General features: G+C 58.1%; 56 protein-coding genes and 2 pseudogenes (2 of these 58 only partly in view). 37 read left to right on the forward strand and 21 right to left on the reverse strand.

The features are described 5' to 3' along the window. Positions 1 to 1,017, reverse strand: the 5' portion of a protein-coding gene (locus ACP8J1_RS01995) for a pyridoxal phosphate-dependent decarboxylase family protein (protein WP_023020575.1). It extends 477 nt beyond the left edge of the window; 1,017 of the gene's 1,494 nt are visible here — the first part of the coding sequence; the start codon lies at positions 1,015 to 1,017; the stop codon falls past the left edge of the window. A 404-nt stretch (positions 1,018 to 1,421) separates the two neighbouring features. Between ACP8J1_RS01995 and ACP8J1_RS02000 the strand changes: the two genes are divergently transcribed. Then, positions 1,422 to 2,405 (forward strand): 3-hydroxyacyl-CoA dehydrogenase NAD-binding domain-containing protein, encoded by a 984-nt coding sequence (locus ACP8J1_RS02000; protein ID WP_486696930.1) that lies wholly within the window; start codon positions 1,422 to 1,424, stop codon positions 2,403 to 2,405. Here ACP8J1_RS02000 and ACP8J1_RS02005 read toward each other — a convergent pair. The 4 genes and pseudogenes from ACP8J1_RS02005 to ACP8J1_RS02020 all read right to left on the reverse strand — a co-directional run bounded on the left by ACP8J1_RS02005 (position 2,302) and on the right by ACP8J1_RS02020 (position 6,282). Next, positions 2,302 to 2,844 carry a hypothetical protein gene (locus tag ACP8J1_RS02005; protein ID WP_023020577.1) on the reverse strand — a complete coding sequence of 181 codons (543 nt, stop codon included), beginning with the start codon at positions 2,842 to 2,844 and terminating at the stop codon, positions 2,302 to 2,304. The genes ACP8J1_RS02000 and ACP8J1_RS02005 overlap by 104 nt on opposite strands. Continuing rightward, positions 2,841 to 3,671 carry a formate dehydrogenase accessory sulfurtransferase FdhD gene (gene fdhD, locus ACP8J1_RS02010; RefSeq protein WP_023020578.1) on the reverse strand — a complete coding sequence of 277 codons (831 nt, stop codon included), beginning with the start codon at positions 3,669 to 3,671 and terminating at the stop codon, positions 2,841 to 2,843. Before fdhD ends, ACP8J1_RS02005 begins: the two co-directional genes overlap by 4 nt. Then, positions 3,671 to 3,916 carry a DUF6457 domain-containing protein gene (locus tag ACP8J1_RS02015; protein WP_023020579.1) on the reverse strand — a complete coding sequence of 82 codons (246 nt, stop codon included), beginning with the start codon at positions 3,914 to 3,916 and terminating at the stop codon, positions 3,671 to 3,673. Before ACP8J1_RS02015 ends, fdhD begins: the two co-directional genes overlap by 1 nt. 77 nt (positions 3,917 to 3,993) lie before the next feature. Further along, positions 3,994 to 6,282 (reverse strand): annotated as a pseudogene (locus tag ACP8J1_RS02020) (FdhF/YdeP family oxidoreductase). A gap of 306 nt (positions 6,283 to 6,588) precedes the next feature. On the opposite strand from ACP8J1_RS02020, the gene rpsH reads away from it, so the two are divergent. The 7 genes from rpsH (at position 6,589) to ACP8J1_RS02055 (ending at position 9,960) form a co-directional block, all read left to right on the forward strand. After that, positions 6,589 to 6,972, forward strand: a complete 384-nt coding sequence (gene rpsH / locus ACP8J1_RS02025; protein ID WP_005322799.1) for a 30S ribosomal protein S8 — start codon at positions 6,589 to 6,591, stop codon at positions 6,970 to 6,972. A 15-nt stretch (positions 6,973 to 6,987) separates the two neighbouring features. Continuing rightward, positions 6,988 to 7,524 (forward strand): 50S ribosomal protein L6, encoded by a 537-nt coding sequence (gene rplF / locus ACP8J1_RS02030; protein WP_023020585.1) that lies wholly within the window; start codon positions 6,988 to 6,990, stop codon positions 7,522 to 7,524. Between the two features lie 3 nt (positions 7,525 to 7,527). Then, positions 7,528 to 7,929 (forward strand): 50S ribosomal protein L18, encoded by a 402-nt coding sequence (rplR, locus tag ACP8J1_RS02035; protein ID WP_005322788.1) that lies wholly within the window; start codon positions 7,528 to 7,530, stop codon positions 7,927 to 7,929. A 40-nt stretch (positions 7,930 to 7,969) separates the two neighbouring features. Beyond that, positions 7,970 to 8,593, forward strand: coding sequence for a 30S ribosomal protein S5 (gene rpsE, locus ACP8J1_RS02040; protein ID WP_023020586.1), 624 nt, complete (start codon positions 7,970 to 7,972; stop codon positions 8,591 to 8,593). A gap of 3 nt (positions 8,594 to 8,596) precedes the next feature. Beyond that, the gene (gene rpmD / locus ACP8J1_RS02045) at positions 8,597 to 8,782 is read left to right on the forward strand and encodes a 50S ribosomal protein L30 (RefSeq protein WP_023020587.1); all 186 of its coding nucleotides are present in this window, start codon (positions 8,597 to 8,599) and stop codon (positions 8,780 to 8,782) included. A 3-nt stretch (positions 8,783 to 8,785) separates the two neighbouring features. Further along, the gene (gene rplO / locus ACP8J1_RS02050) at positions 8,786 to 9,232 is read left to right on the forward strand and encodes a 50S ribosomal protein L15 (protein WP_005322777.1); all 447 of its coding nucleotides are present in this window, start codon (positions 8,786 to 8,788) and stop codon (positions 9,230 to 9,232) included. A gap of 239 nt (positions 9,233 to 9,471) precedes the next feature. Further along, positions 9,472 to 9,960, forward strand: coding sequence for a hypothetical protein (locus ACP8J1_RS02055; protein WP_023020588.1), 489 nt, complete (start codon positions 9,472 to 9,474; stop codon positions 9,958 to 9,960). A 113-nt stretch (positions 9,961 to 10,073) separates the two neighbouring features. Here the strand turns inward: ACP8J1_RS02055 and ACP8J1_RS02060 are convergent, their stop codons facing one another. Both ACP8J1_RS02060 and ACP8J1_RS02065 read right to left on the reverse strand, forming a co-directional pair. Then, positions 10,074 to 11,576 (reverse strand): FAD-binding oxidoreductase, encoded by a 1,503-nt coding sequence (locus ACP8J1_RS02060; protein WP_023020589.1) that lies wholly within the window; start codon positions 11,574 to 11,576, stop codon positions 10,074 to 10,076. A gap of 11 nt (positions 11,577 to 11,587) precedes the next feature. Next, complete coding sequence (locus tag ACP8J1_RS02065) at positions 11,588 to 12,895, reverse strand: class I SAM-dependent methyltransferase (protein WP_023027810.1); 1,308 nt, start codon at positions 12,893 to 12,895, stop codon at positions 11,588 to 11,590. Between the two features lie 375 nt (positions 12,896 to 13,270). Between ACP8J1_RS02065 and secY the strand changes: the two genes are divergently transcribed. The 12 genes from secY to eccB all read left to right on the forward strand — a co-directional run bounded on the left by secY (position 13,271) and on the right by eccB (position 23,050). Next, complete coding sequence (secY, locus tag ACP8J1_RS02070; protein ID WP_486696936.1) at positions 13,271 to 14,596, forward strand: preprotein translocase subunit SecY; 1,326 nt, start codon at positions 13,271 to 13,273, stop codon at positions 14,594 to 14,596. Further along, positions 14,596 to 15,141 (forward strand): adenylate kinase, encoded by a 546-nt coding sequence (locus ACP8J1_RS02075; protein ID WP_023020592.1) that lies wholly within the window; start codon positions 14,596 to 14,598, stop codon positions 15,139 to 15,141. Before secY ends, ACP8J1_RS02075 begins: the two co-directional genes overlap by 1 nt. Positions 15,142 to 15,143: 2 nt before the next feature. Continuing rightward, positions 15,144 to 15,938: a type I methionyl aminopeptidase gene (map, locus tag ACP8J1_RS02080; protein ID WP_023020593.1), complete on the forward strand. Its 795-nt coding sequence runs from the start codon at positions 15,144 to 15,146 to the stop codon at positions 15,936 to 15,938. Positions 15,939 to 16,006: 68 nt separating this feature from the next. Next, complete coding sequence (locus tag ACP8J1_RS02085; RefSeq protein WP_023020594.1) at positions 16,007 to 16,858, forward strand: L,D-transpeptidase; 852 nt, start codon at positions 16,007 to 16,009, stop codon at positions 16,856 to 16,858. Positions 16,859 to 17,158: 300 nt separating this feature from the next. Continuing rightward, positions 17,159 to 17,377 carry a translation initiation factor IF-1 gene (infA, locus tag ACP8J1_RS02090; protein WP_004566852.1) on the forward strand — a complete coding sequence of 73 codons (219 nt, stop codon included), beginning with the start codon at positions 17,159 to 17,161 and terminating at the stop codon, positions 17,375 to 17,377. A gap of 183 nt (positions 17,378 to 17,560) precedes the next feature. Further along, positions 17,561 to 17,929, forward strand: coding sequence for a 30S ribosomal protein S13 (gene rpsM / locus ACP8J1_RS02095; RefSeq protein ID WP_005322765.1), 369 nt, complete (start codon positions 17,561 to 17,563; stop codon positions 17,927 to 17,929). A 3-nt stretch (positions 17,930 to 17,932) separates the two neighbouring features. Beyond that, positions 17,933 to 18,337 carry a 30S ribosomal protein S11 gene (rpsK, locus tag ACP8J1_RS02100; RefSeq protein ID WP_005322764.1) on the forward strand — a complete coding sequence of 135 codons (405 nt, stop codon included), beginning with the start codon at positions 17,933 to 17,935 and terminating at the stop codon, positions 18,335 to 18,337. A gap of 21 nt (positions 18,338 to 18,358) precedes the next feature. Then, positions 18,359 to 18,964 carry a 30S ribosomal protein S4 gene (rpsD, locus tag ACP8J1_RS02105; RefSeq protein WP_005322762.1) on the forward strand — a complete coding sequence of 202 codons (606 nt, stop codon included), beginning with the start codon at positions 18,359 to 18,361 and terminating at the stop codon, positions 18,962 to 18,964. Positions 18,965 to 19,078: 114 nt separating this feature from the next. After that, positions 19,079 to 20,089, forward strand: coding sequence for a DNA-directed RNA polymerase subunit alpha (locus ACP8J1_RS02110; RefSeq protein WP_005322760.1), 1,011 nt, complete (start codon positions 19,079 to 19,081; stop codon positions 20,087 to 20,089). A gap of 72 nt (positions 20,090 to 20,161) precedes the next feature. Next, complete coding sequence (gene rplQ, locus ACP8J1_RS02115; protein ID WP_486696943.1) at positions 20,162 to 20,659, forward strand: 50S ribosomal protein L17; 498 nt, start codon at positions 20,162 to 20,164, stop codon at positions 20,657 to 20,659. A 147-nt stretch (positions 20,660 to 20,806) separates the two neighbouring features. Next, the gene (gene truA / locus ACP8J1_RS02120) at positions 20,807 to 21,688 is read left to right on the forward strand and encodes a tRNA pseudouridine(38-40) synthase TruA (protein ID WP_369707468.1); all 882 of its coding nucleotides are present in this window, start codon (positions 20,807 to 20,809) and stop codon (positions 21,686 to 21,688) included. 75 nt (positions 21,689 to 21,763) lie between these two features. Continuing rightward, positions 21,764 to 23,050 (forward strand): type VII secretion protein EccB, encoded by a 1,287-nt coding sequence (gene eccB / locus ACP8J1_RS02125; protein WP_023020597.1) that lies wholly within the window; start codon positions 21,764 to 21,766, stop codon positions 23,048 to 23,050. Here eccB and ACP8J1_RS02130 read toward each other — a convergent pair. Both ACP8J1_RS02130 and eccD read right to left on the reverse strand, forming a co-directional pair. After that, positions 23,040 to 24,179, reverse strand: coding sequence for a S8 family serine peptidase (locus ACP8J1_RS02130; RefSeq protein WP_232213546.1), 1,140 nt, complete (start codon positions 24,177 to 24,179; stop codon positions 23,040 to 23,042). The two genes, eccB and ACP8J1_RS02130, sit on opposite strands and share 11 nt — an antisense overlap. A gap of 56 nt (positions 24,180 to 24,235) precedes the next feature. Beyond that, a complete protein-coding gene (gene eccD, locus ACP8J1_RS02135; RefSeq protein ID WP_023020599.1) occupies positions 24,236 to 25,663 on the reverse strand; it encodes a type VII secretion integral membrane protein EccD in 1,428 nt (475 codons plus the stop codon). Between the two features lie 151 nt (positions 25,664 to 25,814). Here eccD and ACP8J1_RS02140 point away from each other — a divergent pair, with 151 nt between their 5' ends. The 5 genes from ACP8J1_RS02140 (at position 25,815) to ACP8J1_RS02160 (ending at position 30,555) form a co-directional block, all read left to right on the forward strand. Further along, positions 25,815 to 27,188 (forward strand): cell division protein FtsK, encoded by a 1,374-nt coding sequence (locus ACP8J1_RS02140; protein WP_284799064.1) that lies wholly within the window; start codon positions 25,815 to 25,817, stop codon positions 27,186 to 27,188. Next, entirely contained in the window at positions 27,167 to 28,669 is a 1,503-nt protein-coding gene (locus tag ACP8J1_RS02145; protein WP_046202906.1) for a recombinase family protein, read from the forward strand. The genes ACP8J1_RS02140 and ACP8J1_RS02145 overlap by 22 nt, the downstream gene beginning before the upstream one ends. Before the next feature lie 405 nt (positions 28,670 to 29,074). Beyond that, the gene (locus ACP8J1_RS02150; protein WP_248100326.1) at positions 29,075 to 29,503 is read left to right on the forward strand and encodes a hypothetical protein; all 429 of its coding nucleotides are present in this window, start codon (positions 29,075 to 29,077) and stop codon (positions 29,501 to 29,503) included. Between the two features lie 201 nt (positions 29,504 to 29,704). Then, positions 29,705 to 29,962, forward strand: coding sequence for a hypothetical protein (locus tag ACP8J1_RS02155; protein ID WP_302518515.1), 258 nt, complete (start codon positions 29,705 to 29,707; stop codon positions 29,960 to 29,962). After that, positions 29,962 to 30,555, forward strand: a complete 594-nt coding sequence (locus tag ACP8J1_RS02160; RefSeq protein ID WP_239208482.1) for a recombinase family protein — start codon at positions 29,962 to 29,964, stop codon at positions 30,553 to 30,555. The genes ACP8J1_RS02155 and ACP8J1_RS02160 overlap by 1 nt, the downstream gene beginning before the upstream one ends. 343 nt (positions 30,556 to 30,898) lie before the next feature. Here ACP8J1_RS02160 and ACP8J1_RS02165 read toward each other — a convergent pair whose 3' ends face one another. Then, entirely contained in the window at positions 30,899 to 31,099 is a 201-nt protein-coding gene (locus tag ACP8J1_RS02165) for a CsbD family protein (protein ID WP_250413150.1), read from the reverse strand. Between the two features lie 535 nt (positions 31,100 to 31,634). Between ACP8J1_RS02165 and ACP8J1_RS02170 the strand changes: the two genes are divergently transcribed. Further along, positions 31,635 to 31,784: a hypothetical protein gene (locus ACP8J1_RS02170; RefSeq protein ID WP_302518510.1), complete on the forward strand. Its 150-nt coding sequence runs from the start codon at positions 31,635 to 31,637 to the stop codon at positions 31,782 to 31,784. A gap of 429 nt (positions 31,785 to 32,213) precedes the next feature. On the opposite strand, the gene ACP8J1_RS02175 is transcribed toward ACP8J1_RS02170, so the two are convergent. Next, the gene (locus ACP8J1_RS02175) at positions 32,214 to 32,354 is read right to left on the reverse strand and encodes a hypothetical protein (RefSeq protein WP_023022044.1); all 141 of its coding nucleotides are present in this window, start codon (positions 32,352 to 32,354) and stop codon (positions 32,214 to 32,216) included. A 152-nt stretch (positions 32,355 to 32,506) separates the two neighbouring features. On the opposite strand from ACP8J1_RS02175, the gene ACP8J1_RS02180 reads away from it, so the two are divergent. Then, complete coding sequence (locus tag ACP8J1_RS02180) at positions 32,507 to 33,034, forward strand: hypothetical protein (RefSeq protein WP_232212625.1); 528 nt, start codon at positions 32,507 to 32,509, stop codon at positions 33,032 to 33,034. A 31-nt stretch (positions 33,035 to 33,065) separates the two neighbouring features. After that, on the forward strand, positions 33,066 to 33,380 hold the full coding sequence (locus ACP8J1_RS02185; RefSeq protein ID WP_023022042.1) for a hypothetical protein: 315 nt from the start codon (positions 33,066 to 33,068) through the stop codon (positions 33,378 to 33,380). 632 nt (positions 33,381 to 34,012) lie between these two features. Here the strand turns inward: ACP8J1_RS02185 and ACP8J1_RS02190 are convergent. Beyond that, a protein-coding gene (locus ACP8J1_RS02190) for an IS3 family transposase (protein WP_167315507.1) occupies positions 34,013 to 35,247 on the reverse strand; the annotation gives its coding sequence in 2 pieces (ribosomal slippage) (positions 34,013 to 34,959 and positions 34,959 to 35,247; 1,236 coding nt in all). A gap of 1,306 nt (positions 35,248 to 36,553) precedes the next feature. On the opposite strand from ACP8J1_RS02190, the gene ACP8J1_RS02195 reads away from it, so the two are divergent. Both ACP8J1_RS02195 and ACP8J1_RS02200 read left to right on the forward strand, forming a co-directional pair. Beyond that, complete coding sequence (locus ACP8J1_RS02195; protein ID WP_302518507.1) at positions 36,554 to 36,979, forward strand: YjdF family protein; 426 nt, start codon at positions 36,554 to 36,556, stop codon at positions 36,977 to 36,979. 346 nt (positions 36,980 to 37,325) lie between these two features. Then, positions 37,326 to 37,514 (forward strand): hypothetical protein, encoded by a 189-nt coding sequence (locus tag ACP8J1_RS02200; RefSeq protein ID WP_034661183.1) that lies wholly within the window; start codon positions 37,326 to 37,328, stop codon positions 37,512 to 37,514. 1,907 nt (positions 37,515 to 39,421) lie between these two features. Here the strand turns inward: ACP8J1_RS02200 and ACP8J1_RS02205 are convergent. Together ACP8J1_RS02205 and ACP8J1_RS02210 are read right to left on the reverse strand one after the other, a co-directional pair. Further along, the gene (locus ACP8J1_RS02205) at positions 39,422 to 40,786 is read right to left on the reverse strand and encodes an MFS transporter (RefSeq protein ID WP_302518503.1); all 1,365 of its coding nucleotides are present in this window, start codon (positions 40,784 to 40,786) and stop codon (positions 39,422 to 39,424) included. Beyond that, positions 40,783 to 41,085, reverse strand: coding sequence for a hypothetical protein (locus ACP8J1_RS02210; RefSeq protein WP_197712571.1), 303 nt, complete (start codon positions 41,083 to 41,085; stop codon positions 40,783 to 40,785). The genes ACP8J1_RS02205 and ACP8J1_RS02210 overlap by 4 nt, the downstream gene beginning before the upstream one ends. A gap of 29 nt (positions 41,086 to 41,114) precedes the next feature. On the opposite strand from ACP8J1_RS02210, the gene ACP8J1_RS02215 reads away from it, so the two are divergent. Continuing rightward, positions 41,115 to 41,900 carry an ArsR/SmtB family transcription factor gene (locus ACP8J1_RS02215; RefSeq protein ID WP_302518496.1) on the forward strand — a complete coding sequence of 262 codons (786 nt, stop codon included), beginning with the start codon at positions 41,115 to 41,117 and terminating at the stop codon, positions 41,898 to 41,900. Between the two features lie 145 nt (positions 41,901 to 42,045). On the opposite strand, the gene ACP8J1_RS02220 is transcribed toward ACP8J1_RS02215, so the two are convergent. The 7 genes from ACP8J1_RS02220 to ACP8J1_RS02250 form a co-directional block, all read right to left on the reverse strand. Beyond that, entirely contained in the window at positions 42,046 to 42,582 is a 537-nt protein-coding gene (locus ACP8J1_RS02220; RefSeq protein WP_236881326.1) for a hypothetical protein, read from the reverse strand. Continuing rightward, on the reverse strand, positions 42,560 to 44,212 hold the full coding sequence (locus ACP8J1_RS02225) for a relaxase/mobilization nuclease domain-containing protein (protein WP_302518493.1): 1,653 nt from the start codon (positions 44,210 to 44,212) through the stop codon (positions 42,560 to 42,562). Before ACP8J1_RS02225 ends, ACP8J1_RS02220 begins: the two co-directional genes overlap by 23 nt. Beyond that, entirely contained in the window at positions 44,193 to 44,405 is a 213-nt protein-coding gene (gene mobC / locus ACP8J1_RS02230) for a plasmid mobilization relaxosome protein MobC (protein WP_284798100.1), read from the reverse strand. The genes ACP8J1_RS02225 and mobC overlap by 20 nt, the downstream gene beginning before the upstream one ends. Before the next feature lie 405 nt (positions 44,406 to 44,810). After that, positions 44,811 to 45,329 carry a hypothetical protein gene (locus ACP8J1_RS02235; RefSeq protein ID WP_239205759.1) on the reverse strand — a complete coding sequence of 173 codons (519 nt, stop codon included), beginning with the start codon at positions 45,327 to 45,329 and terminating at the stop codon, positions 44,811 to 44,813. Then, a complete protein-coding gene (locus ACP8J1_RS02240) occupies positions 45,326 to 45,751 on the reverse strand; it encodes a hypothetical protein (protein ID WP_046203532.1) in 426 nt (141 codons plus the stop codon). The genes ACP8J1_RS02235 and ACP8J1_RS02240 overlap by 4 nt, the downstream gene beginning before the upstream one ends. A 168-nt stretch (positions 45,752 to 45,919) precedes the next feature. Continuing rightward, positions 45,920 to 50,065, reverse strand: a complete 4,146-nt coding sequence (locus ACP8J1_RS02245) for a DNA polymerase (protein WP_302518484.1) — start codon at positions 50,063 to 50,065, stop codon at positions 45,920 to 45,922. Next, positions 50,062 to 50,373, reverse strand: coding sequence for a helix-turn-helix domain-containing protein (locus ACP8J1_RS02250; RefSeq protein WP_046203534.1), 312 nt, complete (start codon positions 50,371 to 50,373; stop codon positions 50,062 to 50,064). Before ACP8J1_RS02250 ends, ACP8J1_RS02245 begins: the two co-directional genes overlap by 4 nt. 648 nt (positions 50,374 to 51,021) lie before the next feature. Between ACP8J1_RS02250 and eccCb the strand changes: the two are divergent. The 6 genes and pseudogenes from eccCb to rpsI all read left to right on the forward strand — a co-directional run. Then, positions 51,022 to 53,403, forward strand: a pseudogene (gene eccCb, locus ACP8J1_RS02255) (type VII secretion protein EccCb); the annotation flags it as partial. Beyond that, entirely contained in the window at positions 53,404 to 54,528 is a 1,125-nt protein-coding gene (locus tag ACP8J1_RS02260; protein WP_023020601.1) for a type VII secretion-associated protein, read from the forward strand. It begins immediately after the preceding pseudogene. 128 nt (positions 54,529 to 54,656) lie between these two features. After that, positions 54,657 to 54,971, forward strand: coding sequence for a WXG100 family type VII secretion target (locus ACP8J1_RS02265; RefSeq protein WP_023020602.1), 315 nt, complete (start codon positions 54,657 to 54,659; stop codon positions 54,969 to 54,971). A 69-nt stretch (positions 54,972 to 55,040) separates the two neighbouring features. Further along, positions 55,041 to 55,328, forward strand: a complete 288-nt coding sequence (locus tag ACP8J1_RS02270) for a WXG100 family type VII secretion target (RefSeq protein ID WP_005322746.1) — start codon at positions 55,041 to 55,043, stop codon at positions 55,326 to 55,328. A 402-nt stretch (positions 55,329 to 55,730) separates the two neighbouring features. After that, the gene (rplM, locus tag ACP8J1_RS02275) at positions 55,731 to 56,174 is read left to right on the forward strand and encodes a 50S ribosomal protein L13 (protein ID WP_023020603.1); all 444 of its coding nucleotides are present in this window, start codon (positions 55,731 to 55,733) and stop codon (positions 56,172 to 56,174) included. Further along, positions 56,174 to 56,179, forward strand: the 5' portion of a protein-coding gene (gene rpsI, locus ACP8J1_RS02280; RefSeq protein ID WP_023020604.1) for a 30S ribosomal protein S9. It continues 528 nt past the right edge of the window; only the first 6 of its 534 coding nucleotides appear in the window; its start codon is at positions 56,174 to 56,176; its stop codon lies off the right edge, out of view. The genes rplM and rpsI overlap by 1 nt, the downstream gene beginning before the upstream one ends.

Consider the following 56,179-nt stretch of genomic DNA (forward strand, 5'->3'; position numbering starts at 1 on the left):
GTAGTCCGCGTGCCACGACACGAGGGCGCAGTCGGCGGGATCGCGCAAAAGAATCGCGCTGCAGGCCACCGGCTGGAAGTAGCCCTTGTGGAAGTCGACGGTGACGCTATCGGCCGCGTCCATGCCGCGCAAACGGTGCCGTTGCGTGGGTGAGAGCAGCAGGATGCCCCCGTACGCGGCGTCGACATGCAAGTGCACCCCTGCGTGGCGGCAGACCTTGGCGATGCTCTCTAGCGGATCGATGGTGCCGCGGTCGGTTGCCCCAGCGGTGGCCACGACGGCCATCGGCGTGTAGCCGTCCGCCACGTCGGCCGCGATGCGCCGGGCGAGATCAGCCGCGTCGAGTCGGTGTTCGGCATCCGATTCGATAGTGATGACGGCGGTGTCCGCGAGCCCAAGGAGGTGGGCGGCGCGCAACACGGAGTAGTGGGCGTGGCTGCTGGTGTAGAGGCGCAACTGGGAAAGTCCCTGCACGCCTTGGGCGCCCAGCGCCTTTTCGCGCGCAATGTAGAGCGCCTGCAGATTGGATTGCGTACCACCGGAGGTAAAGACCCCGCGGGTGCGGGAATGCGGGTCTTCCGGCCAGCGCAGCTTGCGCGCGAAGAACTCGAGGAGGTGGCCTTCGATTGCGGCGGCGCTCGAGGCCTGATCCCAGCTTTCGACCGCGGTGTTAACTGTGGTGGCGAGCAGATCCGCGCCCACGGCGGTGGCGGTGATCGGACAGTTGAGGTGGGCGATGTAGCGCGGGTGGTGGTACCACACGGCGTGGTCGAGCCAGAGTTCGCAAAGCTCAGCCAACGCGGCGTCGAATGTACCAATTGGGTGCTCGAGGTCAACGCGTGTGACGGCCGCTGCTGTCTCATGGGCGTTGCGACCGGAGCGTGGCGCGTCGCCCTCGGCGAGATACTGCGTGAGGGTGTGCTGGCTGTGGTGGATGATTGTGTTTAATGCAGTCGGATCGGCTCTTACGAAGGAATCGACGAAAGGGGCCGGTCTCTCGTGACGAATTTTGTGCATGTTAGGATACCCTAACATAGAGTAGGCTACGGTAAAAGTGTTTAATGGAAAGTGGTGCTGCGCGCGGGCACGCTGCGGTGATCCGTGGTCACGGCGGGATGTATTTGCTGCACCGGCTCGGGGAAGGGTGCGAAAGCACTGGTCTGATGCGCAGTGCGCGGGGGCGACGGCTGAGGTCTCGGGCATAGCAGGAGCGGCACAGGGGCGAGTAGAAGGAATGGGCGTGCGGTGCATTTCTATGGGTTGGTTGCGGGCGCAGGACGTGGCGAGGGTGGGATGTGGAAAAGCGTCTTTCACTTCGGACAAGGCCGAGGCGGGTTAAATCAATTCTTGTAGACCTTTTGTGTGGCGGTGGCCATACAACAAACCGTGTGGCCGCGAGCCAGAAGGCCCAGGCTAAAAACATGAAGACAGCATTGCTTGTAGGTGGCGGCCTGATCGGTTTCTCGTTTGCCCAGCGCTTCGTCGGCGCGGGGTGGCAGGTGCGCATGACAGACGTGCGCGCAGAACTCGCGGACGCGGTGGCGCAGGAGTTCGGGGACAAGGTTCGGTTCTCGACAAACCTGGAGGATCTCACGGACAGCGTCGATTTCGTCCAGGAAGCAGGGCTGGAGTCGCTGGAGTTCAAGCACAAGATCTTCGCACGGCTGGCGGGACTTACCGATGCCGCCATCCTCGCCAGCTCGACCTCAGCCATCCTTCCTTCCAAGAGCGCGGCAGACAATCCCGCAGCCGAGCGGATCGTCATCGGTCACCCGTTCACCCCGCCGGCACTCATGCCGGTTCTCGAAGTCGTGCCGGAACCGGAGACCGCGCCGGAGACGGTCGAACGCGCGCTGGAGGTCTACCGAGAGCTCGGCTTCGAGCCCAGCGCGATGAAGAAGGAAATCCCCGGATTCGTGGGCAACCGCATTCAAAAGGTCGACATGTGGGAGGCGATTTCACTCGTGCAACAGGGGGTCATTGACGCGAAGGACCTCGACACGATTTTGCGCAACTCGCTGGGGCTGCGCTACGCGGCCACAGGCCCGTTCGAGTCCAACCGTTTGGGCGGCGGCCCCGAGGGCATCAAGTCGACTATCGAACATATCGCGGGAGCCTGGGAGACCGAGCCTGTCGCCGGAGTGCCCGACATGTCGCATCTCGACGAGGTGTACGCGCAAGTCGATGTCCCTACGGCAACTACGCCGAGACCTTCGAGTCCGGCACCCGCCGCCGCAATGCGCTGCTGCGCGGCTTCCTCGACGTGCGCGCTGCACACTAGCGCTTACTCGGCGCGCGGAGTTATTCGGGGCGCAGGATGCGCTGGGCGACCTCGACATCAGGGTTCGCCGCGCGCAGGGCGTCGAGGATGTCATCTGCCGCCAGGCGCAGATCGTCGTCCGTGAGCGGATCCAAGGCCTCGAGGATATAGAGCACGCTGGTGGTCTCCGGCGTGGGCTGGACTCGGTGCTCGGGCCGGAAGCGCCGCGCGGCACTACCCGCGGCATCGCGCACCGTAGCGGTGCCTACCTCGATGCGCACTAGGCCCGCGAAGCCATCGAGGGCGAACGCCGTGACAGGCAGCTCGAAACGGCGGGCGACGGCGTTGCCGAGGGCAACTACGGGGGCATCGGAAGGCTGGGCGCCCAGATCAAAAAGTGCGGGATCGAGCCCGGCGTTCTGCCACGCCGTGCGCCACGCGGCGACATGGGGCTGGAATGCTGACGGGGCGGCGGGGGTTTCGGCAACCGGGGAAGTGACGTTGCGTGCGGCGATGAGCAGCGCGCGGTAGTCGGGGCGCGGGGTGTCCAGCTCGACGTTGACAAGGAAATCGATAAGGCTCATTTCAGGTCTCCCGAGTAAAGGTTGAAGCGGTCGCCGCGTGCGAAACCGACGAGTGCCATGCCGGTTTTGCGGGCAGTGTCGACGGCGAGCGAGGAGGCTGCCGATACCGCCACGAGCTGGCAGAAGCCCGCCATCGCAGCCTTCTGCACGAGCTCGAAGCTGGCGCGCGAGCTCATCACGAGGATGAGATCGCTGGCCGGAAGCAAGCCCTCCATGAGCAGGTGGCCGATGACCTTGTCCGCGGCGTTGTGGCGGCCGACGTCTTCTCGGATGACGATGGGCTCGCCACCCAGCGTGAAGGCGCCAGCGGCGTGGATGCCGCCGGTCTTGCGGAACTGCTTCTGGCCCTCGCGCAGCCTATCCGGCAGCTGGGCGATAACGAGCGGGTCGACCGGCACGTGGGGGATGGGGTAACGGGTCTTCTTGGCTAGCTCCTCGATGGACGAGGTACCGCACACGCCGCACGCGGAGTTGGTGAGTGTTAGGCGCAGCTCTTTGAGCGAGATGACGTTGTCGTCGCGCATCTCAATGTCGAGGAGGTTGTAGGTGTTGACACCGTCGCGGGTGGTGCCCTCGCAGTACTTGGCGGACTCGATGTCGCGGGCGGCCTGGATGTGGCCCTCGGAATGGAGGAATCCATGGGCGAGCTCAACGTCGTGGCCCGGGGTGCGCATGGTCGTGGTGAGAGTCTGGCCATCGACGCGGATTTCGAGCGGCTCCTCGCCAGCGACGGTATCGGCGCGGGTATCGACCTGGGTGACCTGCGTGCGCTCCTCGTTGAGGCGGACCTTGGTGACCGCGAACTTGGAGGTGGTGCGGCCCGCCACTACTGCACGGCTTCCTTGAGCTTGGCGATGTTGGCGCGGGCTTCCTCGACGTCTTTGCTGGCCAGACCGACCACGAAGGCGGTGAGCGGGGCGGCCGGGCGGGAGCGATTGTGCGCGACGTCCTTGGTGAGATCGAGCAGCTCGCGCACCAGCGCCGTGGCGTCGTGCGGATCGAGATCCAGCGTCGTTGCGACCTCTTCAAGCCACTCGTGCGCGGTCTGGATGGGGTCTTTGTCTTCAGTCATGAACTCAACTGTAGTCGCGGCCCTGCCTACAACCGCGAAAGTCCCGCTCGCGACGGGACTAACGGGGGTGCGGCGACTTAGAAGTCGTTCGCGTTCTTGCCGGTCGGTTCCAGACGGACAATGAGGGACTTGGAAACGGGAGTCTCGGAGTCCTTAGTCATCTCTTCCACAGGCACGAGGATGTTGAGCTCAGGGAAGTAGCCGCCCACGTAATCCTTGGCGATGTCGTACTCGACCAGGCGGAAGTTCGGCGCGACGCGGCGGCCCGAGGCGTACTCGGAGACAACGTCGACGATGTCGCCGTCCTTGAGCCCGCGCTCGGCCAGGTCCTTCTTGCGGATGAAGATGACACGGCGTCCACCGCGCACACCGCGGTAGCGGTCAACCAGGCCATAGGAGATGGTGTTGTACTGGTCGTGGCTGCGCACCGTGGTCAGCAGCAGCTGGTCGCCCAGCTCGATGGTGTCGGTGGCATTGATGGTCAGCTGGGCCTTGCCGTCCGAGGTGTTGAAGATGCGTTCGCGGGTCGCGTGCGGGAGCATGAAGCCGCTGGGGCGTTTGAGGTGCTCGTTGTAGTTCTCAAAACCAGGGATGACGTTCGCGATGTGATCACGGATGACATCGTAGTTGTCCATCATCGGGCGCTAGAAGGCGTCGCCGAATGCACGCTCGCCGATGCCGCAGATGATCTGCATTTGGGAGTGGAGATTCAGGTCGCGGTTTCCGCGGCGCTTCGGGAAGGACGCGGAAACCTTGGAGTCCGATGCCTCGACAGAGACCTTCTGCGGGCCCGAGGCCTGAATGTCGACATCGGTGCGGGAGCGCACCGGCAGGATAAGCGACTTCTCACCCAGCCACGCACACGTGCGGTTGAGCTTGGTGAGCATGTGGGCCGACTGCTAGGTGGCAGAAATGCCGTCTTCAAGCGCCGTCGTGTCCGACATCGCGCGGATGTAGTTTCCGCCCAGTGACAGGAAGAAATCGACGTTCTTTTCGCGCAGCTGGATACCCGCGCCAGTGGAAGAAACGCCGTGCTCGCGCGGAACGTCGAAGCCAAATTTTTCTTCCATGTTGGCCAGGAACCACTCCGGCATCTTCTACGAGATGCCCATCGTGCGGTCACCCTGGACATTGGAGTGGCCACTGAACGGGCCGGAGCCCGCGCCGGGCTTGCCGTAGTTGCCGGTGAGCAGCAGGAAGTTCATCATTTCCTGGATGGTGGCCACCGCGTTGCGGTGCTGGGACACGCCCAGCGTCCACGCGAGAACAACCGTCTCGGACTTCTCCACGTAGTCGACGATGTTCTTGACCTCGGCCTGGGAGACTCCGGATCCGCGGGAAAGGGCGGCATCGTCAAGCGAATTAAGGTGCGCGATGGTCTCGTCGACGTTGGAACAGAACTCCTCCAAGAACTTGCGGTCGAGCAAGTCGCGGCGAATGACCTCGCGGTTGATCTGCTGGAACAGCGCGCGGTCGCCGTCGAGGCGAACCTGGACGTACTCGTCGCTAATCTTGTCGGCCACGCCGAGGGCGCCCTTGACGGACTGCGGCTCCTTGAACTTCATTAAACCAGTCTCCGGCATGGGATTGATAATGATGAACCTGCCGCCGTTTTCCTTCTGCTTCTTAAAGGCGGTCAGCGAGCGCGGGTGGTTGATACCCGGGTTCTGGCCCACGGAGATGATGTGTTCCGTGTTGTATATGTCTTGCATGACGATGGAGCCCTTGCCCACGCCCACGGTCTTGGCGAGCGCGACACCCGTGGAGTCGTGACAGAGGTTCGCGCAGTCCGGCAGGTTATTGGAGCCGTGGCGGCGGCCCAGCACACCGAAGATGAAGGCGGACTCGTTGACGGCCGTGCCGGAGGTATAGAAGATGGCGCGGTTTGGGTCCGTGGCCTTGAGCTGCTCCGCGATGAGGTCGTAGGCCTCGTCCCAGGAGACGGGGTGGTACTTCTCGTCGCCGAGCGAGCGGTCGCAGAGCATGGGCTCGGTGAGACGGCCGAGCTGGTTGAGCTCCTAGTCCGGCATCTCGCGCACCTGCCGGACGGTGGTGTTGGCGAAGAACTCGCGGGACACGCGCTTGGACGTGGTCTCCTGGGCGATGGCCTTGGCGCCGTTCTCACAGAACTCGACGAAGTTGATGTCGCCCTGCCCCGGCTCCGGCCAGGCGCAGCCGGGGCAGTCAACGCCTCCATGCTGGTTCATTTTCAGCAGCGGCACGAGGCCGTGGTTCGGGATTGCCTTCTCCATCGCGTGGTATACGCCGCCCACGCCTGCAGGCGCGGTGACGCGGTGGCCGATGCGTGGGTTGTCGAAGCGGTTAGCGACGGGATTGGCACGAGAAACTGTAACGTTTGGGGTCATGCCGGCAAGCTTGCCGATAAGCAGGGAGAATTTTGGAAAAGGCCAGGTCGACGTGTAATGTAAATGCTCGGACTCGTGCCCGCACGCTGTTTATGCAGCTCACATGGGGATGAGTACCCGCAATTCAAGAATTTCATTTCAACTTTGTTGTAGGCCCCTCGCCGTAGATAGCGGACCGTTGTCTGAATTAAAGGGTGGCGAGCGCCTCACGGTACTGACCGTGGGGAGCGTGAGTAGCCCGAAATCACACGGAGAACGCTTTGGTGAGCACGGGAACCGCAACGAGAAAGGTACACGGTCACTCATATGACTATGACTGATCCTATTGCCGACATGCTGTCGCGCGTGCGCAACGCAAGTAATGCGCACCATGACACCGTGTCGATGCCTACCTCCAAGCTGAAGGCAAATATTGCCGACATCTTGAAGCAGGAAGGCTACATCGCTGACTACACCGTCGAGGGCCACACCCTGTCCCTCGAGCTGAAGTACAACAACCGCGAGCGCTCCCTGTCTGGCCTGCGTCGCGTGTCTAAGCCGGGTCTGCGTGTGTACGCAAAGTCCACCGAACTGCCACAGGTCTTGGGCGGCCTGGGCGTGGCTATTATTTCCACGTCCCACGGCGTGCTGACTGACCGTCAGGCTGAGGAGAAGGGCGTAGGCGGAGAAGTTCTCGCCTACGTCTGGTAAAGGGAGGTTTGACACATGTCTCGAGTCGGTCTAGCACCAATCGCCGTACCAAACGGCGTCGAAATCAAGATCAACGGCCAAGACGTTGAGGTGAAGGGCCCAAAGGGCACCCAGAGCGTTAACGTTCCAGAGCCAATCGCCATCAACCTGGAAGACGGCGTACTGTCCGTCTCCCGCCCTGATGACCACCGCAAGCACCGTGCTCTGCACGGTCTGTCCCGCTCCCTGCTGAACAACGCCGTTATCGGCGTGACCGAGGGCTACACCATCAAGATGGAAATCTTCGGTGTCGGCTACCGTGTCCAGCAGAAGGGCAAGGACCTGGAATTCAGCCTGGGCTACTCCCACCCGATCCTCATCGAGGCTCCGGAGGGAATTACCTTCGCAGTGGACGGCGCAACCAAGCTGTCCATTACCGGTATTGACAAGCAACTAGTCGGACAGATCGCCGCTAATATCCGTCGTCTGCGTAAGGACGATCCTTATAAGGGCAAGGGTATTCGCTACGAAGGCGAGCAGATCCGTCGCAAGGTCGGAAAGACGGGTAAGTAAGCAATGGCAAACACTGAAAACACCAAGCGCACTCCAGTCGGCAAGGACATCTCCTCCCGTCGTCGCGAAGCACGCGCACGCCGTCACTTCCGTATCCGTAAGACCCTGCGCGGCACCCCTGAGGCACCGCGCCTGGTTCTTCACCGCTCCTCACGTCACATGCACGTCCAGGTCATCGATGACCTGGCAGGCCACACCCTGGTCTCCGCATCCTCCATGGAGGCGGACGTTCGTGCACTCGAGGGCGATAAGAAGGCCAAGGCTGCCAAGGTAGGCGAGCTGGTTGCCGAGCGCGCAAAGGCCGCTGGCATCGAGCACGTCGTATTTGACCGCGCAGGCTACAAGTACCACGGCCGCGTCGCTGCGCTGGCTGACGCCGCACGTGAAGGTGGTCTGAAGTTCTAATGATCATCGTCAACGGAAACATCAACGGAAGGAACGCCTAATGTCGGACCGTGAACAGCGTGACGGCGGACGCTCCGCCGAGAACAACAAGAACAACCGCGGTGGCAACGGCCGCCGCAACGATCGTCGTAACCACCAGGACAACGAGCGCGATAAGTACATCGAGCGCGTTGTGACCATCAACCGCGTCTCCAAGACCGTTAAGGGTGGCCGCAACATGTCCTTCACCGCTCTCGTCGTCGTTGGTGACGGCCAGGGTCAGGTTGGCGTTGGCTACGGCAAGGCCAAGGAAGTCCCGGCCGCAATCCAGAAGGGTGCTGAAGAGGCTCGCAAGAACTTCTTCCGCGTTCCGATGATTGCCGGCACCATCACCCACCCGGTTGAGGGTCGCGACGCAGCTGGCATCGTTATGATGAAGCCTGCCGCACCTGGTACCGGTGTTATCGCCGGTGGTGCTGCTCGTCCAGTGCTTGAATGCGCTGGCGTGCAGGACATCCTGTCGAAGTCCCTGGGCTCCGACAATGCACTCAACGTCGTCCGCGCTACCGTGGACGGCCTCAAGCAGCTGGTCCGCCCTGAAGAGGTTGCCGCACGTCGTGGCAAGTCCATCGAAGAGGTCACCCCGGCCCGTATGCTGCGCAAGCGCGCAGGTCAGGAGGCATAAGCAATGGCTCTGAAGATTACACAGGTAAAGGGCCTGGTGGGCACCAAGCCGAACCATCGCAAGAACATTGAGGCTCTTGGCCTCAAGCGCATCGGTCAGTCCGTAGTTAAGCAGGACACCCCGATCGTTCGCGGTATGGTTCACAAGGTTCGCCACCTGGTCACCGTCGAAGAAGTGGCAGGGGAGTAAACCATGGCTGATATCATCAAGCTGCACGACCTGCGCCCAACCGCAGGAGCAAACAAGCCTAAGACCCGCGTCGGCCGCGGTGAGGCATCCAAGGGTAAGACCGCTGGTCGCGGTACCAAGGGTACCGGTGCTCGTAAGCAGGTTTCCGCTGCTTTCGAGGGTGGCCAGATGCCGATCCACATGCGTCTGCCTAAGTTGAAGGGCTTCAAGAACCCGAACCATGTTGAGTACCAGGTAGTTAACGTTGCTGACTTGGCTGAGAAGTTCGCAGATGGCGGCGACATCACCGTTGCTGATATCGCAGCTGCTGGCCTGGTCCGCGCTAATAAGCCGGTCAAGGTTCTGGGCAACGGCGACATCAACGTTAAGTTGAACGTCACCGCTGACAAGTTCTCCAAGTCTGCTGTTGAGAAGATCGAGGCTGCTGGCGGATCTGCCAACACCAAGTAATCTCTTTCAAGTAGATTTTCGTCCCCCTCTCCGCACCAGCGGAGCAGGGGGATGATTTCGTTTGGTAAGCGCCCTGGTGCCGGTATAGAGCGCAGTACCTTGGTTATGGACACAATTGGTGCTGGAAATAGCTGACAGGAAACCTTTATTAATAAATAAGGTTGCCGGTATGGCGATATATATTCATGAGTGTTAAAGTCAATCTTAGTTGAAAATCATCTACCGTTAAGGAGACTCTTATGTCGTCTATTTCTTCGCTGCTCGCAACCGCAGTCGCTGCCATCATGCCATTTGCCGGCTCTACCGGCCCAGTCGACGCCCAGGAACAGCTCTCCCAGCCGGATCCTGCTGAGACCACTCAGACCGCGCCTGCCGAAGTTGGCGAGCAGAACGCTCAGGACCAGCAGCCCGGCGCTCACGCTGAGAAGGGCCGTATCACCGGTGACAAGGAAGACGTCATCAACGGTGACGCAGAGGGTGCCGAAGAGGTCGATCCAGGGTTCAACGGTGGCAACCTGCAGAGCGGTAAGCTGGCCGTGCAGCGTGAGCTGGCCCTAGCTACCCAGGAGGCCGGCCACGAGTTCATGAACATCGAGTTTAAGGATGACCACTCTGCTCACCTGACCTTCCCGGAGACCTATAACCCGGAGAAGGATGAGGCAGCTGTGCAGCGCGTCATGGACGCCCTGAAGATCAACGGCTACGACAACATCACCGCGGCCTACTAAAGCGCGAGTGTCCCAAGACTTCGGGACGATAAAAGAGGGTGGAACGCTCGGGGAGGGCGTTCCACCCTTTATGCTCTTCCAACTAGGGTAGGCGCGGGGGGGGGAGGGAAGGCCTAGGCCTCGTCTACGGTTTTTTCGTACAGGCCAGGGAAGCGGTCATCCGGATCGGTAACCGCTTTGATGGTGGCGGGAAGGCTGCCACCGTAGAGTTCTTCGAATTTTTCCCGGGAATAGAAGGCTTCGGAGTAGAGGGACTTGTGTCCGCCAAGCTCGTTGACCTTGGATTCAATGACGCGGTTGAAAGCGCCATTATTCGGGGCGGAAGGGTCGACGTGGTCGCCTTCTACGCCGGACCAAAAGCCAACATTGACCCAGGTCTGCCCGGGGCGAAGCGGGTAGAGCGGCCAGGGGTCGCTCGAGTTAGAGGCGAGGTCGCCGGTGCCTACTAGCTCTTCCACGCCATCGCGAAGTCGGATTGGACAGAGCCACACCGGCTGGATATCGGAAGCATTAAAGAACCAATGGAGGAATTCCGGCAGGTTTTCTGGAGTGACCTCGATATCTTGGACCACGCGTTCAGCACGTGGCTTGCCGTGGGGCTTTTTAATGAAGTTATATTCCAGCTCGTATTTGCGGTCGAGCCGGACCAATTTCCAATAAAAAGAACTGCGGCGCAATTCGCGCGGCCACACCTTGCGCACCTTCGGGTTCTGCGCGCCAAAGGCGCGCGAGCACCAGAACCAGTCGGTATCCCAGCGCCAGATATAGTCGCGGATGGTCAGGCGGTCGCGCCGGATGTCAGAGGCGTGCTGGAGGCTGCGGTAGTAAATCTTGTCCCGCGTGTAATCGGAGGTTGGGCCCTCCTCGTCGGTAAAGCGGGCGAAGACGAGGTAGGCCTCGTCCTCGGAGAAGACCACGCCGTCGAGGCCATGGACGGGCTCGCCGCGGTGCGTGTGGGAAGAGGCGACGTCGGCAAGCACGCGGCTCGCCTCCTCCACGGTGTGGAAACGCTCCTCGCGCAATTCCACATAGGCGGGCACGGGCTCTAACTCGATCTTCAGGCGCACCGCATAGCCCAGCGAGCCATAGGAGTTGGGGAAGAGACGGAAGAGATCCACATTCTGCTCGCGGGAGCAGGTAAGGATCTCACCCGTGCCGGTAAGCACGTCCATCTCGAGGACGGACTCGTGCGGCAAGCCATTGCGAAAGCTCGTGGATTCCACGCCCATGCCAGTAACCGCACCGCCCAAAGTAATGGTCTTAAGCTGCGGTACGACGAAGGGCATGAGGCCATGGGCCAGGGTGGCATCCACGAGGTCCTCATAGGTGCACATGCCCTGCACATCGGCCGTGCGGGCAACTGGATCGACCTCAATGACGCCGCTAAGGCCGGATACGTCGAGGCCTTCCTGCGCCTCGCTGCGGCTACGGAAGAGATTGGAGGTCTTCTTGGCTAGGCGCACGCGCTTTCCGGCCGGGACAGCACGGAAACTCGCCAGCAGCTTGTCGACGCCCTCTTGGTGCGCCGTCCATCCCACCGGCTCAATGGGCATGGCATCCACCGGTCGCGGTTGGGCAGCGGCGAGGCGTTCGCGCAGATTATCAATGAGAGTCATGGCACCCCTCCTTAAAAGCGGCTATCTTCCCACCAGCGGCGCTCAGGCACACCGGCGCGGGAGCCGGCCTCGCCCAGCTTGACGCCGAGGAAGTGATAAAGGTTGATGATATTGCGCTCAAAGCCCCATTCGGATCCGGCCATATAAATGCCGTAGAGGCGAGCGGTGGGTAGGCCCACGGTTGCGCAGGCCTCGTCCCAATTGTCCTTCAGGTTCTCGCACCAGTCATGCAGCGTGCGCATGTAATCAAACCGGAGGGACTCGGTGTGGATGACTTCGAAGCCATTGTCTTGCATCGCCTTGGTGACATTGCCGGAGCCGGTGAGCTCGCCGTCCGGGAAGATATAGCGGTCAATGAAGCCGCCCTTGGGCGTCTTGTGGTTATCCGGGTAGGTGATGTTGTGGTTGAGCATCAGGCCGCCCACCTTCAACTTGCCATGGAGGAACTTGAAGAAGTCATCGTAATTCTTTACACCGATGTGCTCGATAATGCCGATGGCGGAGATAGCATCGAAGCCCTCTTCGGTGATATCGCGGTAATCCATGAAGCGTACTTCCGCCAAGTCTTGGAGGCCTTCCTCCTCAATCTTGCGCTGGCCCCACTCGGCCTGTTCCTTGGATAGGGTGACGCCAATGGACTTCACGCCGCGGCGCGCCGCGTAGCGCACCATGCCGCCCCAGCCACAGCCCACGTCCAAGTGGCGGTCGCCCTCCTGGAGGCGCAGCTTGTCAAAGATGAGGCGGTACTTATTCTCCTGCGCTTCCTCCAAAGTGGCGTCTGGGGAAGGGTAGTAGGCGCAGGTATAGGTCATCGAATCGCCCAAGAAGAGCTCATAAAAGTCATTGCCCACGTCGTAGTGATCAGAAATGACATCAGCATCGCGCTGCTTCGAGTGCTTGGATAGGCCGTCGTGTAGCTTGCGGCGCAGCCAAGAGGCACGCTCTACCTCGGGAACAGGCTGGATCTGGAAGGCGCCCATGGACGCCAGCGAGCGCACCACGCGCGCCAGTGTCTTCGCATCCGGCTTTTCAAACTTGTCGTACATGGCATGTAGGGCGTCGAAGATGCCATAGGGGTGGGCTGGGTGATCGCCGTGTACCGTGATGCCGTCGGTGACATAGGCGCGGGCGAATCCCACATCGCCGGGATGGGTGGCTATAAAAGACAAGCCTTCAAGGCTGTTAATAGTCACCTTGTACTGGGCATCCTCCGGTCCGGTCGCGGATCCGTCGAAGGCTTCCCAGCGGAAGGGATTGGGGCTAGGGACAAATACGTCGATGATCTCAGCAACGGTCATCGGGGTGAATTTCTTGCTCATAAGTACTTCTTTCGAAACATTTGGTTCACACCAATAACGGCCTCGAAGCGCGAAAGGCTGTGAGGTCGGAGATATTTTCGGAGAATTGCGTGTGTGCAATACCTCCTCATGGTAGACCCCGTAGGCAAAACGTGCGAAAGAACAAGCAATGATGGTCACACTATTGGGTATTAATGTGGCTATGGGGGACAAGGCTGGTAGGGTTGTGGGGTCATAAGTGTTCAACCGTCCCTGAAAGAAGCCTAAAATTCCCCTTAGCTGTCCAGCTTAAGGGGTGCGGTTTCCTAGGGGCAGATGAGTTTCCACCTCCGTGTATGAGCGCGAAACCCTCCCTAGATTTCGCGTTCGGCAGCGGTAGGCCAGGAGGATTTTGTAGTGTCCGCCATTATCCAGGCTTTTGAGGATGCCGACCTACGTAAGAAGATCATCTTCACCATCGTGATGGTCATTGCGTACCGCGTCGGCGCACAGATCCCGTCCCCGGGTGTTGACTATGCGTCAATTGCTGGCCGCTTGCGCCAGCTGACCGAGCAGTCCGGAGACCTTTACTCCGTCATTAACCTCTTCTCGGGTGGCGCGTTGCTGCAGCTGTCGATCTTCGCCATCGGCATCATGCCGTACATTACGGCCTCGATTATTGTGCAGCTGTTGACCGTGGTCATTCCCCGCTTCGAGGAATTGAAGAAGGAAGGCCAGTCCGGTCAGGCCAAGATGACCCAATACACTCGCTACCTGACCTTGGCGTTGGCGTTGCTACAATCCTCCGGCATCGTCGCACTGGCAGACCGCGAGCAGCTGCTGGGCCAGGGCGTACAGGTCTTGGCAGAAGACCGTAACTTCTTTACCCTCATCGTCTTGGTAATCACCATGACGTCGGGCGCCGTGCTGGTGATGTGGATGGGCGAGCTTATCACCGAAAAGGGCATCGGTAACGGTATGTCCCTGCTCATCTTCGCTGGTATCGCAACCCGCCTTCCAACCGATGGTGTAAGCATCCTGCAGAACAATGGTGGACTCGTCTTCGCCATGGTGGTAGCCGGCTTGGTCATCCTGGTTGTTGGCATTACCTTCATCGAACAGGGCCAGCGCCGCATTCCGGTTCAGTACGCAAAGCGTATGGTCGGTCGCCGCCAGTACGGTGGTTCCTCTACCTACCTGCCGCTGAAGGTCAACCAGGCCGGCGTTATTCCGGTCATCTTTGCCTCCTCCCTTATCTACATGCCGGTTCTCATTACCCAAATTGTGAACTCTGGCTCCGCCGGTACCCCCGATAACTGGTGGCAACGCAATGTCATCGCACACCTGCAGGCGCCATCGTCCTGGCAGTACATCGTGCTGTACTTCGTCCTGACCATCTTCTTCGCTTACTTCTATGTCTCGGTCCAGTACGATCCGGCGGAGCAGGCGGATAATATGAAGAAGTACGGCGGCTTCATCCCGGGTATTCGCCCGGGCCGCCCGACCGCGGAGTACCTTGGTTATGTGATGAACCGTCTGCTGTGCGTAGGCGCCCTGTATCTGGCAGTTATCGCCATTTTGCCGAATATCCTCTTGGACCTCGGCGTGGGCCGCGCTTCTGCCAGCGGTACCTCCGCCTTTGGCGGTACGGCCATCCTGATTATGGTCTCTGTCGCTTTGACTACGGTCAAGCAGATCGAGTCCCAGCTACTGCAATCCAACTACGAAGGACTACTTAAGTAATGCGTCTTGTACTTCTAGGACCTCCCGGTGCCGGCAAGGGCACCCAGGCAGCTATCCTCAGCGAGAAGCTGAACGTTCCGCATATCTCTACCGGCGACCTCTTCCGCGCCAATATTGGCGAGGGCACTCCGCTGGGTGTGGAAGCAAAGTCTTATATCGATGCAGGCAAGCTGGTACCTACCGACGTCACCGCTCGTATGGTCGAGGATCGCCTCAACCAGGACGATGCCAAGAATGGCTTCCTGCTGGACGGTTTCCCTCGTACTACCGAGCAAGCAGACATCCTGGAAGAGCTGCTGTCCAAGAAGGGCGAAAAGCTCGACGGCGTGCTCAACTTCGAAGTATCTGAGGACGTAGTTGTCGAGCGCATGATGGCCCGCGGCCGTGCCGACGATAACGAGGAAACCATCCGTACCCGTCTCGGCGTGTACCGTGAGGAAACCTTCCCGCTTATTGAGCACTACGGCGATGCCATTATCCCCATCAAGGCCGAAGGTACCGTGGAGGAAATCAACGCCCGTGCGATGGAAGCACTGGGTAAGTAAGCATGGCTTTTCGACGCCGCAGTAAGCGCATCCCCGCCCGCACCCCGGGTGAGCTAGACGCCATGCAGGCCGCCGGCGAGATCGTCGGCAAGGCACTGCAGGAAGTCCGCGCTGCTGCGGCGTCTGGCGTATCTACCCTCGAGCTAGATGCAGTGGCCGAGCAGACCATTCGCGATGCCGGGGCATATCCCACTTTTAAGGGCTACGAGGGCTTCCCGGGCTCCATTTGCGCTTCGGTTAATGATGTCATCGTCCACGGAATCCCAGACCAGGAAACCGTCCTCGCCGAAGGTGACCTAGTTTCCATTGATTGTGGGGCCACGCTCGACGGCTGGGTCGGCGATAGCGCATGGTCCTTCGCCGTGGGCAAGCTCGATCCAGATGTCGAGGCCCTCAATAAGGCCACCGAGTGGGTCCTTATGGAAGGCATGCAAGCTATGGTTCCGGGCAATCTGCTTACCGATGTCTCCCATGCCTTAGAGCAAGCCACCCGCCGTGCCGAGGACAAATTCGGTGTGGAGCTTTTTATCGTCGATGGCTACGGCGGACACGGAATTGGCCGCACCATGCATGAGGATCCCTACCTAGCTAACGAAGGCCGGCCCGGACGCGGCCCGCTGATTCAGGAAGGTTCCGTACTGGCCATCGAACCCATGCTAACTTTGGGCACAGAGGATTCCGCCGTCTTGGAGGATGACTGGACGGTCGTTACCCTCGATGGTTCCTTTGCCGCCCACTGGGAGCATACGGTGGCCGCCACCGCCGATGGTCCCCGTATTCTCACCCGTCGCTACTGACATATATTCCCCAATATTGCCTGTTGTACTAGGCAGATACCCCCCCCCGAAAGGTTATACTCACAGCTATGTCTAAATTTAGCTTCCGCAAGTTCCGTGCCACGGTCGCAGCGCCCGCAGTCGCTAGCGTGATGGCCTTGAGTGCCACCGTTGCGGCTCCTGCCGCTACTGCCCAGGAGGTTCCTAACCTGGATCAGCTCCGCTCCAAGGCAAACTCTGACCTCGCACAGCTCTCTTCTCAGTCCGGCCTAGATAGGCTCACCGCTGATGCAAAGGCACAGCTGGATAATTTCTACGGCCAAACCCGCGAGCAGGCGTGGAACACCCGCAACCAGATTTTGGACCAGGCGGAGAAGTTCTCTCCTGAGCTGGTTCCTAGCGTTCAGACTGCGGTGGATGGCGCCGTTGAATTCCTCTTCCCGGGTCTGATTGCTCAGAAGAATGAGGAAGCACGCAAGGCTCGCGAGGCTGCGGCCCGCGCTAATGCCGAGCGCGTTGCCGCTGAGAAGGCTCGCTCCGAGGCTGCCGCACGCAAGGCGGAAGCACAACGCCGCGCTAACGAGTTTGACCGTGGTCCGTGCCCAGCGGATGCCAAGGTGTGTGTTGACTTGAACGGTCGCCGCACCTGGCTGCAGGACGGTGGAAAGGTCTCCTATGTTTCCCCGGCAATGTCGGCTGGCATGCAAGGTCAGGAAACCCCACGCGGCACCTTCCACGTCACCCGCAAGGTAGAGCACGAAATCTCCCGCGAGTTCAATAACGCGCCGATGCCGTACTCCATCTACTTCACCAACAATGGCCACGCCTTCCACCTGGATGACCCGGCCGTTGACTCCAATGGTTGCGTACACCTGCCGCCGGACGCTGCAAAGCGTTACTGGGATAACGTGCAGGTCGGCGATAAGGTATTCATTTACTAAAGCCTCCCGCCACTGCGCTTATTGATTCCCCCGCGCTGGTTCCCCGAGAAGGGGGCCGGTGTTGGGGGATTTCTTTGATCTGCAAGTCTTAAGAACTCTGACCGTGGGCACAAGGGTAGGGCAGCGGGGAAGTCCATTATGGGACGTCGAAAAGCGCACTGGTTTGGAAATCGTGTCGCTGCAGCGTATGCTGTTAAGTCGGTGTATAGCGTCAGTGAGGCTGGCGCGGATACGCCACCGCAGTAGACAACAAACATGCAGGTGACGGCACACTTGTCCGTCGCCAGAAAAGTAGAGGTTATGGCTAAGGAAGGCGCAATCGAGGTAGAAGGCCGCATTATCGAGCCTTTGCCCAACGCAATGTTCCGTGTCGAGCTCGACAATGGACACAAGGTTCTTGCACATATTTCTGGCAAGATGCGTCAGCACTACATTCGCATCCTCCCAGAGGACCGCGTGGTTGTAGAGCTGTCTCCTTATGACCTGACCCGTGGACGCATCGTCTACCGCTACAAGTAAAAACTGTAAGCCTCCTCACCCAAGGGTGGACCTGTAGGTTCACCCTGTCCACCTCAGGCTACGGTGGCCTGAGCCCACACTGGTAAGTAACCCAAGGATTCCCGGCACGGTCCGGGCGAAGCGTTGCATGGAGTGGGACGGATGGGGAGAAAACCGCCGTAACAACCCGAAAGGACACGCCATATGGCACGTCTAGCTGGTGTTGACCTCCCACGCAATAAGCGTATGGAGGTCGCTCTCACCTACATCTACGGCATCGGTCCAACCCGTGCCAAGGAACTGCTAGAAAAGACTGGCATTTCTCCTGACCTGCGCACTGACAACCTGGATGATGACCAGCTGTCGGCGCTCCGTGACGCAATTGAAGCTACCTGGAAGGTTGAGGGTGACCTCCGCCGTCAGGTTCAGGCTGATATCCGCCGCAAGATTGAAATCGGTAGCTACAAGGGTCTGCGCCACCGTCGTGGCCTGCCTGTACGTGGCCAGCGCACCAAGACCAATGCGCGCACTCGTAAGGGTCCGAAGAAGACGATCGCAGGAAAGAAGAAGTAATTCATGCCTCCAAAGACTCGTTCCGGCGCGCGCCGTTCCGGCCGTCGCGTCGTAAAGAAGAATGTGGCTCTCGGCCACGCATATATCAAGTCCACCTTCAATAACACCATCGTCTCGATCACCGATCAGACCGGTGCTGTTATTTCCTGGGCATCCTCCGGCCACGTTGGCTTCAAGGGTTCCCGTAAATCCACTCCGTTCGCCGCTCAGATGGCAGCTGAGAACGCTGCACGCAAGGCAATGGATCACGGCATGAAGAAGGTTGACGTATTCGTCAAGGGTCCGGGCTCCGGCCGTGAGACCGCCATCCGTTCCCTGCAGGCCGCAGGCCTCGAGGTTTCCTCGATCACGGATGCCACCCCACAGCCGCACAACGGCTGCCGTCCGACCAAGCGCCGCAAGGTTTAAGGGAAAGGAAGAGGTAAGAAAATGGCTCGTTACACTGGCCCCGCTACCCGCGTATCCCGCCGTCTTCGCGTCGACTTGGTCGGCGGAGATATGGCATTCGAGCGCCGCCCGTACCCACCGGGACAGGCTGGCCGCAACCGCATCAAGGAATCTGAGTACCTGCTGCAGCTCCAGGAGAAGCAGAAGGCAAAGTACACCTACGGTGTGCTGGAGCGTCAGTTCCGTCGCTACTACGCAGAGGCTAACCGCCTCCCGGGCAAGACCGGCGATAACCTGGTTATCCTGCTCGAGTCCCGCCTGGACAACGTAGTTTACCGTGCAGGTCTGGCACGCACCCGCCGCCAGGCTCGCCAGCTTGTCTCCCACGGTCACTTCACCGTGAACGGCAAGAACATCAACGTTCCTTCCTACAAGGTCACCCAGTACGACATCATCGATGTCCGTGACCGCTCCAAGAAGATGGAATGGTTCGAAGATGCTCAGGACGCCCTCATCGATGCCAACGTACCGGCATGGCTGCAGGTTGTTCCTGATACCCTGCGCATCCTCGTGCACCAGCTGCCCGAGCGCGCTCAGATCGACATTCCGCTGCAGGAGCAGCTCATCGTCGAGCTTTACTCGAAGTAAACTGTTATTCCGCGAGGCCTTTAATGGCCTGGCGGAGAACCAGGAATCTTCGAACCCGAAGATTTTTACCCCTCTACCGGCGTCAAATAGCGGTCGCCGAAAAGGAGAATTGCAATGCTCATTTCCCAGCGTCCTCAACTCACCGAGGAATTCATCGACTCGTCTCGTTCCAAGTTCGTCATCGAACCGCTCGAGCCGGGCTTTGGCTACACCCTCGGTAACTCGCTGCGTCGTACCCTGCTGTCTTCCATTCCGGGTGCAGCAGTAACCTCCATCAAGATCGATGGTGTTCTCCACGAGTTCACCACCATCAACGGTGTGAAAGAAGACGTTTCTGAGATCATCTTGAACATCAAGAGCATGGTGCTTTCTTCCGACTCTGATGAGCCGGTAGTTATGTACCTGAGCAAGGAGGGCCCGGGCGATGTCACCGCGGGCGATATCCAGCCGCCGGCTGGCGTGGAGATCCACAACCCGGATCTGCACATCGCTTCCCTGAATGACACCGCCAAGCTGGACATTGAGCTCGTCGTCGAGCGCGGCCGTGGTTACGTCCCAGCCGCTCCTACCTCCGGTGAGATCGGCCGTATCCCGGTCGACCAGATTTACTCCCCGGTTCTGAAGGTCTCTTATAAGGTCGAGGCAACTCGTGTTGAGCAGCGCACCGACTTTGACAAGCTGACCATCGACGTCGAAACCAAGAACTCGATCTCCGCACGCGATGCACTGGCTTCCGCCGGTGGCACCCTGGTTGAGCTTTTCGGCTTGGCTCGCGAGCTGAACAACGCTGCCGAAGGCATCGAGATCGGACCCTCCCCGCAGGAGACCGAGTACATCGCTGCTTATGGCATGCCGATCGAGGACCTGAACTTCTCCGTCCGCTCTTATAACTGCCTGAAGCGTCAGGAGATCCACACCGTGGGCGAGCTCGCTGAATGCACCGAGTCCGACCTGCTGGATATCCGCAACTTCGGCCAGAAGTCGATCAATGAGGTAAAGATCAAGCTGGCTAACCTGGGCCTGGCTCTCAAGGACACCCCTGAGGACTTTGACCCGACCCAGCTCGAGGGCTACGACGCAGAAACCGGTGACTTCAAGGACCCGGCTGCTGAGGATTCCGAGTAAAGAACCCCGCTGACTTGCGGCAATTACCTAATTGCCGCGCGCTCAACTTTTACCGCATACGAGGAGTACACAATGCCAACCCCTAAGAAGGGTGCCCGTCTCGGCGGCTCCGCCAAGCAGCAGGCTCACATGCTGAACAACCTGGCAGCCAGCCTGATCGAGCACGGCGCTATCAAGACCACCGATGCTAAGGCGAAGGTTCTTCGCCCGTACATCGAAAAGATCATCACCAAGGCTAAGTCCGGCACCGTTGCTGACCGCCGCGCAGTGCTGAAGCTCATCCCACGCAAGGATGTCGTTTCCTACCTGTTCGACGAGGTCGCACCGAAGTTTGAGAACCGTGAGGGTGGCTACACCCGCACCATCAAGCTGGACAACCGCACCGGTGACAATGCCCCGATGTCCCAGATCTCCCTCGTTCTTGAGGAGACCGTGACCTCCGAGGCTAACCGCGCTACCCGCGCTGCCGCTTCTAAGGCCGCCGAGGCTGAGGAAGCTAAGGCAGACGAGGCTGCAGAAACCGAGGCACCTGCTGAGGAGACCGCAGCTGAGGAGTCCGAGGAGAAGTAGTTCCCCTTCGGCCTTAGCGCTTTGCCGCCGCCTTTCCCACTTGTGGGAGGGCGGCGGCTTTTTATTTCTGGACTCTTCCGAACGGTGCACGGGGAGCTGGGCCCGGCTCTGGTCGAGGGAAGTGCCTCCGGTAGCATGAGTCCCACCATGACTGTTGCAGCATCTACCACGGCAGAAGGGCCGGCAGACGGGTTCGTGCGCCTGCGCTTGGACTTGGCCTATGACGGAACGGATTTCCACGGCTGGGCGAAGCAAAAAGGCGGTCTGCGCACCGTGCAAGGCGTGCTGGAAGAAACACTCGCGATGATCGCCCGCGCAAAGGTACCGCTAACGGTCGCCGGCCGGACGGACGCCGGGGTCCATGCGCGTGGCCAGGTTGCCCACGTGGACGTTCCCAAAGAGATGCTGGAGCAGCGCTCAGTGGCGGGGGAACCGGGGAAGCTGGTGCGTCGGTTAGCAAAGCTTTTGCCTGAAGACGTGCGGGTACATAGCTGCGAGTTTGCGCCCGCGGGCTTTGATGCGCGTTTCTCGGCGTTGCGCAGGCATTATGTATACCGGATTACTACCAGCCCGCGGGGCGCTTTGCCGACGCGTGCGCGGGATACCGCCGAGTGGATAAAGCCAGTGGATATCGATGCCATGCAGGAGGCCGCCACCGCGTTGGTAGGCCTGCATGACTTCGCGGCCTTCTGCAAAGCTAAGCCGAATGCCACGACCATTCGTGAGCTGCAAGAGTTCTCCTGGCGGGATATTTCAACGCCTGAGGAACCAGAGCTCTTCGAGGCCCGCGTGAGCGCCGATGCGTTTTGCTGGTCGATGGTTAGGTCCTTGGTGGGGTGCTGCCTGCGTGTAGGGGAGGGGCGCCGCGATGCCGACTTCGCCGAAGCGCTGCTCCACGAGACCAAACGCTCCTCCAGCATCCCCGTGGCTCCGGCGAAAGGGCTTTCTCTGGTGGCCGTAGATTACCCGGCGGCGGATCAGATGGCCGCCCGCGCCGAGGCTACTCGGGAACGGCGCAGCGCCGACTAGCTTTCCAGGTGGCGGTGGGAGCCCACCTGGGATAGCCTGTGTGCTGGGTGTACACAGACTTTTCGGGGGAAAATCATGGCACGTCCGCTGCCTACTACTAAGGCCCAAGTTTCGGGGCATAAATTTCTGCGCCGCCGCGTCGAGCACGGGCTCGTATTGGGCGATATCAGGATGATTCATGATCCTTTGGCAAGGCGGCGCAAGGCCCTGCTTTTCGGCGGAGTGGGCATAGCCTTCCTCGCGGTGGGCTCTGGCATGCTCGCATGGCTGCAACCGAGCCCGCAACCGGGCGATGCGCCCATAGTGCGCTCGGAGCAGGGCCAGCTATTTGTGGATGTCAATGATACCTACCACCCAGTCTTTAACCTGGCGTCTGCGCGCATCATCGCCGGTCAGGCTGCCGAGGCTCAGGCGATAGGGGATGAACACCTGCACGACGCGCTTCTGGGGTCCCCGGTAGGGATCGCGGATGCCCCGGGGTACCTTGCGGCTGCCAGCGAGACTCCGCAGCAGCGCTGGGCGGCCTGTTTGGCAGGTAAAGAGGAGTCCTCAGGGGCGGAAAACCCGACTAGCATCGGCGGCCACCAGGTTGCTGCACAAGAGGTCATCGTGCTTGCCGAGCCCGACCAGGAAGGCCTGGGGCCGGAGCGCGCCGCATTGGTGGAGACCGAAGGCACGCAGTGGCTTATTACTCAGGACGGCCGGGTGGCGTTGCCTGATCCCTCTAACACCCAGGGGCGTGTGGTGCGTCGCGCGATTGGTGTGGACGACGGCACCCACGCCTGGCCCATGCCGCCTGAGCTGCTCAATGCTTTTGCGGAGTTGCCTCCGCTGAATTTTCCGGCGCAGCCGCCGGAGGTCGTAGACACAGGCCAGGGCCTATGGGCGCGCACACCCGATGGCGTCGCCGAGCTTACGCCCACGCAGGCGCAGATGCTTATTGGATTAGGCGCCAAGACGGCGACATCCACGGCCCAGGAGATTGCTGCGCTTGCCGACGTCCCCTTAAACCTCAACCTTCCCTCCACCACTTTCCGCTTTGTGAGCCCAGACGATGGTTGGATGTGTGCGAGTAATGAGGGCGGCGGGGAAGTGGTACCTGCCCAAGCGGGTACCGTAGCCTTGGCTGGTGAGACGGTGGCGCAGCGCTTTGGTGGTCTCAACGGCGGAGGCGTAGGAGTAGATAGCGGTCATGGCTACCACGTGGTTGCACCGACGGGTCAGCGGCACGAGGTCAAGGATAAAGAGACCTTAGAGGCGCTGGGCACTGGTGTAGGCGCGCGGGTGCCCTGGGAGATTCTGCGTTTGCTGCCGGAAGGCTCGGCGCTTAGCCGGGAGCAGGCGCTGCAGGTCAGCTCTTAGACCACAGCCCGCGCCACGTTGCCCACGCGGCTAGCGCCAACGCCAACCCGCCGAGTACCCATGCACTGTGCATAGGTGCGCGTGATGTGCTCTTTTCGGCGGGGCGGATAGCCATTGCTCGGGTATCTCCGAGCGTGGATGATTCCACGTGGGTGAGCACCGTGAGCGGGTCGACGAATCCGTGTCCCGGCTCCGCGGCGTCTTCTAAGCGTTTACGCAGGGCGGCCGGGCTGTCATCGGGGAAACGCTGCGCCAGTAGGGCCGCCGTGCCGCTGACTACCGGCGCGGCAAAGGAGGTGCCGTGAAATTGTGACGTGCCGTCCGTACCCTCTTTGCCGTCGGCCCATCCGCCGGCGGGATTGAGCGCGAGTGGTACAAATCCTTGCGCGGCCAGTTGTGGGCCATCCGCCGAAGTCAGAGAGTAGTCAGCGAGCTCGTGCGAATCCGCTTGGGCGCTTACTGAGAGCACTGTGGGCGAATCCGCTGGAAATACTCGGTCACCCATCTCGCAGCTACCGGAAGAAGCGTTGCCGGATGCGGCAATTACCACGGATCCAGATTCTTCCGCATGTGCTAAAGCACCGTCCAACCGGGAAGTATCCACCTGGGCGGCCACATCCGGCGGGACGCAAGAAACAACGGAGATATTGATGATGCGGGCGCCGGCATCGGCGGCGTCATCAATCGCTTGGGCCAAGGTATCTAGCGAGCCGGTGGTATTGTCTTCTCGCTCTTGGCGATAATGCGCGCTGGTTTGGCGCACAGCGTAGATTTCCGCCCGTGGCGCGATACCGATATCGTGGCCGGCGATGATACCGGCTACGACAGTGCCGTGCAGGTCGCAGTCGCGGTGCGGCTCCGGTTCCTCCGGCGCGATAAGGTCCGCGCCACCGCTGAGGTGCCGCAGCTGATCGTGGGTAGCCACGCCGGTATCGATAACGGCAACCTTTACGCCCTCCCCGGTGGCAAAGGAGTGCAGACGGGCGCGGTAGTTGAGCTGATCCTCGCTAGGTTGGGGCGAAAGCGGTGAGGAATGCGCGATTGCGCATTCGCGGTCCGGTTCACGCGCGGTCGCATCGGGAGCGGTTACTAATGCCGCAGCACCTAAGGTAACGGGAAGTATTGCCACAGCTACGCAAGCAAGAAGCGCCGGGCTTATCCACAATGTAGTAGGTAGACTGCGCATCATCCGATACCCCTGATGAGCATGAAAACGCCGGTTAGGTGGGCGGCGAGTGGCAAGCTGGCGGCAATAGCTAGGGATTCGATGCGCTCAAACCAAGCGATGGTGGTGGGCTCTAGCCCCGCCACCTTGGACGCCCACAGCGGGGCGCTAATCATAGCGATGAGAACGAGACCGGAAATCAAGGCCGGTGCCCAAGCATGTGCAAGCCCGGAATCTACTATCGCGTGGGTGGCACAGAGACAAGTAGCCAGGCACGCGGCAATTGCCAAAACCATGAGTGCCCAACTGGCTAGCGCACGACCGTGCCGGGAGGCGTGCATCATTACGGCACCCGCGGAAGTAACACAGAGTGCTTGGACGAAGCCCGCGCCGGAGCCCTCTGTTCCAAAAAGCACCGAAATGTACTCGGTGAGAGAATCAGGCGCGCCATGGGTCGGTGATAGAGCCGGACCACTGCCTGTAAACGAGAGAGCGATGAGCGCCGGAATAAGACAGAGTGACAGGCCGCAGCACATTCCCTCGTAGGCGCTGCTGGCGCGGCACGCGCGGCTATCGACATCCGGCTGGCTAGCATCGGATACCGCAAGATCTTGGCCGGCCGTGGGCAGCTGCGGAACCTTGAGGCCAGCAGTAGCAATGCTCAATGCAGGGGCAGTGGCCAGCATAATAATGCCGGCGATGATGACACAGGCAGCGGCCGCCGTACCGTGGCTGGCGTGTAGCCCTGCCCTTGGTCCGGGCAGCAGATACCCCAATGCCGCGATGAAGATGAGAGCCGAGACAGTGAGTGCCGCAGAGCTGGTGCGAACCGTGCTTAACCCGGTGACGTGGCAAGCAAGTAGCACGATGAGCAGGGTGAAACAGGCGGTAAATGCGGCAAACGGCGCCTCATCCAGCGAGGGCGAAATTATCACCCAGCCGCACGCCATGCTGGCCACCAAGCTAAGGTGCACCAGCGACAGGACACGGATCCACAGGGCGAGCAAAAGCGCTCCTGCGGCCAGCGCCGCCCACGCCGCAAGGGGAAGGGTGCTAACCCAGAGCAAAGCGAAGGCGGCAAGTAGCCCTCCCCACGCCCAAACAACAGGAAGGGCAGCGGTAGTATCCTCCTCGGCCGCGGCGGCAAGCGATTCTGCTGCATCTCGAATCACCGGCGCAGGGCGGCGCTCGCGCGGACTAATAACCAGGATGGCGCCTTCGGTAAGTGGAGTGGCGGCCAGCGGGGCGGTGAGATCGATAGCGCGGCCAGAAACAGTACTGGCGCGCCAGGGCTCGGAAATCGTGGGCGCATCCACTAAGTCCGTGATTTCAGCCAAAAGCTCGCCCACGCTGGAACTCAACGGTAGTGCCACGTCCGCCTCTTTGTGGAATGTACCGGCGTGAATGCGGATGGTAAGGCGCAGGTGGTGTGCTGTAGCAGTAGTCATTATTCCCCCGAAAGTCAATGGATTGTGGGCGTCCCCCTTGCCCAATGCCACATATTGTGGCTTACTAGTGGCGACGTGTCCACCGCAGCGCGGGGAATCTTGGCAGGGGGCTAAGGGCGCTGGCGCGTGGCTCGGGGGAGGTTACCTAAGCATGCTTGGGATCGGGGATACCCGTGTAATTGAGCCGTTGACCATGCCATTGCGGGATGCTGCACCGCCGCTGCCCGCCGGGAGCATTGAGGCCGAGGAGGTCCCAGAGGCAGTACGCCCACAACCGGTACCGCTGGTGCGGCTGCTTCTTCCGGTGGTGATGATTGCGGCGATGCTTGGCATGGTCGCCCTTATGGTGCTTGGTGCGGGAGATTCCCGGCAGATAAGCCCGATGGCCTTGATGTTTCCGCTGATGATGCTGGCGAGCATGGCCATGATGTTTGGGCCCAATAACAGCGGGCAGGATCCTGATGAAACCCGACGCACCTACCTGCGCCACATCAAAGCCTTACGGGAAAAGGCCCTATGCAACGCTTCTGCGCAGCGCGCACATGAGAACTATCGCCACCCCGCACCGGAAGAGCTAAGTGCGCTGATAGGCTCGCGTCGCATGTGGGAGCGCGGCCCCGATGACTCAGACGCCCTCGAGGTACGCGTAGGAACTGGGCCTACCACGCTGTGCACTCCCATCAACGTGCCGGATTCTGGAGCCACCGAGGACTTAGACCCAGTGTGCGCAGTGAGCATGCGCCAGACCATCAAAGCGGTGGGTACCGTGCCCGATATGCCGGTGGTTATTCAATTGCAGGCTTTTCGCTTTCTTTCTGTTTCCGGTACGGCGTCGACGCGAGGTGAAGAGCCTGCGGATCCCGCCCGCGATATGGTGCGCGCTATGGTCCTCCAGATGGCATTGGCGCATGGCCCAGAAGCTTGCGGCATTGAAGCTCGTGGTGGGCAGTGGGAATGGCTAAAGTGGCTGCCCCACGCTCGCACGCCGGAGAAGGCACGCTTTCGCATCCTCATTGTCGACGGCGTGCTGACAACGGGAACCGAGGATTTTTTCCACGATGATTCCTACACCACCATCATCGAGGTCGCAGGGGCGCCGTCTTCGGCGCTGGGGGTACGTGCCGAGCACGAAGGCCTAAGCCTGGTGGCAGGGGACCACTTGCAGGTAGTCACCGCAGCCGGGGTGGAAGAACTAGGGGCTCCCGATGGAATGAGCGTGGCCGCTGCGACATTGCTTGCGCGCAGCATGGCTTCCTTTCGCCGGCCCGATAGCACCTCTGGCCGCCATGGAAGTGACCTCATGGGCCTTTTAGGCTATCGCGATGTGGAGGAGCTAGCGGCCAGCGGCATGTGGCATGGCCGAGAAGGCTCGGCGCGCCTCATGGTGCCCATCGGCATCGATACGGTCGGCCAACCCGTCACGGTGGATCTTAAGGAATCTGCGCACGGCGGCATGGGCCCGCATGGCTTGTGCATTGGGGCTACCGGCAGCGGCAATAAGGAATGTGGGTTTGGGGTACAATAGGGCATATGACAGCGACTACATCACAGCGTGCGGCGATTTACGCACGTATTTCGTTGGATAAGCAGGAAGAAGCCGGTGTGAAACGGCAAATTCACCTCGCCACTAAGCAGGCTGAGGCTGACGAGGCTAAGGTGGTCGCCACCTACGTGGACAACAACATCTCCGCCTTCTCTGGCGACCCTCGCCCTGATTACAACAAGCTTATTCACGCCATCGAGAACCACGAGATTGACGTTGTTTACGTCTACGCACTCGATAGGCTGACCCGTCGCACCAAAGACACATTGGCGCTCTTTGAGTTGTGCGAGAAGTACAACGTCACCGTCAAAGCGAACCGTGGCTACAACATTGACCCTTCAGACCCTGCATCGCGGCTCACTATCGTGATTCTTGGTCTGATTGCTGAGCAGGAGTCTATTGATCGTGCTGCACGTATCCGAGCTGCCTACGAAGACCGGGCCCGGACAGGGCGGCCTAAGACAGGCGGGCGGCGTATGTTCGGCTACGAGGCTGACGCTGAGACCATCATCGACGAAGAGGCCAAGGCTATTCTCGACGCCGCCGCGATGGTCATTGCTGGAAAGACTCTGCGCGAAACCGTGCGCGAGGTCTTTCATGCACGCAGTCTTACTGCGACTTCAGGCAGGCCTATGTCGGCGCCAACGCTGCGAGACATTTTACTCAACCCACGCGTGCGCGGCTTGAGTACGTTCAACCCAACTGACCCGGATACGGGGAAACGTCTTGTTAAAGATCGCAAAATCATTGGTAAAGGCAACTGGTCTGCGATTATCGACGAGGTTACAGGTGAAAAGCTCGATGCAATCTTGCGCGACCCGTCGCGGCGGCTCTCACATAGCGGTAACGCACCGCGCTATTTCCTCGCTTCTGTCCTGACCTGCACCTGCGGAGAACCGATGTATTCGCGTAGTCGGCGGAACACGGATGGTAAACCTCGTCGTTTCTATACCTGCAAGCGCTCTGAGCCGGGCGGTACCCATGTCTCTATCGGTGCTGAGGTTGATGATCTTATCGAAGCTGTCATTCTTAAACGCATGGAGCAACCTGACGCCGTGGATGCGTTGCGTAAGGCCTTGGCACCAGAGAACAACACCCTTACCGAACGACTCCAAGAACTTTCAGGACGGCGAAACGCGCTGTTGGCCAAGCGTGAGCAGATTGAAAATTCTGCTATCGATGAAGAGATTGACATGCCAACATTCGTGCGAATGTCAAAGAAAATTGAAGCTCAGATTGCAGGTCTTGATGGAAAAATGCGTGAACTAACGACCAGTCATGCTGCTGACCCCCTTGCTGTAGAACTTGTCGACGTGCCGGACTTTGCCAAGTGGTGGGGCGGTGCCTCTGTTGAGGATAAGCGACGGCTGACTCGGCTGCTAATGGAAATTCGCATCCTGCCTGGCAAGCCTGGCGCTAAGAAATTCGACCCGCACCGCGTGAAGATCACCTGGCTACAGTAGCTGTCTGTGAAGCGCTTCTCCGAGGGAGTGCTGCGAGAGCTGGCAACCAATCTGTCCACGTTCCTCGGGGGCGACACCGCTCAACCGTAGCGTTTGGGAAAAATTAGACACGACTCTCGCAGCCTCGCATGTCGAGCGCTGGAAAGAATATCTTAACTGTCTGATATCGTTAATTTTTTAATTGGGTTACACTTCTCCGCTACAGTGGAGTTACATTCTCGACCTCCTGCCAACAGCGATGGCGGGAAGATTGGCGGTAGTAAATTGCGCACTTCCATCAAAGGCGGAGAAAGATGCGGATTTGTACATGAACAAATTCGGAAAATGTGCATAAAAGACACTGCTACCCTCAGCCTAGGTATGCAAATTCTGGAGCTTTCACAGTAAAAGGTGATCCGATTTAATATGTTGGGCGAAACTCTTCTTTTTACAACTTACTTCCTCGCTCGAGAGTCTGACCTTGAACAATTCCATAAACAGTATTTAAAAAGAGTGGATAAGGCTCGAGATATCACAGAGATACTCTATGTAACTGACGAAATTACACATGGGGGAGACGGAGTAATTCGCGAAGTCATGATGCAAGATTTCCGTAGGGATATGCGAGACTTTGGCACTTACCCATTTGATGAATCTGAATGGGGTTTGTATAGCCTTTCATGTGTGGCTAAAGACGTTGACGAACCCGCGATGGAAGGGGCTGGTGTCTCTCGGCTATGGCGTGATTTGGCATTAGGTGAAGAGACAGTACCTAGGGAATTTACCAGTCATGTAAAAGCCGTTAATGTGTCGAGCGATGGCAGAGGGTTCCCTCTGGGATCTATTTGTGCTTGATTGTGATCCGGAAATTCAACGGAATATCCATATGATAAATGCCGTCACCTCTTGATTAAGGCAGAGGGTGTATCAGTGTGGTACACCCTATTGTTACGCCAGTCTGAGGAAGAATGTTTCCTGTAAAATAGGGCCGTTCCTAGCATTGTTTTACACATGTCTAGCGGGGTCTAGGCCTTATGTTTACAGAAAGTGGCGAGTGTGGTGTTATCGTCTGACGGTTTCCATATTGAAGGTCATATTGATGAAGTGCCCGCGTTGGCGCGGGTGAAAGATCTGCATGGTGGGTTGTCGTCGGGGCAGCAGGCGTTGGGCAGGATTGTGCAAGCCTTGCTTGCTGACGCTGATGGTCTCGACGGGGCACAGTTGTCTGACTTGGCGCGGGTGGTTGAGTCGTATCGTGATGCGGTTGTCGCTCAGGAGAATGCTGCCTTTGAACCCTCGCGGGGCGAAGACTAATGGCCAAAAGCTCTGGTTCGCATGGGCAGCGGGTGGGCTATATCCGTGTCTCGACGGTAGAGCAGAATAATCAGCGCCAGAAAGAACTGCTCAATGCTTCCGGCAGGATTGACCGGTTCTTTGAAGATAAGATTTCCGGCCGCACCAAGACTGCCCGCCCTGGGCTTGTCGAGTGCATGGCGTATGTGCGCGACGGTGACGAACTCGTCGTGTCGTCGATTGATCGCCTCGCCCGTTCACTTACGGATCTGCGCGGCATTGTTGATGAACTCACCAACAAGGGTGTGACTGTTACTTTCCTGCATGAGAATCTTGTCTTTGCGAAAGACACCACAGATCCGCGTGCGGATTTAATGCTCGGTATTCTCGGTAGCTTCGCGGAGTTTGAACGGGCCATTATCCGCGAGCGCCAAGCAGAGGGGATTGCGCTGGCCAAAAAGGCCGGAAAGTACAAAGGCCGCAAACCCGCTCTAAGCCCGCAGCAGGTGGCGGAGATTAAGCGGCGTGCATTGGCGGGGGAGTCGAAAACAGCCTTGGCGCGGGAATTCGGAGTTACCCGACCCACGGTGTATCGGGCGTTGAAAAACGCCTAGATACGGCGGGGAGTGCGGGTGAATATACTCCCCACAGTATGTGCCGTATGGCAGGACATATGTGTAGGCATATGGTAAGACATACGCTTTACCATATGTCTGTCCATATGTAGTTCTACCTGCTGCTTTCCGTTCAAACCCGACGCCGGTTCCGAGAAAGCTGGAATTGGCGATGTGATTATGGCACCACAGTTGGGACCTGGCCAATGGTTGCTTTCGCAGGCGATTATCTTCTTCCGCTCGGACACGCCACCGCGTTGTGTGACGTGAAAGTAGTGTTGATCAAAATATCGCTGCGCCAGCGGGGTGCCAGCGCAGCGATATGCAGAAATACGGACGAGGATTAGTCGTCCTTCAGGCCGCCGATAACCTCGTTGGCCTTGTCCTTGATGCCGTCGGCAGCGTCGGACAGCTTGTCCTTAGCCTCGGAGGTGACCTGGTCGGCCTTGCCCTCGTTAGCTACGTCCTCGTTGCCGGTAGCTTCGCCGTAGGCTTCCTTTGCCTTGCCTACGAGGCCGTCCTTCTTGTTTTCCAAATCGCCCATAATCACTCCTTTGGGGTAGTCAGTCGATAACTAATACCCATAATACGCTCCTCTTTTAGTGCAGGCAAGAGAAGAACTTTCGGCACACCGCGGTGTGTTTAGCCGTAAAGAGAGACACCATAGATCTAAAAGCCACATGATGAAACATATGGCATAGCGCATGTTCCGCCATATGGCACGGCACACGCTATGACATCTGCCAAAGCAAATGTCCGCTCGCGTGCAGTTCTGCCTGCGCGTTCACATGCTCATCCCCAGCATGTAGGCGCGGAAATTGACGGATCCAGGTACAGCTACGGGTAGCTCTGTGCGCGTTTTCCCTCGTGGGCGGCTTTTATAAAGGCAGGGGTGGAATCATGCTTCTAGGTCTCGTCAGGTGTGGCTGCTAGCGTTAGTGCTGGTTCACAATCACACCCCGCTGGGTGTGGGCGTGACTTCCTCGTCGGTGCGCGGTAAGGCCCGCGCGTGACGTGGGCTGTCCCGCGCGCCCTTTTTCAGGCGAGCGGACAACCCTACGACGCAAGGGAGGTAGACAATGGGTAAGCACTCATTGGATACACCCGGTCGCACAAGAAAAGACCTTGATGCCACCAAGCTTGACTGGCTAGATGTGGCTACCAAGGTCATAGTTCTTGCGACCGTAATCGTGAAGCTCGTTACCGCGATGCTTCACGTGGGTCTTTAGGCCCGAGGGTCTCAACCGAGTACCAGTCGGTTGGGGCCCTTTTTATTGTGCAGCCGCAATTCAAAGATGAACTGTGCTGTCACTTTTTAGGCTAATGCGCGCGCTACAGTTTCGCAATACTCCCGCCCTAGGCCCGTACCCCCCCTTTCTCTGCTGTGGGCAGGAATCTGCGTAGTCGTTCTCCCACCTCTGTGAGCCCGCGAGGCCCATCATATGGTATACCATATGTCCACCCGCATGGACTGCCATGGTTAGTGTTCGCGCTGGTGGGCGTCTATATTTCGCGGAGAAGCAGCGGGGCGGAGTGGCTTGTACGCCAGGTGTTGGTGGCGCGGAATGCTTGACCTTGACGCAAAATCTGGCGGCCAATTTCGCCGCGCTTGAAACCGAAGAGGGCGTGAAGCATGTTCACCGGGGCGGTCGCATCGGCTACTGCTGCGTGCGCGTCCGGATTGTCCAGTCCCAGGCGGTGAAGAACTCGTCCTCGTCATTATCTCCGCCGGTCATGCGGTCGACCTCAGCAACGATCATTTTTGAGTCAAACGGGGCGTTGCGGACAAATAGCTGCATACTGTCAATGTTGAAGTGTCCCGCCTCATTTAGGAGTATCTAACTAGACACTTTTGAATGAGCCCATAACCATCGGTCTTTTGTTAGTCTTTAATTGGCTCTCCCTAAGAGCTTGAAATTTTATCTTCTTTCATGAAAGGTGGCTTAGTCCATTGAAATCTCTTGTTTCTCGATTCGTACCCGCCGCAACTATGGCGGCAGCTGCTCTCGTTGGGGTGGTTGCTGTAAACGGTCCAGCGTATGCTGCGGAATCGGTTTCTACTGCAGATCCCGTATCTTCTGACCAGAAAGAGCGAGGTGATTTTTGGTTTGAATCAGCGGATGGGATTCGTAGCTTTAACGCTGATGGCAATGTCCTCGTTCCTAAAGTTCTTGATGGTGATCAAATCAAGATCGAAGGAAATATTATTAATACTTATGACACGCAGGGGAACCTCGTGGCGAGTATCAAAGCAGATCTTCCGGAGGGCGTTGTTCTGAAGTACACCGACGGAGTAATTTACGCGGGTAACGAGAGTGGACAAGCTGCGCGTTGCATCAGCAACAAGTGGGTAAGTTTGGGTATTAATGCCACTGCCGATGCATTGGTCTGTGCCCCGTTCGGCGCCGCTACTGGTACTGTTGGCGGTTGGGGATGTGGCGCTGCTGTAGGTGCAGGTATTACTGCAGCCAGCTGCTAGCGTATCGGTTCTGAGACGGAGGCTTAAAGGAATGAATAAAATATCCGGCAGGACTATTGTAAAGACCCCGACGGGATTGCGGGTTCCTCTATTTCTCTACGCAGTATCAATTGCGGTTTTAATTGCTGCCGGATCTGCTACTACAATGTACAAATTGAGCTTCCCATGGTGGGTTTGGGCTGCAGAGGCTTTGATCCTTCTACCTATCGTTTATATGATTTCTCGTGATCTGACTACCGCTGATGGTTCCGAAGGCTATGCGGTTGTCAGCAAACCGAAGGTTATTGGATTCGCTACAATTTCAGCGATCGTGATTGTCCTGTTGATTATGCTTGCCGTACTATAAGGATATGCGACAGAAGGGGATGCGGAAAACTCTTCAAGATTTCGTCCGCATCCCCTTTTTGCTACTTAATTCCGCAAGTCCAAGGAAGTGCGACTCCAGCCACAGGTGGACACATTCCTATCTTGGCTATTGCGGGATCATTCAACGGAGATGTGAACGAACTCGAATTCGGGAATGTATCAGCTAACGCCGTAGGAGCAATAGCGGCTGATGCCAAGATGGTGGTTATCGCTACACCTAGACGATTGACTTTCTTCAAAATTTCTCTTTTCACTTTGAAAGTGACGTTGGTGGAAGTCGTGAATGCGCTATTAGGGAGAAATCATACCCTTAAGCACTGATCTTTAGAGTACAGAATTTTTTAAACGTCGACATTTAATGTGCCACAGTCTATTTACCTTGCAATGTAAAAGAACTGAAGGAATTTTTAATTTTAATTGCGAGGTTTTGGTGGCAACCAAATCTATTGATTTGGGCGGCAGCCCAACGAGCCGCAAGGCGAGGCGGGAGCATAAACCGTAACCCGTAGTGAACGGTTTTGTTGGTTGATCGGCTGGGGATATAGATTTACAGGGATATAGTTATAAGCCACCTGGGAAAACAGGTAAACTGAAGTGCCCCGGGTTTTGTTCCTAGGCATTTGCCTTGATTTCCATTATTTCTTGGGCCGGGTTGGTTTCCCAAAACTCTGACTCAACCTCAGCTGGCGTGCGATAGCCGAGACTTTGGTGAAGCCGTACCTCGTTCCACCAATTAACCCATTCAAACGTCGCGATCTCCACGTCAACCACGCTGTCCCACGACCGCCGATGAATCAGCTCATTTTTGTAGGAACCGTTGACGTTTTCGGCCAAAGCATTGTCATAGGAATCTCCTACTGTCCCGGTAGAGGCAGCAATTCCATACTCAGCCAGCCGTTCGTTGTAGACAATGCTGACGTACTGTGAGCCATGATCTGAATGATGAATCAGCCCCGTTGTTTCCTTCGCGCTGACAATCGCCTGATTAAGCGCCTGCAGCGGCAGCGCCTCGGTACGCATTGAATCAGATAGTGCCCACCCGACGATCCTTCGGGAGAACACGTCGGTAACAAAAGCGGTGTACACGAATCCTTTTCTAGTGCGCACATAAGTAATATCGGCCACCCACAATCGGGCCGGTGCCGGGGCGTTGAACTTGCGATTAACTAAATCAGGACGCAGATCTGGTCCCTTCGGCTTGCGGGTAGTAATAGGAGACTTACCTTTACCTTTGCCTCTGACTCCAGCAAGACGCATCAGGCGTGCGGTCTGCTCACGGCCAATGTCGATTCCTTCACGGCGCAGAGTATGCCACATCTTACGGATGCCGTAGACGCCAAAATTTTCTTCATGGACCTCGGCGATGTGCGCGACTAGAGCAGCGTCACGAAGACTGCGGGCACTCATACCACGGGCTTTTGATTGGCGGTATCCACGGGACGTGATGAAACCGCCAACACGGTGGGTGTTTAACGTCTCGCAAATGAACTCGATGGAGAAACGATCCCGATACTCATCGATGAACCGGATCATTTCCGACGTTTTGGGTCGAGTTCCGACGCGAAAAAAGCCGAGGCAGCCTTCAGTAGCTCATTGGTGTCGCGTAGCTCTTGATTTTCACGGCGTAGCCTCGCGTTTTCCGCGGCCAAGTCTTCAGGCACAGGTTCTGGGATGCTTCCCGCACGACGGGCCTGCTGGGTCCACTGACGAGCCGTGTGCCATGAAACCCCCAACTTTGGAGCTACTGCCTTGCACGCGGCTTGCATCGACATATTTTCCGCCAAGATACGGTCCTCTACAAGACGGACCACACGGTCCTTCGCATCCTGGTCAAATTTTCTTGGCATATTCCAGATTTTCCCATCTACTCAGACGGAACAAAACCTGGGACACTTCAAACCCGCAGGTAAAACTCTGTGTATAAGCGCCTTTATGTGTCAACTTATGCGCAGGCGTGTGTCAACTTATGCGCAGGCTCTTTTTCTGTGTGTCAACTTATGCGCAGGCGTGTGTCAACTTATGCGCAGTAGTCTCATGTGGGTTTCCGTATGGGTAAATCAGCGCAGTCGTATTTTGCGTGAGGGTAAATCTGTGCAAGCTGTTTGGGGTAAAAAGAAAGCGACCTAGAGGGACGCTAGTCTTCCGCGTTCGGCTTAGTCGAGTTCGGGGCGGGGCGGTTTCTGCTGAACTGATGGGGCAGTCCTCGTGACCGTCACTCCGTCAGTCTTGCCATATGTCTTGCCATATGGCGGGACATATGTTATATGCGTATGCTTTGCCATATGCTAAAGCATACGCCTAGTAATATGTAGTCTTACCTGCTCTTTTGTACGTCTAGCTAGGGTGTTGGGTGGTGAAATCGACAGACTTAAGGGCGGCTACGAGTGTCTCTGTGTGCATATTTTGCCTCATGAGCGGCTTTTATAAAGGCAGGGGTGGAATCATACTTCTAGGTCTCGTCAGGGGTGGCTGCTAGCGTTAGTGCTGGTTCACAATCACGCCCCGCTACTTGTGGTGGGGTGTGGGCGTGACTTCCTCGTCGGTGCGCGGTAAGGCCCGCGCGTGACGTGGGCTGTCCCGCGCGCCCTTTTTCAGGCGAGCGGACAACCCTACGACGCAAGGGGAGGTAGACAATAGGTAAGCACTCATTGGATACACCCGGTCGCAAAAGAAAAGACCTTGACGCCACGAAGCTTAGCTGGCTCGATGTGGCAATCAAGGTCATAACACTTGCGACCGTAACAGTGAAGCTCATTGCAGTTGTGCTTCACGTGGGTCTTTAGGCCCGAGGGTCTCAACGAGTGGCCGCTCGTTGGGGCCCTTTTTATTGTGCAGCGATGGTTCAGGGACGAACCATGCTGTCATGTCTTAGGCTAATTGGCGCGCGAAGGTTTCGCAATACTCCCACACTGAGTACCCATGTCTCTTCTCCTGCTTAGGTATTCATTCCTGCCACATCAGTTGGCTGCGTTCTCTGCCCTCAGGGTGTGTTAGCGTTATTCCCGTAAGATCCTGATGCGCAAAACGCACAGTCTCAGTAGGAAGTCTGAGCGATAACACTAGCTAGTGCTATCCGTCGCTTTAGCTCTTGCTCTCATGAGAGCTAAAGAATCCAGCGTCGTCAGGTCCGCTTTAGCGTACCTGGAGACAACTATGCCTGCTCAATTCACCCTTTTCCACGATGGTCAATTTTGGTGCGGAGTCTACGAGACTTCCAGCAACAACCAACTCCGCGCCGTCCGAGTAGTTTTCGGTCCAGAACCTAATAATGCCGAACTCTATGAGTGGTTACTCGTCAACGGTTCCTCCCTAGTCAAACGGGCCCATCGTTCCGTACCTATACCTGGCACTATTGAAGCGCCACAGCGAGGAAATCCCAAACGCCTGCAGCGGAAAGTCAATAAGGAGCAACGCAAGACCTCAGGTGTGTCTTCGAAAGCCCAAGAAGCAACAAAATTAAATTTCGAATTAGCTAACGCAAACAAGAAGAAAGCTTCGCGGATCGCTCGGCGCGAAGAAGCACAACGGAAATTTCAGATCCGTGCCGCTAAAAAGAAGGCCAAACATAAAGGCAAGTAGTCGAAGACATCAAAGCGAAGTTGCCATACTGCGGGAGTAAAGCTGTGTAGCCGCCTATCAAGCTATACGCAGTCGTCAGGCCTGCCGTATGGCGCAACATATGTCCCGCCATATGCCTAAACATATGCTTTAGCATATGTTTAATTACATATAGTTCTACCTGCATTTATATAGTCCTACCGAGAAATAAGAATCACTCCGCGAGAGGGATACGAGCGTTCTCCACTACGCGCATAAAGTAGAAAAGCAGGTCCCTGAGGGCGCTTTTAGGATTGGAGGAGATTTCTTCGAAAACGGGAAAACTTCCCGCGCGGTTGGTTTTATTTTGAATAATGGCGCTATGGACATGGACAAGGTACAGAAGATAAAAATCGGAGTTTTGCTCGCCTTGGCGGTTGCCTCTTTAGTACTCCTCGTTTTGTGGCTGACTGATGTAATAGGGCTCGGCTTAGCGGTTGTTCTCGTTATTGTTCTGACTGCTGCTTCTGTGGGAGTGCGTGTGCGGGCAGAAAACGCAGGGCGCAAGCCGGAGTAAGCGAGATACCGCAGTGGTAGTAGATGCGCCCCCTTTTTTCTTCTACAACTACCACAAGACGCGGGGCATGGGCGCGGCTCCTTCACCGGTACCGCCTACCCGCACCGGCCCGCGTGACATATCTCGCCATATGGCGGGACGTATGTTTAGGCATATATTATAGCGTATGTTCCGCCATAGGGCCTAACCCTGACGTGTCCACTGTCCGGGGGTTAGGCCCGCGTTCACAACGTCGCGGGAAGTACGCGCCCGAACCATCGATAGGCTCGAGACGAATGCTAGTAGAGCACGGCAGTCATCGGGGAGTTGTTAATTATGGCTGTCTTGGCTTCTAACTCAGCATGTGAAGGGGAAACCTCGATAGGGGAGCTCTTACATCTAATTTTCGTATCATGGAAAATACGATAACTAAATCCAACCGTAACCGTCCCACCATCCCTCACTAACGCTTTGTTTCTTCCCCAGTGACAATTGCTTACGATCCCATCGCACTCAACACGCGGGAACGTAAAAATCTTGTGGAACCACCAGCTCACCCAAGTTGGTTTGAAAACCGTGCGGATTTCGCGGCAGTCCACAAAGTTCTCTACGTTTTTATCGTCTTTCAACTCTAGGTACCCTTTCTCAACAGGAATGGTCGAAGCACTCACATCAGCTACACTGACCAAAGCAGCATAGCTAACCCCCGATGTGTCCACTGTCCGGGGTCAGGCCCGTGGTTGTTGTGGGGTGTTTTGGTGGCAACCAAATCTATTGATTTGGGCGGCAGCCCAACGAGCCGCAAGGCGAGGCGGGAGCAAGAACCGCACCCCGTAGTGAACGGTTTGTTGGTTGATCGACTGAGGATATAGATCTACAGGGATATAGTTATAAGCCACCTGGGAAAATAGATAAACCAGCAGGTGAACCCCTGTGGATAACTAGCTCTGTATGCGTAAATCTGCGCACGCGTGAGGGTAAATATGCGCAGCCCGACCAGCAAGAGGGAAAGCACCCCGAGGGGTGCTGCCTTTGTTTGTCTTGTTTGGGGTTAGTCGTTGAGAACGATCGAGACTGGAGGGCCGTAGAGCGATGCTTGGCGTAGGTCGATCGTGGAGTAAAACTCGTATTCCTTGTTCAGCGTGGCGTCTGCGAGGTTGCCTCTTACTGCGGCGTCCTACTCCCCGCTATAGCGTGCCAAGATGAACCCGGTTGCGCATGCCCAGGCTTCGGCGCGAGTGCTGAAGCATGGAGTGGTGAAGTACTCCTCATTGGTGGTGGGGTTGAAAATAACTTGCTGTCGTCACAGTGGTCTTCTCTCTCGGTGTGACTCTTTTAGTGTATGAGCGCTGTGTGCATACCCCTGGTGGGCTGAGGAGTATAGGTGACTGCGAGAAAGGACTGCGCTCGCGCCCTAACGTTTTGAACGCGCTCTGTTGCTCATACTGGTCAGGCAATGCGCCGGCGCATTGCCTGACACAAGCGACCTGCTATCTGGTCACCGGTGTTCATACTCTCTGACCATGGCCTATGGTCGCTGGCGCGCCTAGTTTCATGGTACAAAGCCCTAGGCGACTGGCCTCAGGGCTACAAGCCTTGCAGCGCGCCTCGGCTGCCTATGCATGAGAACGAAACTCCTGGAGCGTCCAGGAAAGACGCACTCCGGAGCGTTCCTCGCCGAGACAGACCCGTACAGTGTCATTAGTTCGCCGGTGGTTTGCCCCAGTCAGGGCGCTTGGTTAGGTGCCACGACCCGCACGAGGGCATTCGTAGATCCGCAGCGGCCCTGCCCGTCGCGACCGTTTCAGTGCTACATGCACGGCGTCATCATAGTGCTCGTGTTCGCGTTTACCAGTTTCGGAGCACAGTACGCGTTCGACTGGCGGCTTCTTCGACCTCCTCCGATGGTGCTTCATCACACAATGATTCTAAACTTCAGGTGTAACTGGCTCCTGTAGGTGACTGATGATGGTGGCAGCAACTACGAGCGCTGCGGCACCGAAGACTCCACCGGCGACCGCGACGGCTGTGTGGAAGCCTGTGAGGAACGCTCCACTGGCGACCATTCCGCCGAGGACTGCGACGCCGACGACGCTGCCGGTCTGGCGGGCGGCATTGATGACTCCTCCTGCGATGCCGACATGTTCCGGCGGGGCCGAGTCCACTGCGGCCGAGGTCGCGGCCGGCATCGCGAAGGCCATCCCGAATCCAGCCGTGAAGGTCAACACCGCGACCACCACGTAAGGGGTTTCTGCGGTGAGCAGCACGAGGCTGCTGAAGCCGATCGTGCCGACTACCAGGCCGGTGAGCATGGTGGGGAACGCGCCCCACCGGGCGACGGCACGGCCGCCCAGCGGTGACGCGACCACGGCGCTGCACGCCTGTGGTGCCAGCGCGAGGCCTGCCAGCCACGGCTCGTATCCCAGGTACTGCTGGAAGAAGAGGGAGAGCACGAAGAGTTGTCCGAAGAAGCTGATGTTGAGCGCGAGCCCTACCATTGCGGCCACGGAGAACCGGGCACGAGTGAACAAGGCCATCGGCAGCATTGGGTCCGGGTGTCGTCGCTCTGCGATGATGAACAGGGCGAGGAAGACGCCCCCGGCGATCAGCACGGCTACCTGCCAGGGTGACCATCCGTGTTCGCCTGCGGTGATGACTGCATAGGTTACTGCCACCAGCGTGAGCATGGAGAGCACCTGTCCGGGTAGGTCCACCCGTCTCGCGCGACCGCTCGTGAGCGCGGGAATTGCCCACAAGGTGAGCAGACAGCCGATAGCGACGATGGGGAGGTTGACCCAGAACACCGCCCGCCACCCGATCGTCGACACCAGCGCTCCGCCCAGGACCGGTCCGATCGCGGCGGCAACACCTCCTGCGCCGCCCCACAGCCCGATGGCGCGTGCTCGTTCCTTCGGATCGTCGTACACAGCCGACAGCAATGCCAGAGAGCCCGGCACGATCGCTGCCGCGCCCACGCCCTGGACGGCGCGACCAGCGACGAGGAACCCGCCTGTGGGAGCCAGGGCACACACGGCCGAGAGCACAGCAAAGACCACCAGGCCAGCGAGGTAGACCCTGCGGGCCCCGAGACGGTCGCATGCGGCCCCAGCTGTGAGAAGGAGCGCGGCGAACACGAGGGTGTAAGCGTCGACGACCCACTGCAGTGAGCCCACGGTCGTGTCGAGGTCAGTGCCGATCTCGGCGAGGGCGACATTGACGATGGTCGTATCGAGCATGACGATGAAGAAACCGAGGAGGGTCGCGACCAGCGCCGTGCGCCGATGCGCGGTCATACGCGAGACTCCAGCGAAGCCTCGGCGGGCGGGTGGCCGAAGTAGGTGCGCTTGCTCAGGTCTTGATCCCAGGTCCGGTAGGACCGGTCCAGCAGTGTCGGCAGCACCAGATCGAACAGGCGCCAGGACGCGGCGAAGTGCATGTCCCGGATCTCCCTGGCCGTCTCTCCCCCGGTGAGCGCGAGGAGTTGCTGGGCGACGAGGGGGCCCTCGTCGAGCCAACCCAGGTTGCGGTCAACGCGTTCCCAGTAGAAGTCCTCATCGTAGTGCCCGCGTAGCCGTTGGCGGTCCCCGTTCATCGCGATCGCTCCCTTCGTCTCCTGATGCAATGAATCTGGTGAGTTCAGACTACGCCAGCGATTGTTCGGTCGTCACCGAACAGTTCCGGGTGCATACTGGAGGCATGGTTGCGCGCGTGTTTCCTGAAGCGGTCCCGGATATCTCGACAGTCGCGTCGGCTCTGGCTGACTCGTCGCGGGCGGCCATGTGTGCTGCGCTCATGGACGGGCGGGCCTGGACGGTTGGTGAACTGGGCAGGTACGCGGGCCTGGCCCGGTCGACGGCGAGCGAGCATGTTGACGTGCTCGTCACCCACGGTCTCGTCCACGACATTCGGCAGGGCCGGCACCGCTACATTCGCCTGGCCGGGGAAGATATCGCACGAGTGGTCGAGAGCCTTGGCGTGGTCGCCCGCTCGCCCCTGCCCACTCCTCACAGCCTCAGCGCGTCACGGGCGAATGCGAACCTACGTGAAGGCCGCACCTGTTATCAGCACCTCGCCGGTAAGCTCGGGGTGCGCCTGGCTGAACAACTAGAAGAGCACGAGTTCATCGACTCGCACTGTCAGGTCACTAATCAAGGTCATCGCTTGTTCATACAGTGGGGTGTGCCCCCGAAGATGCTCGACACTGGCAGGTCGTGCATGGACTCCACCGAACGCCGCTTCCACCTCGCCGGCCCTCTCGGCACGGGAATCTGCAAGACTCTGCTGGATAAGGAATGGCTTTCCCGCAGGGGTCGTACCCGGGCCGTGCGTCTCACTCCCGCCGGGCGGGCAGCGCTCAACGACGCGGGGATCTCCCTCAATTGCCCGACAGCCGTCCCTGAGGGCTGAAGTCGTTCTTTGGCACCGACGTGACCTTTCGGACGATCGAAAGCCGGTCGGAACAGCACCAGAGAGAGCATAAAAGAAGCGTAGCGGTTAACCGCTACGCTGTGTGTGGGAGTCTTTTAGCTTTTTTACAGTGCATGTGTTCGAGTTAGTGGTTCGTTTCTTTCCTCGGGTGGCTGCGACGGTATTCCTCGACCAAATGAGCAATACCTGGCACAGCCTGGGATAGCATCCAGGTCATAAGCGCTATAAGGATGCCTATGGTGATAAGGGTTAGCACCAACCATCCCAGTGTCGGGCCGATGCCGTTAGCCTCCTGGACGTGGCTCCACAGAGCACCCATGCCTTCAGGTATGCCGAGCATACTTAGCAGCCCTTTCCCCAAGGCGCCGACAGCAACGAGTGCAATAGTAACGAAGAGAACACTGGCTGCAATCCACGAGGCAGACATGCAGGCCTTAATGAAGTGAGTGTTTGATTTTGCCATGTCCTCGTTATACTGCTTGCGCTCTGCGCGTATCTCCTCCAGCAGCTTTTCGTTGGATTCCTTCTCCTGGAGCAAGGCGCTGCGGGCCTTCTTAGAGGCTTCTGCTGCCTTGTGCAGGCTTTCTGACTCTTTCGACATTGCCTCAGAGACCGCTACTGCTACCAGTGGCTCCAGGTCAGTAGTCAGGCTGGCCGTCATCTGGTTGTTGAGGCTCTGGGCTACTGCTTGGCTGGAAGCCCGGTCGAGCTGGATGGGGCTTTGTGCTGCCCTGATTACCTCCCGTTGCAGCTTTACGAGCTGCGACATCTGCTGATTTAGCTCGAGTAGAGTTCCCTTGACCCCGTCCATGCCGCTGGGCAGTGCCTCGATATTCCTTATCAGGCCGGTGATCATCTGTTGCACTCCCATCATCGTTACCTGGAAGTGACTGCTGCTCACGTAGTTCTTGTTCTCGGCGAGCTTGCCCCTTACGCTTCCTAATTCGGTCTCCACTTTCGCTAATCGCGTTGAGAAGTCGCTGGGCAGACTGTTGATAATCTCCCCCGCGTTCTCCGGCAGACTCTTCAGTTTCTCCTGCGTCGCCTTGATAGCCCTCTCCGCCTTGTCCAGGCGCGGGCTGACGATCTTCAAGACGCTTTCCGCCTTGCCCTTGGCTGCTGCCTGGGCCATCTGTTTCATCTCGGTCACTGAGACCATAATTAAATCCCTCCTGGGAGTAGTAGTTATCCTCTTCCTCCTCGTCATCGAGAAGGCTGGAGCCGTATTTCGCCTCCAGGTCATCGTCAATTGCATCAGCTTGGAGTTCCACCTCCTGTCGCGCAACGAGAGCTGCCTGAGCTTCGTTAACGCGCTCGGTCACACCCTCTAGCGAATAGCTGCGGCCTAATTTCGAGCCGGCCTTAGCTGCTTTACGCTTTCGGGTACGCCCGGCCTTCGTGGTGTTCGTAAAATAGGCCTCCTCTCCGTCGTCATCGACCAGGGCCACGGTTAACGACTCGCCCTCGGTCTTTGAGTTAGGCTGCACTTTCAGGGACAGGTTGTAGTCGCCAGCAACCTCTAGCGCCTTGACCAGCGGGTCCTCAGCATCGGCTACTCGTTCATCAGCACACAGCGCGTCTATGCGCTTGCGAGCGAAATCAGCCCAGGTGATTGCTGTTAATTCATCCACGCCCAGGCCCGTCGAGTCGGTGGACTGGCCCTCTTTGCGTGCCCTGCGCTCGGCAGGAAGTAGCGATATTTCCGGCTTTATCGGCTTGCTTCCATTGCCTCCCTGCCGGCCTCCCGGCTTGCCCAGGACACGCATCCCCAACTCGCGCATCAACTCATCGTTGACGTTGCGCAACTTAAACCAGTTACGCATGTCCCTCGGCGCAGCCTTCTTTGTCTGCGGGTCGTGATTGGCAAAGACGATGTGGTTGTGGACGCAGCCGCTTTTACTGTCGGTGTGCGTGGCAACGGTAAACGGAACTCCCGTGCCTTTAGTCAGCCGCATCGCCAGCTCTGAACCGGCTGCATTAGCCCGAGCTACATCAGCCGGGTCATCCTTATCCAGCTCGTCTTTCGCCCACGACTGGATATAAATAATTGCTTGGTCAGTGCGCTGAGCCGGAGCATAACGCTCCATCTCGTCCACACTGGCCTCCATGAAGTCCACTCCAGACCAGCGGCCAGATGTCGCCGACGGCGAGAACGATTCAGCATTAGGTTGAACCGTGCATAAAGCATCAGCTCGCACCCGACCCTTGCGGGCATTGTCTGCCGTTCCGTAGACGGCATACACCGTCGCCGCGCGGAGGTTCTGACTGTAGCTAATCTTGATTGTGGACAAAGTCTTTCACCTCCTGGCGGAGAGAATCGACTTTATCAGCGATGCCTTCTACCAACTCGGACACCGATTCAGTCCCGTCGATATTGGCGCGCCGAGCCAGCTGGTTCAGATTGATGCCAATCCGACGCAGCTGCTCGTTCATCTCGTCCCACCGGCGCAGCGTCTCCGGGGCCAAACGCTTCTGCGTTAGCACGCTCTCCTCCTCTGCGAGGACATAGAGAGCTTCCCGGAACACGACTGCTTTTTGCACACCTGCGAACCGTGCGACCTCCTCGACAAATTTGTCCAAATCCTTGTCGAGGCGCACGGTTGTCCGCGAATATGTCGAGAACTTGTCTCGCATATCCACCTCCTACATTCCATACTTACTGTGGCAGGGTGGCCCCGACTGCTGACGCAGCCAGGGCCACAGTCTGTTAGTGAGGGTCACGCTTCTCCGGTGTCGGCCCCCTGAATCTGCTGCGCATCTTCAGGCGTACTCGCCACCGTCAAAGACGGCCCTCCCTAACAGGCGGCGGCCAGCAAGCCACTCGGGCACCTCCGGTGCCTCGTGGCGCTGGCGAGGGAGATTCTCTCCCTCGACCCTCTGGCCCTACGCTCACTGACCGTAGTAGTCAGTTTGCTCCGGTCCTGCGGGGGATTCCTCCGGCTCTGGGGAGCCTTCGGAATCTGCCTCAGAGGCTTCGTCAGCCTCTTCGTATTCCCCGCCGTGGGAGTCCTCAGAACCCTCCGACTCCTCCGACTCTGTAGAGTCATCGGAGCCTTCATCGGCTTCTTCGTCCTCCGACTCCTCCGGCTCGGTAGAGCCTTCGGAATCGACTTCGGAGCCTTTATCAGCTCCTTCGTCCTCCCCGCGATGAGCGCCCTCGTCCTCCTCGGACGCTTCGCGGGAGGGGGCCACCTGTGCGCCGCATTCCACGAGCAGTTCCCAGACAGAACGGTCGAGAAATGCGGCCCATTTGCTCGACGGTTCATAAACGCAGGCGGCGAGAACTTTGCCTAACCTACGCTCAATTTCCTCGAACTCCGCAGCCAATTCGGCTTCCTCTCGCTTCTGCTTCTCCAGGCGAGCTTCAAACTTTTTTATCGCAGAAGCGGTCTGAGACTTCGTAATCATAGTTCTGGTTCCCATCCTTTATCTGTGTCGTTTTCTTCTGGTTCATTCTGGAAAAGAGGGGCAAATCGCGGGTCTTTAACCGTGACGTTACGGGGCTTGCGCTCGGGCTGGCCCGGGGGATTGCCGTTGGGCTTGCCCTGCATTTTCCTGTCGCGTTCGTCAAGCTCTCGTGACAGCTGGTCTATTTCGGCATCGACCTTTTTCCTCTCCTCCCTAAGCTGCTCCAGGGACACGCCCTCTGCGGGAGCGTGTTGGGCAAGATCCTCGAGAATCTCCTGGACGCGATTAGAACGACGAATGATGTCGGCGCAGTCTAGGCCGACTAAACCTGCGATAAGGCCTTTTGCAGATTCCTCGGCTTCGTAGCGTTCCTTCGACCCGCCGCGAGGTGTCCGGGGTGGCTGCGGTGATTGTGGCTCCATGGCCAACTCCTTTCTTTAGGTTGCGGTATTTCGGTGCCATCGGGCACTTGGGTTAAGCGCCCGATGGTTCAAGGCTTCCCAGGGGTACTGTGTTTCCTGCGTTGTTAACGTCTCTGTGACGATAAAAGTGCCTAGGGGAGGGCTGCGAGAGAGCTGCATGCAAACCGCCTACTTACACTCAGACCAGTTGTCGCCAGGGCCAGCTGAATCCGAGAGCACAGGGACAGAGACCCCACCAGAGGAAGGCAGCTCGACAGCCTTAAAGGCGGCTACCACACACTCCTTAATCCCCTCAGCACGCTCGCGTGGCACCGAGAGAATAATCTCGTCATGGACGAAAATGCGTACCATCTCCAGGACTTCCCTCGGGAGATTGAGAACGCCCTCCAGGAATACGTCTCGGGCCGTGCCTTGACCGTATGCAGCCGGTGCTTGGGTATAAGCCCTATCTCGTGCGACAGCTACACGGCGACCGAAGCCGGTGGAAACCCAGCCACGAGTCTCGGCGCTTTTACGCAGAGACTCTTTGAAGGACTCCAGCTCCGGGAACTCACGATGCAGGCGGTCAAGCTGAGACCGAGCCTCAACAACAGAGATGCCAGCATGGTCGGCAAACGACTTTGGCCCCATGCCGTAGTTTGCCGCATGGCCGAGAGCTTTAGCCTCAGACCTGCGGGACTTATCGCCAAATACACGGACAGCCATCTCTGTATGTGCGTCACGACCAAGCGCGAATAGCTCTGAGTAGCGCTCGTCACCGCTGCCAGCAGCCATGCACCTAGCATCAATCTGGCTCAAATCCACGCTGATAAGAACCTCGTCAGCACTATCCGAGAGGATCATCTCGCGTTGACGGATAAGCCTTTTATCACGAGAACCGAAAACCGTCATACCTGGATCTTTGGTGCTCAAGCGTCCAGTGTTCTGACTGGACTTAATAGACGGGTACACACGGTCACCGTGCAGATACTTTTTAATCGTCGCAGCAGGCGTCGAGGCTTGCAGCAGTGTTTGCATCCTGGTCGCCAGCTCGACTACCTCGGGGGTGCCTGCATGTTGCTTAGCAAGCTCCTGCATCGCCTTACCGCTAATCGAGATTCCACCTTTCTTTGTACGCGGCACTTCGGCACCGAATCGGCCAAAGTAGTCTGCAATAGCCTGCTTGCCATCTACCGAAGCCCATGGCGACGTACCTTCGTCGGGCATACCGACAGTGTCTACTAGCCACTGTCGGATATTGCTTTTCGTCTGTTCTTCCTCCGCGAAAAAAGCCTCGACCTTACCGGTGTCTACACGGATACCTTTCGCTTCCACGACGGATAGAGCGTACGTCTTTTCGTGCTCACGCTGGAGATATTCCTCGCCCACTGCGTCGATGGTCTCAGGCAGAAGCTTGCTGTATACGGCAGTGTTCGCCCGCACGTCCTGGAGCGCGTACTTGACATAGTCAGGGTGATCGGTGGGTATCTTGTCGAAGCCACCAAACTGCTCCGCCTGCGCGTCAAGTACTGTTTTCCCATCTTTGAGCAACTTTCCACCAACGCTGTAACGTGACGCGACAGCATTGAGGTCGTACTTTAAGTTCTTAGCACCACCTGCAGCCAGCCGCGCCATGACGAGAGTGTCATGCACACGGTTAGACTTCACCAGAGCCTCAACATCGAGACCATAAAGACGGCGTAGCGCAGCCAGGTCGTATTGGACGATGTTGTGGCCTACGACCACGCCTGCACGCTCGATTAGAGGTAGCAGCTCACCTGCAATATCGGTTGTAGCTACAGGTTCTGCACCATTGATGGAGTAAGTAGCCAGCCGGACAAAGCCAGGGTCATCCGTCACGTGCAGGTCATCGGCACTGCCGGTCTCCAAGTCGAATACCAGCGTGTCAACACTATCTGTATCCGAAGGCTCAGGTGTTGCAGGCGTAGAAGGCTCTGGCGGCACACTGTTATCGGGACCAGCACCAGGGCCGGGGCCACCACCCCAGTCATCCTCGCACACCACATGAAAAAGCTTCGTGTGGTGCTTTACACCAGCGCTTTCAAGACAGTATCCACCAATCCACGCGCCTTGCAGACGGGAGTAGACACGCCCGAGGCGGCGTGCTGAGACCTCGTCCAAAGAAACCAGACCCTCAGGCAGAGGGACATAGTCGCGGGAGTCAGCGATCTTGCATTCTGCGTCGAAGGCGCGAAAATCGTCGCCCTCCATTGCTTCATAGAGCCACGCTAGGTGCTCAGCGTTTTCCTGCTCAGAAGCGTTATACCGTGCTCGGATCTCCTCCAAGTCTGTCGTGAGATCGGCATACCCGACGTGCTCCAAGGTGCCACCGACCACGTGATACCAGCCCTCGAAAGAGCCGAACGGGCCGGCCACATTAGGCGATGGCCTGCCAGCCACAGCCCATGCACGGATTAGTGTCAGTGCCGCTGCCAGCAGTTCACGCCGGTGAGCACGCACATATCGGCGCAGGTGAGGATGCCGGAAACCGCTGCGAGATTCAGGCCTGGAGCACTTCGGGTCGAGAAGAATAGGAACGACACGGCGGGCCAGGTCGCCGTCAACAGCGATATTATTTCCGGCTGCGTACACGCACAGGTTGTTTTGTACCGAAATCATGCGCGACTCACCAAGGATGCGGTCGGTATAAGACTCGGCTGTCAGCAGGGCAGATAGAGCTTTACTATCCACACCGACGCTACATTCGTCGAGGAAAAGTGTTGCAGCACCAGCAAAAAGCTTCGACGCAATTACCTTCCGCATCTCTGTCTCAGTACCAGGCAAGTCCTGCACCGCAGCAGTCTCGCCTGTTGCGATCAGATGGAAAACATCTGTGAGCAGACCTTTTCCAGAGGATCGGCGCACGGCAGAAATCACGTGCATGGGTGCTGTAGTAAGCATCGGGCGCGCCAAGGGAGTTAGCAGAGCACCGAGAGCACGGGTGCGATCAGCAGGAGTTACCCACGGAAAATCGTAGAGAACATCCTCAAGCAGCACCTTTGCATTCTCCACGTCCTGATCACTTGGTTTATCTGGCACAGAGATACCGGTAAGGGAATCGTCGAGGTCTACATAGACACCCGTGCCCTTGTGGTAACCCGAGCGCGTGATAATTTCGCCAGTCTCTGTAACCAGCGGCGACCGCGTCACGCTGTGCAGCGGCGGCAGACTATCGGTATAGAAAGGAGTGAAAATCACGTCGATATCTTTGTCCATCGGTGCCACGACAGTGGTGGAATCGTCAGTTTCACGCACCAAATCGAAAGCAGCAGCAGCCAGACGCCGCCCCGTTGCACGGTCTACCGGCACCAGGACAGCCTGGCCATCACGCCGAGAAATCATTACAGGACGAGAATCCTGGCGAAACAGTGTCACACCTGCATGTTTACTCTCAATTGCCTCCCAAGCTCGATCCCATAGCGTTTCAGGCGGCAAGTCGGTATGAAGCTTCGGACGCGAGTCGTTGCGAGTCTCGTCAGTGTTGCTGCGCTGCTTCTTGCTAGCACGCTTCGGCATCTTGCTGGCAGGCTTAGCCTGCGCCTGGCGAATCCACAGTTCAAGCATCTCCGAGCGCTCGCCATCGTCCACAGTGGCAAGGACATCATCTAACCCTTGCGACCCGTGGCCTGGCATACGCACGAAACGGACAGGGGATGCACCCCACGCCTTACAGTGTTCACCAAGGCCTTGCGCACCGTCGTAGACAGCACGGTTAGAGCCAGCATCAGCATCAGGGATGATGTAGACAGACTGCCCTTTAAGACGGGCAAAAGCAGGGTTAGGCCCGTCCTCGCCACCCATCCATGTCTGAATACCAGGGATGCAGTACACAGCAGTCGTGTCATCAGTCCAGGTCATCGCAGCAAGAGCCTGCTTCGTACCCTCGACCACCAGCACGCGACGTGTGGCACTCGTAATCGGTCGCCGCTCGATAAACGACGGCGAGATATTCGACCCTTCTTTCTTCGGGCAGATGTATTTACGGGGTCGCCCCTCCTCGTCCACCAAAGAACCAGGTTGTGGCTTTACTTGCCACGTCACACCGCGCCCGGCCTCAACCATTGGATAGACCAAAGCCGGAAGGGTGTCGTTTCTATCTGCAATCCAGCGCAACGGCTCAGGCAGCTCGTCACGGGTGGAGGCAGTATAGACACCAGTTGCAGCGATTGTTTCATCGCTAATAGCAGAGGCATGAAGCTCAGCTAGATGGTCTGAATTAAGGTCAATGTCTGGACTTATGACAGTCGAGGCAGTAGAATCAGAGTTGTTCAGATTATGAGAGGCGCTCTCCGGGGCGCTTTTCTTATGTGTCACGCCGCTGCACCCCCAGACAGAACAGTTGTAAGGCGGCAACGTTGCTCCTCACTTAAAGCAGGCGCAACAGCTACAATGGCATCGACGAAATCCTCGACAGTCGCCGGGCGGTGACATGCCGCTAAGTAAGCATCGAGATCGGCGCGGCTTACTCGGTACGTGCCGCCGATAAGATGTGCTCCCAGCTCGCCACGCTTAATCCTGTCGCGCAGAACGTCAGCGCTGCCGAGACCCATGTCGGTGAGGTCAGCGAGGGTATAAAACGAAAGACGGGGGTTGACCGCAGGAGCGGTAACAGAGGAAGACAAAGCGTACTCCAGACAGCATTAATCGCTATCCGGAGAGGGGTGCGTTCCCGGCTTATATCTGGGCGGTCTGAGAGCACCGTGCGCAGCTTCGCTTTACGGGAGCGCTAACTCCCTACCCAACCTCTGTCCCCAGCCTGGCTTGCCGTTCCAGGACTTACGCGGATGTATCTTTTATCGTCGGAGAAACGGCATGCTCGTGCCGTCGGGGCTACCCATTTTAAGCATTGTTCTCGGGGTTATCCCTGCCGACTCCCTCGCATAACGGAAAATCGACACTGATGACAAGTATAGGGAGCAACCCGCCAGCCGTCAAGAAAAAAGAGCACTTTTTCGGCACAGGTCGCCGCCGTTAGGTACGGGACATGTAGGGGTTGGCGCGGCCTAGGTACCGTCCGAGATTGCTCCGGTGCTATCAGTCTTACTGCGTGCTTTTTGGTGGGGGTTATGGGGCTTATGGGGCTTGGATTTCGGCCCTCTATGCAAAACATGAAAAAATGGAAGATTAGGTACACAAAACCTTTTAAATTTTCCTATTTTCTAGCGCAGGGTTAAAAGTAAGCCCCCTAACCCCCACCTGCTGCTGTACCGTGCTGCTGTGCTGCCGTGCTGCTGTGTATGGAAATGCTATATAGTACCCACAACCCACATTCATTTAAGTCGGAGCTCCTACGCACCCTCGTCACCGCGCTTGCAGCTACCCATAGTCCGGACGAGCTGAACCTCGTACTGGTGGATTTCAAAGGCGGCGCTACTTTCTTAGGATGTGACCACCTGCCGCATACCTCTGCAGTGATTACTAACTTGGAAGAGGAATCTACGCTGGTAGAGCGCATGTACGATGCCATCTCCGGCGAGATGAACCGCCGCCAAGAGTTGTTGCGCACCGCCGGAAACTTCGCCAACGTCAGCGAGTACAACGCTTCCGCCGCTGCAGTACGCGAGCACGGGCCACTGCCCGCCTTGGTCATTGTTGTTGACGAGTTCTCGGAGCTTTTGGGCCAGCACCCTGATTTTGCGGAACTTTTCGTTGCCGTTGGCCGCTTGGGGCGCAGTCTCCACGTGCACCTGCTTTTAGCCTCTCAAAGACTTGAAGAAGGCCGGTTGCGGGGGCTGGATTCCCACCTGTCCTACCGAATCGGGCTAAAAACCTTCTCTTCGGCGGAATCCCGTCAAGTATTGGGCGTGGCCGATGCCTACCATTTGCCCGGCCAACCCGGCGCGGGCTACCTCAAGTCTGATGCCGAGGCGTTGATTCGTTTCCAAGCCTCCTATGTTTCTGGGCCCGTGCCGCGCCGGGCGATAGCTGAAGCTCATGGGGACGGACCCGCCGTAGCCCGCGGCCGCGTGCAGTTCTTTCGAGGTTGGGCAGAGGAGGAAGAAAGCACTAGCCCTGTGGTTGTTCTCGATGACACCACCACTGTGCTTAGCGAGGTCGTGCGTGCCGCGGCAGAAGAAGCCCGATTGCGTGATCAATCGGCGCACCGTATCTGGCTGCCGCCGCTACCACCGGTCATTGAGCTATCTGCATTACCCGGACTGTCTAGCGGAGCGGACGTGGGCGCCTCGTCGTTTGTTGCAGGTAACGGGACGCTGCTGGCTCCCGTCGGCATTATCGATAGGCCGTATTATCAACGTCAAGATGAACTGATAATTGATTTCCACCAGCACGGCGGGCACATGGCCCTATGCGGCGGCCCGCAGTCAGGAAAATCAAGTGCGCTGCGCACCATCGTCTCGGCTCTGGCGCTACGGCATAGCCCCAAGGCGGCACGCTTCTACGTCATCGATTTGGGTGGCGGTCAGCTAGCGTCTTTGGAGAGACTTCCCCACGTTGCCGGAGTTGCTGGACGAGATGAAGGGGAAAAGGTGCGGCGAATCGTGGACGAAGTAGCCGGCTTTATTCGCCGCCCGGAACAGTGCGCAACCTTCCTCGTTATCGATGGCTGGCACCACATTGGCACCTCCAATGCAGAGTTTGAAGACATAGCGGAGAAAGTTACAGAGATCGTCGCCGATGGCGCCTCTGCCCACGTACATGTCATCATTGCCACCTCGCGGTGGACCACGATGCGCCCCGCCATTCGCGATCTCATAGCCAACCGACTTGAGCTGCGTCTTGGTGAGTCCTTGGATTCGCTAATTGACCGCAAGTTGCAGCAGAAGCTACCCAGCGCGCCGGGCCGCGGGCTTACCTTGGCCGGAGAGAATATGCTTTTGGCTCGCACATCAAACCAGGACATCGCCCACATTTGCCGCGTTCATGCCGCAGCCGATCCAGTTCCGCAACTCAAGATGCTGCCCGCGGTACTCACCCCGTCTGCCCTTGCTACTCAAGGGAACGTTCCCGACGGCGAGATCGCCTGGGGTATCGGCGGACGGGATCTCGATCCGCTGACGTGGAATCCATCGCGCGAGCCGCATCTAGTGGCCATAGGAGCGCAGGGTTGCGGCAAGTCCACCTTCTTGGCGCAGATAATGCGCGGCATCTGCGCCTTCGCGCGGGAAGACGCTCGCCTTGTGGTCATCGACCAGCGGCGGGCTCACTTAGGAACCTTGAACCAAGACATGGTTGCCGCTTATGCCGCAACGCAGACAAGTGCACAAGAGACCATTCTCGATACTGTCCGGACACTGGAATCCCGCCTGCCGGGCCCGGATATTACCCCAGCGCAGCTCGCCGCACGAGACTGGTGGGAGGGCCCAGATATCTACTTAGTCATCGACGATGCGGACCTGCTGAGCGATATTGCCCTTTCACCGCTCCTGGAGCTACTCCCGCACGCCCGCGACATTGGCTTGCATCTCATCGTCGCTCGCAAGTCTGGTGGCATTGGCCGCGCCCTTTTCGGCCAATTCTTCTCTGCAGTGCGCGATCTTCAACCAGCGTTGCTGCTTTTCGACGCCGACCGGGACGAAGGCACCATCTTTGGCCTTAAACCCAGCCAACAACCACCCGGTCGCGGTCAGTGGAGCATCCGCGGTGAAAACCTTGGCGTCGCCCAAGTGGTGTACCCAGAAGGAGAGAAGTAAATGACCACCAACCTCAGCGCGAATTCGCACACCGACGCCCCAATCACTGACGGTGGGGAGACTAACGCCGTACCAATTACCGTCACGATCCTGGACGCGGTCACCATTTTTGAAGGGCCTGATTCGGTATACCGCTACGACCTGCCGGGTACCGGCATCGTGGAAGGTTGGGCTTTGGGCCAGGTCATGGATCAGATTTCAAAGTTGGCCGGACCGTCCTGGCCCGACGTGGAAGCTTGCGTGGTGGCAGACTCGTCCGGCACGGACATTGCGCAGGAAGCCACCACCATCGTCAGCCGGCAATTGGAAGTCACCGGGGTGCGGCTCATTGACCCAGAACCAGCTATCTCCTCGTTAGCTACGTCAACCTCATTTGGAACTCCTACTCATCCGGCTACGGAGATTGCGGAACCAGCTTCTCCCACCAGAGTGATGGAAGCGCCAGCCTATGATGAGCCAGTAACACCAAGCTGGTCCGACCGGCTGCGCGGTTGGCTCGGGGCTATTGATATCTTCCACCTCGCAATTGCAGTGGTCATTATTGCCGTTGCCGGAGCTTCCTGGTGGGCTATCGGCGCACGAGATTCAGCAGACAGTGATGCCGCCTCAGGTGATTCCCGCCCACAACCACGCGCTGCAGAGCCGAGCCGCGATACCGCGGTGGAATCCGTACCCAACTCGCCAGAGTCTGGTGCCACGGGTGCTGCAGAACCGGGTGGTGATGAATTACATCCGGGAGAAAAGCGCTTAGATATTGAGGGAATGTCTGTGGTCGTTCCCACCGGGTTTCATACCAAGGTAGAAGATGGGTTGGTTACCGCCACCGGGGAGGATCCGAACCTGCGTATCCTATTGGCGGCGGATGAAATGTTTAACGTTCCGGCGGATGCACTTTTTAAAGAAATCCGCGCGCAGGTCGACGAAGACCCGGCGCTACGCGATGCTACCGATAAGGCCGGGCGCCTGAGCTATACCGAAGACCCAGGGGACGGCTCTTTGGTGGAGTGGACTACCTGGGAAGACCGTGGGCATCAGATGTCTGTGGGGTGCCATACCCGCCACAATTCCAATGCTGTCCAAAAGGCAGCCTGCCGCATGGCTACGGAAAGCCTGGTCAAAAAATAGTCTTAAAAACTTTGTCCCAGACGGGAACCGTTTGGCAGAAAGTTCAGTCCAATAAAGGTGAGAAAGCACAGATGCTTTTTCGGGGGAATATACACAATCTCATCCGCCCTAAGGAGGGGCGCACTCTTATGTCTCAGACTTTCAAGACACAAGCCGATGTCATGGTTGCCACCGCCGGCAAAGTCGATAACACCAATGATGAAGTCCAAGGCGAGCTCACCCGCCTGCAGGGAGTCGTCGACTCTGTGCGCGGAAGCTGGGTAGGCCAAGCCCAGGTCTCATTCGATGACCTGATGCAGCGCTACAACACCTCTGCACAACAGCTGCGCGAGGCATTGGCCTCTATCTCTGACAATATCCGCAGCAACGCCCACAACTTCGACAACGTGGAAGCAGAAAACGCCCAGGCATTCTCCAATGTTGGTGGCGGCCTCGCCCTCTAAACCGCACTGCACAGTTCTCTAGTCCACTGACCAAAACCTATAGATTCACAGAAGGGAATCCACCACCACATGTCCGAGATCAAGTACGAATTCGGTGCCATTTCTTCCGCCGCAGCTGATATCAACGCCACCTCAGGTCGCATCAACAGCACCTTGGCAGACCTGAAGGCGCGGCTGCAGCCGATGGTGAGCACTTGGGAGGGCGAGTCCGCAGTGGCTTATAACCAGGCACAGGCCAAGTGGGACAAGGCATCTCAGGAACTCAATACCGTGCTCGCGACCATCTCCAAGACCGTCTCTCAGGGCAATGATGCAATGAGTGACGTTAATCGTCGCGCCGCCGCAAGCTGGGGTTAGATCCGCGCCTCGCCTGCACTGTTTCAGGCTGTCTTGGCCGAGCTTGCGGTGCCACTGACCACACCCGAGTGGCAGGAGGCGGACGCAGCCGCAGTCTTGGCAAAAGATTGCAGCGTGAGCACTTTTTGACCAATACCTCTTTTCCTCTCTTCCACCTTTTCAAGTCGTACCTTTCTAGTCCACACCCACGAGCCGGTACCTTCCGTTTGAGCCGCGGAAGGTACCGGTTTCGGCGTTTTGGTTTTCGAGCAGGTGAGCAAGTAGGGTAGGAGACCTATGTGTTCGCTCGTCGGTTAGCAGCTGGCGAAGCGCTCCCTGCAGGTCTCCACCGGCCGCTGTACGGGAGTGGATGGATGCTTAGCGCTGGCCGGCAGTTCCGAGACAGACTTTCAAGGAGTCAAATTGTCTACTTTCCACCCAAAGAGCGGTGACATCACCCGCAAGTGGTACGTCATCGACGCTACTGATGTGGTGCTGGGCAAGCTCGCTTCCACCGTTGCAGACCTGCTGCGCGGCAAGCACAAGCCACAGTTTGCACCGAACGTTGACGCTGGTGACCACGTCATCATCCTCAACGCTGACAAGATCCACGTTTCTTCCGTTAAGCGCGGCCGCGAGATGCGCTACCGTCACTCCGGCTACCCGGGCGGCCTGAAGTCCATGACCCTGGGTCAGTCTTTGGACGCCAACCCGGTTCGCGTTATCGAAGAAGCCGTTGCCGGCATGATGCCGCACAACAAGCTCTCCCGCGCTTCCATCAAGAAGCTGCACGTCTTCGCAGGCGAAGAGCACCCGTACGCCGGCCAGAAGCCGGAAACCTTCGAGTTTAAGCAGGTGGCACAGTAATGTCT

It is taken from the genome of Corynebacterium sp. LaCa_205 (assembly GCF_057458085.1).

Bases quoted from the DNA above. Each gene is read 5' to 3' on its own strand.
- ACP8J1_RS02000 (WP_486696930.1), top strand. From the start codon at position 1,422: ATGAAGACAGCATTGCTTGTAGGTGGCGGCCTGATCGGTTTCTCGTTT.
- ACP8J1_RS02005 (WP_023020577.1), bottom strand. From the start codon at position 2,844: ATGAGCCTTATCGATTTCCTTGTCAACGTCGAGCTGGACACCCCGCGC.
- ACP8J1_RS02015 (WP_023020579.1), bottom strand. From the start codon at position 3,916: ATGACTGAAGACAAAGACCCCATCCAGACCGCGCACGAGTGGCTTGAA.
- rpsH (WP_005322799.1), top strand. From the start codon at position 6,589: ATGACTATGACTGATCCTATTGCCGACATGCTGTCGCGCGTGCGCAAC.
- rplF (WP_023020585.1), top strand. From the start codon at position 6,988: ATGTCTCGAGTCGGTCTAGCACCAATCGCCGTACCAAACGGCGTCGAA.
- rplR (WP_005322788.1), top strand. From the start codon at position 7,528: ATGGCAAACACTGAAAACACCAAGCGCACTCCAGTCGGCAAGGACATC.
- rpsE (WP_023020586.1), top strand. From the start codon at position 7,970: ATGTCGGACCGTGAACAGCGTGACGGCGGACGCTCCGCCGAGAACAAC.
- rpmD (WP_023020587.1), top strand. From the start codon at position 8,597: ATGGCTCTGAAGATTACACAGGTAAAGGGCCTGGTGGGCACCAAGCCG.
- rplO (WP_005322777.1), top strand. From the start codon at position 8,786: ATGGCTGATATCATCAAGCTGCACGACCTGCGCCCAACCGCAGGAGCA.
- ACP8J1_RS02055 (WP_023020588.1), top strand. From the start codon at position 9,472: ATGTCGTCTATTTCTTCGCTGCTCGCAACCGCAGTCGCTGCCATCATG.
- ACP8J1_RS02060 (WP_023020589.1), bottom strand. From the start codon at position 11,576: ATGACTCTCATTGATAATCTGCGCGAACGCCTCGCCGCTGCCCAACCG.
- ACP8J1_RS02065 (WP_023027810.1), bottom strand. From the start codon at position 12,895: ATGAGCAAGAAATTCACCCCGATGACCGTTGCTGAGATCATCGACGTA.
- ACP8J1_RS02075 (WP_023020592.1), top strand. From the start codon at position 14,596: ATGCGTCTTGTACTTCTAGGACCTCCCGGTGCCGGCAAGGGCACCCAG.
- map (WP_023020593.1), top strand. From the start codon at position 15,144: ATGGCTTTTCGACGCCGCAGTAAGCGCATCCCCGCCCGCACCCCGGGT.
- ACP8J1_RS02085 (WP_023020594.1), top strand. From the start codon at position 16,007: ATGTCTAAATTTAGCTTCCGCAAGTTCCGTGCCACGGTCGCAGCGCCC.
- infA (WP_004566852.1), top strand. From the start codon at position 17,159: ATGGCTAAGGAAGGCGCAATCGAGGTAGAAGGCCGCATTATCGAGCCT.
- rpsM (WP_005322765.1), top strand. From the start codon at position 17,561: ATGGCACGTCTAGCTGGTGTTGACCTCCCACGCAATAAGCGTATGGAG.
- rpsK (WP_005322764.1), top strand. From the start codon at position 17,933: ATGCCTCCAAAGACTCGTTCCGGCGCGCGCCGTTCCGGCCGTCGCGTC.
- rpsD (WP_005322762.1), top strand. From the start codon at position 18,359: ATGGCTCGTTACACTGGCCCCGCTACCCGCGTATCCCGCCGTCTTCGC.
- ACP8J1_RS02110 (WP_005322760.1), top strand. From the start codon at position 19,079: ATGCTCATTTCCCAGCGTCCTCAACTCACCGAGGAATTCATCGACTCG.
- rplQ (WP_486696943.1), top strand. From the start codon at position 20,162: ATGCCAACCCCTAAGAAGGGTGCCCGTCTCGGCGGCTCCGCCAAGCAG.
- truA (WP_369707468.1), top strand. From the start codon at position 20,807: ATGACTGTTGCAGCATCTACCACGGCAGAAGGGCCGGCAGACGGGTTC.
- eccB (WP_023020597.1), top strand. From the start codon at position 21,764: ATGGCACGTCCGCTGCCTACTACTAAGGCCCAAGTTTCGGGGCATAAA.
- eccD (WP_023020599.1), bottom strand. From the start codon at position 25,663: ATGACTACTGCTACAGCACACCACCTGCGCCTTACCATCCGCATTCAC.
- ACP8J1_RS02140 (WP_284799064.1), top strand. From the start codon at position 25,815: ATGCTTGGGATCGGGGATACCCGTGTAATTGAGCCGTTGACCATGCCA.
- ACP8J1_RS02145 (WP_046202906.1), top strand. From the start codon at position 27,167: ATGTGGGTTTGGGGTACAATAGGGCATATGACAGCGACTACATCACAG.
- ACP8J1_RS02150 (WP_248100326.1), top strand. From the start codon at position 29,075: ATGTTGGGCGAAACTCTTCTTTTTACAACTTACTTCCTCGCTCGAGAG.
- ACP8J1_RS02160 (WP_239208482.1), top strand. From the start codon at position 29,962: ATGGCCAAAAGCTCTGGTTCGCATGGGCAGCGGGTGGGCTATATCCGT.
- ACP8J1_RS02165 (WP_250413150.1), bottom strand. From the start codon at position 31,099: ATGGGCGATTTGGAAAACAAGAAGGACGGCCTCGTAGGCAAGGCAAAG.
- ACP8J1_RS02170 (WP_302518510.1), top strand. From the start codon at position 31,635: ATGGGTAAGCACTCATTGGATACACCCGGTCGCACAAGAAAAGACCTT.
- ACP8J1_RS02175 (WP_023022044.1), bottom strand. From the start codon at position 32,354: ATGCAGCTATTTGTCCGCAACGCCCCGTTTGACTCAAAAATGATCGTT.
- ACP8J1_RS02185 (WP_023022042.1), top strand. From the start codon at position 33,066: ATGAATAAAATATCCGGCAGGACTATTGTAAAGACCCCGACGGGATTG.
- ACP8J1_RS02195 (WP_302518507.1), top strand. From the start codon at position 36,554: ATGCCTGCTCAATTCACCCTTTTCCACGATGGTCAATTTTGGTGCGGA.
- ACP8J1_RS02200 (WP_034661183.1), top strand. From the start codon at position 37,326: ATGGACAAGGTACAGAAGATAAAAATCGGAGTTTTGCTCGCCTTGGCG.
- ACP8J1_RS02205 (WP_302518503.1), bottom strand. From the start codon at position 40,786: ATGACCGCGCATCGGCGCACGGCGCTGGTCGCGACCCTCCTCGGTTTC.
- ACP8J1_RS02210 (WP_197712571.1), bottom strand. From the start codon at position 41,085: ATGAACGGGGACCGCCAACGGCTACGCGGGCACTACGATGAGGACTTC.
- ACP8J1_RS02215 (WP_302518496.1), top strand. From the start codon at position 41,115: ATGAATCTGGTGAGTTCAGACTACGCCAGCGATTGTTCGGTCGTCACC.
- ACP8J1_RS02220 (WP_236881326.1), bottom strand. From the start codon at position 42,582: ATGACGGCCAGCCTGACTACTGACCTGGAGCCACTGGTAGCAGTAGCG.
- ACP8J1_RS02235 (WP_239205759.1), bottom strand. From the start codon at position 45,329: ATGATTACGAAGTCTCAGACCGCTTCTGCGATAAAAAAGTTTGAAGCT.
- ACP8J1_RS02240 (WP_046203532.1), bottom strand. From the start codon at position 45,751: ATGGAGCCACAATCACCGCAGCCACCCCGGACACCTCGCGGCGGGTCG.
- ACP8J1_RS02260 (WP_023020601.1), top strand. From the start codon at position 53,404: ATGACCACCAACCTCAGCGCGAATTCGCACACCGACGCCCCAATCACT.
- ACP8J1_RS02265 (WP_023020602.1), top strand. From the start codon at position 54,657: ATGTCTCAGACTTTCAAGACACAAGCCGATGTCATGGTTGCCACCGCC.
- ACP8J1_RS02270 (WP_005322746.1), top strand. From the start codon at position 55,041: ATGTCCGAGATCAAGTACGAATTCGGTGCCATTTCTTCCGCCGCAGCT.